This window comes from Streptosporangium sp. G11 (assembly GCF_051192615.1).
Taxonomy (GTDB): Bacteria; Actinomycetota; Actinomycetes; order Streptosporangiales; family Streptosporangiaceae; genus Streptosporangium.
This window is the reverse complement of sequence record NZ_JBPJUQ010000024.1, coordinates 56,130-113,800: the sequence shown is the minus strand read 5'-3', so window position 1 is coordinate 113,800 and position 57,671 is coordinate 56,130. Positions and strand designations below refer to the sequence as shown.

Sequence of the window (57,671 nt, the reverse complement as noted above, 5' to 3'; positions counted from 1 at the left end):
AGACCGCGAGGGCCGCGCCCTTGCCCGTCTCGCCGTACCGGAACGCCTGGTTGTACATCTCGTTGGCGATGACGCTGGTGTCGAACTGGCCGCCGGTCATGGTGCGGACGATGTCGAACAGCTTGAGCGTGCCGATCGACTGCGTGACCAGGACCACGACCACGGCCGTGCGGATCGACGGCAGCGTCACCCGGAAGAACATCTGCACCGGGGTCGCCCCGTCCAGCCGGGCGGCCTCGATGATCTCGGCGGGGATTCCCTTGATCGCGGCGGAGAGCACCACGGTGGCGAACCCCGCCTGGATCCAGACCATGACCACGATCAGGAACAGCGTGTTGAGCGGCGCCTCCTGGAGCCACTGCTGCGGCTCGCCGCCGAAGGCGACCGTGATCTGGTTGAGCAGGCCGATCTGGTCCTGCTCCTCGGAGCGGTAGGCGTAGACGAAGCGCCAGATGATGCCCGCGCCGACGAAGGAGATCGCCATCGGCAGGAAGACCAGCGACTTGGCGAGCGACTCGAAGCGGGTGCGGTCGACCAGGACGGCGTAGACCAGCCCGACCGAGGTCACCAGCAGCGGGACGAGCAGCACCCAGACGAGGGTGTTGCGCAGGACGGTCACCGCCTCGGGCTGGGTGAACATCCAGGCGTAGTTCTCCAGGCCGACCCACTGCTTGCCGTCACCGCTCATGAAGGACAGCAGGGTGGTCCGCACGGCCGGTACGACCAGGCCGATGGCGAGGAGCAGGAGGGCGGGCAGGAGCAGGATCGTGGCGTGGGTCCACGCGCGCCGCCGCATCGGAGCGCGGTCGACCAGAAGCAGGACCACCGCGACCACCACGAGGAACGCGGCGACGCCGATCAGCAGTTGGACGAGTTTGGGCAGTTCGGCGGCGAAGTCGAAGTCCATCGGAGGATCTCCCGGAAGGATCGGGCCGGGCGGACGACGGCCCGGTCCCGCGTCACGCGGGACCGGACTAGTCGGGATATATCAGGACTTAGGCCAGGACGCTTCGATGTAGTCGAGGACCGTCTTGGTGTCCTTGCCGTTGATCCAGTCGGTCATGCCCTTCCAGAACGTGCCCGCGCCGACCGCGGCAGGCATCAGGTCCGAGCCGTCGAAGCGGAAGACCGTGCTCGGGTCCTGGAGCATCTCCATGGAGAGCTTGTCGATCGGGTTCTGGGCGTTGGCCGGGTCGACGCCCTTGCGGGCGGTGACGTAGGTCGCCAGCTTCATGCGGACGGTGGGGAACTCCGCGGAGGCGAGGTAGGCCTGGACCGCCTGGACCTCGGGACGGTCGGCGAAGGCCGCCACGAACTCGCCCGCGCCGAGCACCGGCTTCTTGGCCGGGTCGTTGCCCGGCAGGTAGAAGGCGAACACGTCGCCGTCCTCGGCGACCTTGGTGCCCTCGGGCCAGAAGTTGGCGTAGAAGGACGCCTGGCGGTGCAGGGCGCACTTGCCCTCGGTGATCGGGACGCCGCCCTCCTGGAAGGCGGTGCTGGCGATCGACTTGACCGGGCCGTAGCCGCCGTTGACGAACTTCTCGTTCTTGAGGATCGCACCGACCTTGTCGACCGCCGCGGTGACCTTGGGGTCGTTGAACGGGGTCTTGTGGCTCACCCAGTCGTCGTATCCCTCGGGACCGGCCTCCCTGAGCATGAGGTCCTCGATCCAGTCGGTGGCCGGCCAGCCGGTCGCGTCACCGGACTCGATGCCCGCGCACCACGGCTTGACGCCGGTGCCGGCGATCGTGTTGGTGAGCGTCATGAGCTCGTCCCAGGTCTTGGGGACGGCCCAGCCCTTCTCGGTGAACATCTTCGGCGAGTACCAGACGAAGGACTTCACGCTGGCGCCCAGCGGGGCGCCGTAGAAGGTGCCGTCGACGGTGGAGTACTTGGCCCAGTCCGCCGACCAGCCCTCGGCGGTGAGCTTCTTGACCTCCTCGGAGGCCGGCTTGAGCTTTCCTGCCTTGGCGAAGCGCTCCAGGAGACCTGGCTGGGGGAAGAAGGCGATGTCCGGGGGGTTGCCGCCATCGGCGCGGACCTGGATCTGGGCCTCGAACTCGCCGGTGCCCTCGTAGGTGATCTTCATTCCGACGCAGTCCGCGAACGGCTTCCACGCCTGCTCGAAGAGGTCGGCCTCCGTGTCACGGATCGGCGAGTAGATGCTGACGGTCTTGCCCTCGTGTTTGCCGTACTGGCTGAAGGCGGCGCATTCGGGGGCCGCGCTGCTGCCGCCACCCGCCGATGGCTTGGGCTCCGTGGATCCACAGGCGGTGACGACCAGCGCCAGCCCTATGGTGCCCGCCGCAAGGGCGGTACGCCGAGGCCGAGAGAGGAGCGACATGGAACCTTCCTCCATTTACACAATTGCCGGGGAGTGTGAGAGCGCTCTCTGGAAGAATTGTCTGCCCACCACGCGATGTCAAGAACTGTGATATTACGGTTACAGTCTCATTTTTCTTGACATCATCCTTGCGATACCGTGATGCTCCAGAGAGCGCTCTCACGTGACAGCCGAACAGAATGGGGCGGTGAGGACATGACCATGTCCGCCGAAAAGTCCTACCATCTTCAGGACTCCGGCGCGCTGAGGTTTCCCGAGGGCTTCGTCTGGGGCGCCGCCACCGCGGCCTACCAGATCGAGGGCGCCGCCCGGGACGACGGCAGGGGACCCTCCATCTGGGACACCTTCTCCAGGACCCCCGGCAAGGTTCACGCGGGCCACACGGGTGACGTCGCGTGCGACCACTACCACCGCTATCCCGAAGACGTCGCGATCATGCGCGACCTCGGCCTGCACTCCTACCGCTTCTCCATCTCCTGGCCCCGCGTGCAGCCCGACGGATCCGGCCCGGCCAACCCGCGCGGCCTGGACTTCTACGACCGTCTCGTCGACGAGCTCCTCGGCAACGGCATCACCCCCATCGTGACGCTCTACCACTGGGACCTGCCGCAGACCCTGGAGGACCGCGGCGGCTGGACCAACCGGGAGACCGCCGCGCACTTCGCCGACTACGCCGCCATCGCGCACGGCAGGCTGGGCGACAGGGTCGAGACGTGGACCACCCTGAACGAGCCCTGGTGCTCGGCCTTCCTCGGCTACGCGTCGGGCATCCACGCCCCCGGCCTCGCCGAGCCCGCGCTGGGCTTCGCCGCCGCCCACCACCTGCTGCTCGGCCACGGCCTGGCCGTCCAGGCGCTGCGCGCCTCGGGCGCCGCCACGGTCGGCATCACGCTCAACCTCGCCCCCGTGATCGGCGACGACGCCCCGGCCGTCGAGCTCGTCGACGGCCTGCAGAACCGGATCTTCCTGGACCCGCTGCTGCGCGGGGAGTATCCCGCTGACGTCGTCGAGCGGGCCCGCCGCTTCACCGACTGGTCTTTCGTCCACGACGGGGACCTGGAGATCATCAGCCGGCCGATCGACCTGCTGGGCGTGAACTACTACCACCCGCAGACCGTGGCCGTCAGCACCGGCGAGCCCGCCAACCCGGTCTACCCGGGCAGCGAGGGCATCGCCTTCGGCGGAGCCGACGCGCCGCAGACCGCGATGGGCTGGCCGGTCCAGCCGTTCGGCCTGACCGATCTGCTCCTGCGGCTCTCGCGCGACTATCCTGGCACCCCACTGATCATCACCGAGAACGGCGCCGCCTTCGACGACGTCGTCGAGGACGGCGAGGTGCACGACGTCGGCCGTCTCTCCTACCTCGACGGACACCTGCGCGCGGCGCACGCGGCCATCGAGGGCGGCGCCGACCTGCGCGGCTACCTCGTCTGGTCACTCCTGGACAACTTCGAGTGGGCCGAAGGGTACCGCAAGCGGTTCGGTGTCGTACACGTCGACTACACGACACAACGCCGCACTCCCAAGGACAGCGCCCTGTGGTACAGCGAGGTCGTACGCCGGAACGGGCTGTGAGGGCCCGTCCAACCCTGGAGAAGGTGGCCGCCCGGGCCGGTGTGTCCCGGGCGACCGCCTCGCGCGTGGTCAACGGCTCCACGCGCGTGGCACCGCAGATCCGCGACGCGGTCAACCGCGCCGTGGAGGAGCTGGGCTACGTGCCCAACCAGGCGGCGCGGAGCCTGGTCACCCAGCGGGCCGACTCCATAGCACTCGTCTTCCCCGAGCCCGCGACCCGTGTCTTCTCCGACGACCCCACCTTCGCCGGGATCATCCGCGGGGTCAGCATGGAGATCGAGGAGGCCGACAAGCAGCTCGTGCTGATGCTCACCGGCATGGCGGGCGGCTACCAGCGGGTCGAGCGCTACGCCACCAACGGCCACGTGGACGGCGTGATCATCGCGTCGATGCACGGCACCGACCCCCTGCCGGGCATCCTCGCCAGGCGCGGGGTGCCGGTGGTGTGCAGCGGCCGGCCGACCGTGCCCAGCAGCCTGCCGTACGTGGACATGGACAACGCCGGCGGCGCCGAGCGCGCGGTGCGGCACCTGATGGAGCGGGGCAGGCGGCGCATCGCCACCATCGCCGGGCCGCAGGACATGATCGCCGGGATCGACCGGCTCAACGGCTACCGCGCTGTGCTGCGCGACTCCGACCGACGCTCCATCGTGGCGGTCGGCGACTTCACCCGCGAGTCGGGGACCTCGGCGATGCGGCAGCTGCTGGCCGACGACCCGGAGATCGACGCGGTGTTCGTGGCCAACGACCTGATGGCGCTGGGCGCGCTGCCGGCGTTGCGCCAGGCGGGCCGGCGGGTTCCCGACGACGTCGCGGTGATCGGCTTCGACGACATCCCGGCCGCCTCCTACACCGAGCCCCCGCTGACCACGGTCAGGCAGCCGACCGTCGAGATGGGACGCAAGCTCGCCCGCATGGTCCTCGACCTGGAGGAGAAGGCACAGACGATGCTCCCCACCGAGCTGGTCGTCCGGGAGTCCACGGCGTCCTGACCGCTGATCGCCCCGCCCGCGGAGCCCGCCGTCACCGCGCCCGCCCTGGCCATGGCGTCCTGACCGCTGATCGCCCCGCCCGCGGAGCCCGCCGTCACCGCGCCCATCCTGCCCACGGCGTTCTGACCGGCTGATCGCCCCGACGCTGGTCCGCTGGGCGGGCGCCCGCGCCCGCGGTGTCCTGACGGCCGCGCGGGCACGGCCCAGGGGCCGGCCGGACGCTACGAGGACGCCCTGACGACCAGCTCGGTGGGGACGATCATCGGTTCGGCGGGACCGCCCTCGAAGAGGGCGAGCAGCAGGCGGACCATGGCCGCGGCCTGCTCGGCGTGCGGCGTGTGGATGGTCGTCAGCGGCGGATCGGTGTAGCGGGCGGCCTCTATGTCGTCGTAGCCCACGATCGCGACCTCCTCGGGAATCCGCCGGCCCGCCTGGCGAAGCGCGTGCATCGCGCCGATCGCCATCAGGTCGTTGGCGGCGAAGACCGCGTCGATCTCCGGGTCGTCGGCCAGCAGCTGCCGCATCGCGACCGCCCCCGACTCGCGGGTGAAGTCGCCGACCGCGATGATCGAGCGCCGGTCGGAGTCGCGCAGCACCTCGCGGTATCCGGCCAGCCGGTCCTGCCCGCCTATCATGTCCAGCGGCCCGGCGATGGTGGCGATGCGCCGCCTGCCCCGCTCCAGCAGGTGCCGCACGGCCGTGGCGGCGCCGTCGACGTTGTCGTTGTCGACGTACGGCATCTCGACCGGCACGGCGGGCCTGCCGTAGGAGACGACCGGGACGCGCAGCCGGGTGAGCGCGACCGGCAGCGGGTCGGCGCCGTGGCTGGACACCAGCATGACGCCGTCGACGTGGCCACCGGCGATGTAGTGCTCCACGCGGGCGTGGCTCTCGGGCGACCCGGCCAGCAGCAGCACCACCTGCTTGTTGACGGCCTCCAGCTCCAGGCTGGCCGAACGTATGACGGTGGAGAACATCGGGTCGTCGGAGAACACCCGGTTCGGCGACTCCGAGACGACCAGCGCGACCGAGTTGGTCCGCTGGGTCACCAGGTTCCTCGCCGCCCCGTTGGGGACGTAGCCGAGCTCGTTCACCGCGCGCATGACCAGGTCCCGGATGTCGGCGGTGACCGTGGTCTGGCCGTTCACCACCCGGGAGACGGTCGACCGGGAGACCCCGGCACGGGCGGCGACCGCCTCCAGGGTGGGTCTTCTCATCGTGTTCTTCCCCTACAGTCCGTTACGCGTGATGACATCGCGATACCACAACGCGCTGTCCTTGAGCAAGCGCCGCTGGGTGGCGAAATCGACGTGCACGATTCCGAACCTACGCCGGTATCCTTCGGCCCACTCGAAATTATCCAGCAGTGACCAGACCAGGTAACCACGCACGTCCGCCCCGTCTGCGATCGCGGCGTGCACGGCGCGCAGATGACCGTCCAGATACGCGGTCCTGCGGGTGTCGTGGACGTGACCGTCCTCCACGACGTCGTCGAAGGCCGCGCCGTTCTCGGTGATGATCAGGCCGACCTCCGGGTAGTCGTCGGAGAGCCGCACCAGCAGGCGGGAGAGTCCGTTCGGCACGATCGGCCAGCCCATCGCGGTGGCCGGTACGCCGTCCGCGGAGCAGAACCGGATGTCCTCGCTGCCCGGCCACGCCGCGTCGGCCCGCTCGCCGGGACTCGCCTCCACGACGCACGGGTTGTAGTAGTTGATGCCCACCAGGTCGATCGGCTGGTTGATGATCGCCAGGTCGCCGTCCCCGATATGGTCGACGCCACCGTTGCGCCGGACGATGTCGAGAAACTCCGCGGGATACTCCCCGCGCAGCGCCGGGTCGATGAACTGCCTGGTCAGCAGGGTGTCGACCCGGCTGACCGCCTCCGCGTCCGCCTCCGAGACCTCGGCCCCGGGGTCGCCCACCTGGGCGGGGGTGATCACCGGTGACAGGTTCAGGACCAGCGAGATCTCCTCCGCGCCGCCCTCTCGGAGCACCCGCGCCGCCATCCCGTGCCCCAGCAACAGGTGGTGGGCCGCGCGGAAGGCCGCCGCGGCGTCGGTCCTGCCGGGCGCGTGCACGCCGTTGCCGTAGCCGAGGAAGGCCGCGACCCACGGCTCGTTGAGGGTCGTCCAGTTGCGGACCCGGTCTCCCAGCCGCGCGTGCACGGCCGCCGCGTACTCCTCGAAGCGGTGGGCGGTGTCGCGCTCGGGCCAGCCGCCCGCGTCCTCCAGCGCCTGCGGGAGGTCCCAGTGGTAGAGGGTGGCGTACGGCGTGATGCCCGCTTCGAGCAGCCTGTCCACCAGGCGGCTGTAGAAGTCGAGGCCGCGTGTGTTGACGGACCCCTTGCCGTACGGCTGGACCCTGGGCCAGGCCACCGAGAAGCGGTACGCGGCCAGGTTCAGCTCGGTCATCAGCCGGACGTCGTCGGCGTGGCGGAAGTAGTGGTCGCACGCCACGTCGCCGGTGTCACCACCGACGACCTTGCCCGGTGTACGAGAGAAGGTGTCCCAGATCGAGGGCTCGCGGCCGTCCTCCTTCACGGCTCCCTCGATCTGGTAGGACGCGGTGGCCGCGCCCCAGACGAAACCGGTGGGGAAGTCCGCACGCCCTTCCGTAAGGGTGGCCCCCCGAGTGCCGACGACGGTCATCCCTTCACCGCTCCCTGCATGATTCCTCCGATGATCTGTTTGCCGAGTAGAGCGAACACGATGACCAGTGGCAGCGTGCCGAGCGTGGTACCCGCCAGGCCGAGCACGTAGTCGTTGACGTATCCGCTGGCCAGTGTGGACAGGGCGACCTGGACCGTCGGATCCTCCGGGGTCAGGACGACCAGCGGCCAGAAGTAGTCGTTCCAGACCGACATGAAGGTGAGCATGCCGAGCACCGCCGCCGCCGGGCGGGCGGCCGGGAGCACGACGTGCCAGAACAGGCCCCAGGTGCTGCAGCCGTCGACCCGCCCCGCCTCGAGCAGCTCGGTCGGCAGCGCCCGGGAGAGGTACTGGGTCATGAAGAACACGCCGAACGCGTTGACGAGCGCGGGAACGATCAGCGCGTACATGGTGCCGGTCCACTCCAGCTTCACCATCAGCATGTACAGCGGGATGATGCCCAGCTGGGTCGGCACCATCATCGTCGCCACGGTGAGCAGGAGCAGGGCGTTGCGGCCGCGGAAGCGCAGCTTGGCGAAGGCGAACCCGGCCAGCGTGGAGAAGAACATCACCGCGAGCGCGACGGAGCCGGAGACGATGACGGAGTTGAGCATCGCCAGGGCGAAGGGGACCGTGTCGAAGACGCGGGCGACGTTGGCGAAGAAGTTGCCGCCGGGTATCAGCGGCGGCGGGACGTCGGCCAGGGCCGCGTTGTCCCGGGAGGCCACCACGATGCTGTAGTAGAGCGGCAGCATCGAGAAGAACGCCACCGCGGTCAGCGTGAGGTAGGTGAGCCTGCGAGCGGCGCCACCAGAGCGACGGCGGGCCGTGGAGACGGCGGTGTGGGCGCTCACGTCAGCCCTCCCTTCCCGCGACGGGTGAGCAGGTAGTTGACACCGGCGACCACCACGATGAAGACGAACATCATCCAGGAGATGGCCGAGGCGTAGCCGAAGTCGAGCTTGGTGAAGTTCTCGTAGATGAACAGCGAGAGCGTCTGGTACTGCCGGTCCACCCCTCCGGTGATGATGTAGGAGCTGAACAGCAGCGGCTCGGCGAGGATCTGCATGGCACCGATCGTCGAGGTGATGACGACGAAGATGATCGTGGGCTTGATCATCGGGATGGTGATCCTGCGGAGCTGGGTCATCCCGCTCGCGCCGTCGATGGTGGCCGCCTCGTACAGCTCCCGCGGTACGGCCTGCATGGCCGCCAGGAAGATCAGGGCGTTGTAGCCCGTCCACCTCCACATGATCATGGTGGAGATGGCGAAGTGGGAGCTCAGCACCCCCTCGTTCCAGGCGACGCCGTCGACGCCCACCAGCGAGAACACCCAGTTGATCATGCCGAAGTCCCGGCCGAACAGCTGGCTGAAGATGACCACCACCGCGACCACGCTGGTCACGTTGGGCAGTAGCAGCGTGATGCGGAAGAAGGTCTGCGCCCGCAGCGGCCGGTTGAGCAGGTGGGCCAGCCAGATGGCCAGCAGCAGCTGCGGCCCGGTGGACAGCACCCCGATGGACAGGGTGTTGAAGGTGGCGTTCCAGAAGTAGTCGTCGGCGAGCAGCGTCCTGAAGTTGTCCAGGCCGACGAAGGTCTGCTCGTCCTGGAGCAGCGTCCACTCGTGCAGGCTCACCCAGGCGGTGTAGGCCAGGGGGAACAGCCCGAAGGCGGAGAACAGCAGGAAGAACGGGGCCACGTACGCGTACGGCGAGCCCTTGACGTCGAGTTGGTGAACCAGGTGGCGGCGGAGGCGGCGGCTGGGTCGCACCGGCCTGTTCGGTGGGACCGCCGCCAGGCGGTCGGGCGCGCGGGTGGCCATGGCAGCTCCTTTCGGCGATTCGTTGGGCGGCGTTCGTCGGACAGCGTTCGTCGGACAGCGTTCGTCGGACAGCGTTCGTCGGACGGCGGGAGGCATGCGGCCCGTCGCGGCGGGAGCCACGCGGCTCACCGGCACGGGACGCACGCCGCTCGCGGGAACAGGGGAACAAGCAGGTGGCCGACCGGTGCGAGACCAGCCGGCCGGGGGCGACTACTTGATCCTGCCGACGTCCTTGAGCGCCTGCGCCCAGGCCTCCTCGGCGGTCTGCTTGCCCTGGTCGACCCGCTGGAGGCCGTTGCCGATCGCCTGCAGGACGTCACCGGCCTTGGGACCCACGGGCTGCGGCTTGAGCGCCTTGGCGGCGTCGGTGAAGATCTTGCCGATCGGCGCGTTGCCGAAGTACGGGTTGACGTAGTCCTTCACCGCAGGGTCGTCGTACAGGGCGGGCAGCGAGGGCAGCGCGCTGGCCTCCGTGAAGAGCTTGATCTGGCTCTCCTTGTTGGTCAGCAGGTCGATCAGCGCCGCGGCCTCCTTGGGGTGCTTGCCCTGTTTGGGCAGCATCAGGTGGGTGCCGCCCTGGTTGCCGCCGCCTCCGGGCACCGCGGCGATGTCCCAGGTGCCCTCACCGGGCTTCTGGTCCTTGATCGTGCCGGTCTTCCAGGCCGGGCAGACCATGGTGGCGAAGGTGCCCTTGGCGATGCCGGTGTTCCACGGCGGCGAGAAGGCGGCGAGGTTGGCCGAGAGACCCTCGTTGATCATCTTCACACCCGTGTCGTACGCCTGGCGCACGGCGGGGTTGGTGGCGGCGACGATGTTGTACTGGGCGTCGTAGAAGCCGATGGGGGCCTGCTCGACCATGGCGCGGAAGTGCTCGCCGGGGCCGTCGGTGAACTTGGCGCCCTCCACCTTGCCCGCGACGAACTTCTTGCCCGTCTCGATGTAGGCGTCCCACGTCGGCCAGAGCGCCCCGACCTCTTCGCGGTCGGTGGGCAGGCCGGCCTTCTTGAACAGGTCGGGGCGGTAGCACATGGCCAGGCCGCCGACGTCGGTGCCCAGGCCCAGGAGCGAGGAGCCGTCGTTGGAGACGCCCAGCTTCCACTTCCAGTCGAGGTACTCGCTCTCGCGCTTGTCCAGGCCGTATTCCTTGAGGTTGTGGAACTTGTCCGGCACGGGGGTGAAGGCGCCGATGTAACCGCCCTCGACGGCGACCACGTCCGCGGCGCCCGCGCCGGTGGTCAGCTGGGTGATGAGGTTGGTGTGGTGGTCGTTGAACTGCGCGCGGCGCTCCACGATCTCCACGTTGGGGTGGGTCTTCTTGAACTCCTCGTACAGCGGCGCGTAGTGGAAGTCGCTGAAGAGCCCGACGGTCAGCTTGATCTTCTCGGCCGGCTGGGAGGCCGTCCCGCCGCTTCCGGTGGTCTCGCCGCCACCGCCGCCGCAGGCGGTAAGGCCCAGGGCCAGGGCGGAAACGGCGACCATCGGGGCGAGGAACCGCTGGCGTAACTTACGCATGGAACCCTCCTAGGGTCCTCATAAGTGATCATGGAGAGAGCGCTCCCTGAGCAGATTGATGCCAAGCGGGTTACGTGTCAACGGTCCCCCCAACGCCGACCGGAGCCTGGCGATCAGCTTTTTACGGAGAGCGCTCTCCCAGACTTTCGGACATTCCCGCAGGTCAGAAAGATTTCGCGGCCGGATTTTTCGGTGAATGGAGCGTTCCCACCGTGAAAGGTCACATTAAGGTCGCGTTTCCGCCATGTTCCATGACGCCGTACCGAGCCCTTGACACTCCTCACGGAGCGGGTCACTCTCTTTCTCAGAGAGCGCTCCCCAGTGACTCTTCTCATGACTCCGCGCGCCGCGGGCACCCGCGGCGCCGATGACCGCCGCCCGCGCGCGAAGTGACCCCGGGCGGCGCGTCCCGCCGTCCCCGTGCGCGAGGCCACCCGCCCCGTTCCTTCGGCGAAGCCTTCGATGGAGGCTTCGGCGAAGACGACGCGTAGGCCGTCACGGCCCCCATGTCTCTCGTGGCCGCACCGGAACCCGTAGAGTCGTCCGGCCGGTCGGAAATCGACCGGCGCGTATCCAACCAAGGAGAACCACGTGGCACTGGAGAAGCCGGAGATCGACTTTCCGGAAGGCGCCCCGCCCTCGGAGCTGGAGATCGTCGACATCGTCGTAGGGGACGGCCCGGAGGCCAAGCCGGGAAACCAGGTCACCGTGCACTACGTCGGCGTGGCCTTCTCGACGGGCGAGGAGTTCGACGCGTCGTGGAACCGCGGCGACACCTTCCAGTTCCCGCTGGGCGGGGGCCGGGTCATCGCGGGCTGGGACCAGGGCGTCGCGGGCATGAAGGTCGGCGGCCGCCGCCGTCTCACCATCCCGCCGCACCTCGGCTACGGCAACGCCGGTGCGGGCGCCCGCATCAAGCCGGGAGAGACGCTCATCTTCGTCGTGGACCTGCTCGGCACGAGCTGACGTCACCAGGCGAAACGGCACGGGCGGGCCTCACCGGCGACGGGGGGCCCGCCCTTCGCGTCCGTCACGCCGGCCACGTCCCCTATGTCCGGTGGCGTCCCCCGCGTGCCTTAACCGGGCGGCCACCTCACGTTCAGAGGGGTTCAGGAGGGTTCGCGGGGAGGGTCCGGCCCTCCCGGAAACGCGATGACTCCGAAAAGCAGCGCTTCACCTCACCGAAATGCCGCTTGTAGCTCTTAAGCTGGCCATTGTGTTGTTGATCGACCTCGCGCGCACCTCGGCGGCCGTGACCGCCAGCTCCGCCCGGCTGGCGAAGACCGCCCACCTCGCGGAGCTGCTCGGCAGGGTCGAGCCGGACGAGGCGGAGATCGCCATCGCCTACCTCTCCGGGGAGCTGCCGCAGCGCAACGTCGGAGTGGGCTGGACGAGCCTGCAGGATCCGCCCGAGCCCCGGCTGGCCGCCACCGCCACCCTGCGCGGGGTCCACGACCTCCTCGACCGGATCAAGTCCCTGTCCGGCCCCGGCTCGCAGGGCGCGCGCAAGACGCTGGTCTCCGAGCTGTTCGGCGCCCTCACCCGCCAGGAACAGGTCTTCCTGTCACGGCTGCTGCGGGGAGAGCTGCGCCAGGGGGCGCTCGAGGGAGTGATGATCGAGGCCGTGGCGAAGGCGGCCGGGGTGCCCGCCACCGAGGTCAGACGAGCGCTGACGCTGCGCGGCTGGCTTCCCGCCGTCGGCGCCGCCGCCCTGGGCGGCGGGGTCGAGGCACTGCGCGCCTTCCGCCTGGAGGTCGGCCGCCCGGTGTCGCCGATGCTCGCCCAGAGCGCCACCTCCATCGAGACCGCGTTCGGCAAGCTCGGCGGGCCGGTCGCCGTCGAGTGGAAACTCGACGGCGTCAGGGTCCAGGCGCACCGCTCGGGCGACCGGATCACCGTCTTCACCCGTGCCCTGGAGGACATCACCGCACAGGTGCCCGAGCTGGTCGAGGCGATGAGCGCCCTTCCCTCCCGTGACCTGGTCCTCGACGGCGAGGTCATCGCGCTGCGCGCCGACGGCCGCCCCGAGCCCTTCCAGGTCACCTCCGGCCGCGTGTCCAGCCGCACCGACGTGCCGCGCGCGAGAGAGAGAACCCCGCTGAGCGTCTTCTTCTTCGACGCGCTGAGGGTCGACGGCGCCGACCTGCTCGACCTGCCGGGTGAGGCGCGCCATGCGGCCCTGGCCGCCGCCGTACCCCCGGAGCTGGTGACTCCCCGCCTGATCACCGGCGACGTCGCGGACGGCGAGGCGTTCTTCAAGGACGTGATCAGAAGCGGCCACGAGGGCGTCGTGGTCAAGTCTCTTCTGGCGCCCTACGCCGCCGGGCGGCGCGGAGCCGGCTGGATCAAGGTGAAGCCCCGGCACACGCTCGACCTCGTCGTCCTGGCCGCCGAGTGGGGCAGCGGCCGCCGCGAGGGCAGGCTCTCCAACCTGCACCTGGGCGCCCGCGACCCGCTGACCGGCGGGTTCGTCATGCTCGGCAAGACCTTCAAGGGCCTGACCGACGAGCTGCTCGCCTGGCAGACCGACCGCTTCCTCGGCATCGCCGAGGGCCCCACCGACGGCTGGACGGTCGCCGTCCGCCCCGAGATGGTCGTCGAGATCGCCTTCGACGGCGTGCAGCAGTCGAGCCGCTATCCCGGCGGCATGGCGCTGCGCTTCGCCAGGGTCATCCGCTACCGCACCGACAAGACGGCGGACCAGGCCGACACCGTCGACATGGTCCGCTCCCTCATGCTCTGACGCCCCCGTGCTCCGACGTTTTGTACTTTGACGCCCCCGTGCTCCGACGTCCGCATCGTGCTCTAACGCTCTTGTGCTCTGACGCCCTCGTGCTCTGACACTTTTGTGCTTTGACGTCCCGCCGCGCGGGCGTCATCTCCCCCGCGTGTCGTTTCGCGCGGGCGTCGACCCGGGAGACACCGTAGGTGCCGTCTCACGAGACACCGCCGGTGTCATTTCACGAGACGCAGGGTGAGGGGGTACCGGAAGTCGCCGTCGCCCGCCGCGGCCACGGCGCCGACCACGGACAGGACCACGCCGCCGATCCAGAGCAGGGGCGTCAGCACGAAGCCTATGAACGTGATCGCCAGCACGATGGTGGCCGCGAGCATCGTCAGCTGGAAGTTGAGGGCCTCCACCGAGTGCGCCCGGACGTAGCGCGAGGTCTTGCCCGCGGTGAACATCATGACCGCCGGGCCGACGACGGGAAGGCCGATCAGCGGGAGCAGGTGCGCCGCCACCGCGCCCAGCCGCTCGGCTCCGGTCTCCCCCCGCCTGCCGGGGTATGGGTGATGACCGTACGCGACCTGGCCCGCGACGGGCGGGTAGGACGCGGGCCTGGCCGGGTGCGTGCCGTACAGTTCGTTCATGATCGGGACGAGGTCGCCGTGGACGCGGGCCGTCATCGCCCGTTCCAGCCTGTCGTCGAACTCGACCTTGTCGAGCCTGCCCTCCGCGTAGGCGGTCTGGACGTGCTCGACCACCTGCTCGCGATCCTGGTTGCTGACCCGAAGCCCCGCGTGACCGAACTGAGGGCCCGTCGCCGGCACTCCCCCGTACCCCGGGCCCGCTGGTGTCGCTGTGCCTGCCATGAGACCGATACCCTTTCGTCGCCGCTTCGACCTCAATGCTCGTCCAGATTGTCGGCCCCGTATATCAGGATGAACCCCCATAAGCCCCTGAGACCCATCCCTGGCCTTCCGCCATGGAACGAGCAGGAGAGGTATACAAGGAAATATGAGATGGCGAGATCGCTATGGGTTGAGGCGCCTGCGCGGGCCGAAGATCGCCAAGTACGACCGCGCCACGACCGATGCCGACATCGAGGCGCTCATCGCCTTCGCGAAGTCACGCCGGGGCGTCGAGTTCTACGTCGAGCCCGAGACCTTCGCGACGAACACCACGGCGGTGGCCGTCGCCGACGACGGTGAGTGGACCCGGCGCCGGGTCGGCTCCCCCGCGGTGATCCGCAAGGTGGCCCGCGACCTGGCCCTGCCCGTCTACGACGTGCAGCTGACCGGCTACCCACCCCGGATGAGGGCCTACAACGAGCGTCAGAAGCGCGCGGAGGGCTGAGCCGGAGGACCGCCGCCCCTCATGACCGGACCCGGGGCGGCCCCGATCATCCGGTGACGCGAGAACACGAAGAACCGGCGGCCGCCTCGTGGCCGGGGCCGCCGGGCTTTTCAGGCGGCGCGGGCGTCGAAGGCGGCGCGGACGTTGGAAGCGTCGCGGGCGTCGGAGACGGCAAGACCGTCGGAGGCGTCGCGACCGTCGAGAGCAGTCAGGCCTTCGAGGGCGGCGCGGCCGTCGGGCGCGGCCAGGCCTTCGGAGGCGGAACGGCCATCGGGAGCGGCGAGACCGTCCGAGGCGGCCGGGGGCTGCCCGTCTCCCATTCCACCATGCAAGACGCGCCTGGTCAGAGTGGCCGATCGGCGGCAATCACGATACGCGTCGAGGAACGCGCACGGGAGTGCGAGCGTTCGGGTGTACCGGCCGCGTAATCTTTTTCTTCCCTTCAGGTGAGTACCCTCCGAAGGTTGGAGCCCGCGATCATGGGTCGCTGCACAAAACAGGAAATATGGGTATTTGTACGTTTCATGTTGGTGAATGGTATGCGCTGAAGAAGTGATGCCGATGGATTTCAAGCTTCTTGGACCGATCGAAGTGCGGGGGGCCAATGGGCAGCCGATCGCCCTCGGACGGCGCAAACAGCGCGTGTTGCTCGCCGCCCTGCTGCTCAATGCCGGCAAGGCGACCCCCACCCAGCGGATGCTCGACTGGTTGTGGGGTGAACACGCTCCCGCCACGGCGGAGTCGAACCTCTACACCTATATCTCCGCGCTGCGCCGGGTGCTTGGTTCGCCTTCCAGGATCGAGGCGGGCTCCAACGGGTACGTGCTCCGGGTCGCCCCCGGTGAAATAGACGTGAAATTGTTCGAAGAACTCGCCGCTCAAGGACGTCAGATGTTATCCGAAGGGCGAAATGACGTCGCGCTCGAACGGTGCGCCCGGGCTCTGGGCCTCTGGCGCGCCGAAACGGTCCTGGAGGGGCTGTCCCTGCCCGAGCCGTTGCGAGGCGAGGCGGCGCGGCTGGAACGGCTGAGGACAACCGTTGTGGACGCGTCCTTGGAGGCCCGTCTGGCACTGGGCCAACACGGCGAGGCGCTTCCCGATCTGGAGGCGCTGACCCGCAGGGATCCGCTGAACGAACGGCTCCGGGCACAGCTCATGCTCGCCCTGTACCGCTCCGGCCGCCGGGCCGACGCGCTCTCGGTGTACCAGCGCGCGCGGGAGATGCTCGCCGCGGAGCTGGGCGTCGATCCCGGCCCGGACCTGATCCGCATGCACCAGCAGATCCTCGTCGACGACTCCGTGCTGGCGGCGCCGTCACCGTCGATCGTCGCCCGCAGGGTTTTCGCCCCGGCCGAGCTCCCGGCCGACTCGGCCGCCTTCACCGGGCGTACCGCCGAGATCTCACTGCTGCGGACGGCGCTGGTCTCCGCGAGCCCGGGTCAGATCGTCATCTCCGCGGTCGCCGGAGCGGCCGGGATCGGCAAGTCGGCGTTCGCCGTCCACGTCGCCCACCGGATCGCGGACCGGTTCCCCGACGGGCAGCTCTACGTGAACCTGCACGGCTCCAGCCCCAACATCAAGCCGCTGAACCCGGCCGAGGTCCTCGCCCGCCTGTTACGCTCCCTCGGCGGCGACGACGCGGCCGTGCCGACCGAGGTGGACGAGGCCGCCGCGCGACTCCGCTCGCTGACCGACGGCAAACACCTGCTGTTCCTGTTCGACAACGCCCGGGACGCCGCGCAGGTACGGCCGCTGCTGCCCGCCAGCCCCACCTGCTGCGTGCTGATCACCTCCCGGAGGATGCTGACCTCCCTGGACGCCGTCGCGCACCTCCGCCTCGACGTCATGGCCGAAGACGAGGCGACCACCCTGCTGAGCCGCCTCGTCGGCGACAAGCGCGTCACCGCCGACCCCCGGGCGGCGCACGCGATCGTACGGCTCTGCGGCGGCCTGCCGTTGGCGATCAGGATCGCCGCCGCCCGGCTGATCGCCCGGCCGGGCCTGTCGCTGCGGGTCCTCGCCGACCGTCTCGCGGTCGAGGACCATCGCCTGTCGGAGTTGCAGGCCGACGACCGGGCGGTCCGGGCCTGCTTCATGGTGAGTTACCGCAGCCTGGAAGCCGAGCACTCGCGCATGTTCCGGCTGCTGAGCCTGCTCGGCGGGTCCGACATCAGCGTCGCGGTCGCCGCGGCGCTGGCCGACCGCTCGGAGGAGCAGACCGCAGATCTCCTGGACCATCTCGCGGACGTTCAGCTCCTCGAGGTCCGTGACACCGACCGATATCGCATGCACGACCTGCTCTGCCTGTTCGCCCGCGAGCGGACCCGGCAGGAGGAGACCGAGGAGGAGCAGCTGCAGGCCGTCCGGCGGGCGATCCACAGCTCTCTCGTCATCGCCCGCACCCTCGGCGACGTGTGCAACCAGCGAACCAAGAGAAACGCCAAGTTCGGTCACATGGCGCTCGGCCGCTTCGGCATGTCTCCCGACGGCTTCACGGCCGATTCCCGGTGGCTCAACGCCAAGATGGCCGACCTGATCTCCACCGCGCGCCAGATGCCCGGCGCGGCGGGGGACGGCGCCGGTCTCTCGACCGTCCACGGCGCCGCCCTGCGCCGGCCGCTGTAGCGACGGGAAACGAGCGACCGAAACCGGCGAGGGACCTGAAAACGCCGGAGGTAAACCTCGCGTACGCCCGCCGTAATCACGGAATTCGACGCGCCGGAAATCATTGTCATGCGCCGTGATCACGGGAATTTACACGCTGGAAATAATTCCTTCACACACCCGCCCTAACCGCGGGATTCGGCATGCCCGAAATAATCGTCACACGCACCCGCCATGGCCGCGGGATTCGAAAGGTTAATCCCCGGGGTCGCGCGTCGCGCTATCCTTTTCCGCCCACGACTCATCGAGCTACGGCGTCAACCTATACAGACTTGTATGGTGCGAGGTATAGCCACATTTAACACTATTAGCGACATGTCTCTTGTCTTCTCGCACCTCTAGAGAGAAGGCCGGCACCTTGCGCAGGAAGACCCAGAGGTTGACCGGTGACCGCGGCGACGCTGCCGCAGGAGCCCAACGAGCGCCCGCCTCGCGACGATTGTCATCCTCGAACCGAACTCACCTGTGACGCCAGAAGCTGCAAAATCGCGCAAAAACGCCAGGAAAGCGTGGACATGTCTGAGCTAATCGGCATCGATGAGTGTGAAAACCTCACCGTGAAACAAGTCCAAAACCTGTACGGGAAGTACGTCAGCCGCAGCCAGGTCAACCTCATGACCTCCTTCGGCTTCGGCCGCGAGCTCGCCGATCGAGCCGAGGGCGCCTGGATCTGGACCCGTGACGGCCGCCGGATCCTCGACGTCACCGGAGGGGTCGGCGTCCTCAACCACGGCCACAACCACCCGCGCATCCTGGCGGCCCGGCGTCGTTTCGCCGACCAGCGGCGCATGGAGGTCCACAAGGCGTTCTTCTCGCCGTACGTGGCCGCGCTGAGCCACAACGTGGCCACGCTGCTGCCGGGCGACCTGAACATCTCCTACTTCCCGAACTCGGGTGCCGAGGCCAACGAGGGCGCCATCAAAATGGCGTACAAGTATCACGGCGGGCGGCGTAACACCATCCTGCGATCCGACATCAGCTTCCACGGCAAGACCCTCGGGGCGGGAAGCCTGACCGGATCGTCCGAGAACTCGTTCCGGTTCCCCGGGCTTCCGGGGATCGTCGTCCACCCGTACGGCGACATCGCGGCCGTGCGGGCGGCGATCGACGCCGCGCGCACCCCCGCGGGGAAGTGCGACGTCTACGCGATCATGGTCGAGCCGTTCAGCGCCTCGAGCATGCGCAGCTGGTCGGAGGCGGACCTGCGCGAGCTGCGACGGCTCTGCGACGAGCACGACATCATCATGATCTTCGACGAGGTGTACACCGGATGGGGTAAGACCGGCAGCCTCTTCTACTTCATGCGCTATCCGGATCTGCTGCCCGACATCCTCGTCTACTCCAAGTCGCTGGGCGGCGGGAAGGCGTCGATCGCCGGATACACCGCGCGAGAGCGCATCTTCCGCAAGGCGTACGACCGGCTCTCCGACGTCATCCTGCACAGCACGACCTACTACGGGTTCGGCGAGGAGACCGTCACCGCGCTCGAGGCGATCAACGTGATCGTCGAGGAGGACTATCCCGCGCGGGCGCGGCAGATCGAGCGCGTCCTGAAGCCCGGGCTGGAGAACATCCAGAAGCGCTATCCGGACGTGGTCGGCCAGGTGACCGGCACGGGGGCGCTGTGGGGGGTGTTCCTGACCGGCGGTCCCAAGGTGCTCGACCTGGCCGGCAAGCTGGCGCCGGGCTTCTCCAACGATCCGCACTTCCGCACCAAGCTGATCACTCTCTCGGTGATCGCCGACCTCTACCGTGAGCACGACATCGTGTCGTACTACAGCCCGAACGTCGAGAACCCCCTCGTCGTCGCGCCGACCCTCGCCATCGAACCCGACGACCTCGAATACTTCCTGGAGAGCCTTCACAAGACACTGGCCAAGGGCCTGCCACGGCTGCTCGCCCGGTTCGTCCGAGAGAAGGTGGGATCGCGGTGGCCTATCGGGTCGTAGTGACCGGCAGCGCCGGGATGCTCGGCGGCAATCTGGTCCGGCGGCTCGTGCTCGCGGGTCACGAGGTGATCGGCGTGGACCTGCGCCCGCCGTCCGACCCGGACCCGGGATGGAGCCACCGGGTCGGCGACGTGCGAGACGTCGCGCTGATGACCGAGGCGATGGCCGGGGCGGACGCGGTCGTGCACTGCGCCGGCGCGCTGCCGAGCTATCCGGCGGAGCAGATCCACAAGTTGATCGTCGGAGGCACGCACAGCGTGCTGGAGGCCGCGCGCCTGGCCGGGGTGGAGAGGATGGTCCACATCTCCTCCACCGCCGTGTACGGGCTCCCGAAGCTGGTGCCCACCCCGGAGGAGCACCCGCGCGAGCCTGTCGACCCCTACACCAGGGCCAAGACCGAGGCGGAGGAGCTGGCCGACAAGTACCGGGCCGGCGGGATGTGCGTGCCGATCCTGCGCCCCAAGACCTTCCTCGGCCCCGGCCGGATGGGCCTGTTCGCGATGCTCTTCGAGTGGGCCGAGGAGGGCCGGAACTTCCCGGTCCTCGGCCGCGGAGACGTGCGCATCCAGATGCTCGCCGTGGAGGACCTGGTGGACGCCGTGGCCGGTGTCCTGACGGCACCGGCGGACGTCGCGAACGACACCTACAACCTCGCGGCCGCGGAGTTCGGCACGCTGCGAGAGGACTTCCAGGCGGTGCTCGACGCGGCCGGTCACGGCAAACGTGTCGTGTCGCTGCCCGCCCGGCCGGCCCTGGCCGGACTCCGGCTGCTGGAGCGGACCCGGCTGTCCCCGGTGTACGGGCGGCTGGTGCACAAGCTGCTCGCCGACTCCTACGTCAGCATCGACAAGGCCAGGGAACGGCTCGGCTTCCGGCCCCGGCTGTCCAATCAGGACGCGATTCTCCGTACGTACGCGTGGTGGCGCGAGCATCGCACCGCCGGCTCGCCTGGGGGCGCCGGCCAGACCAGCCGCGACGCGTGGCGGCAGGGCGCGCTGTCACTGGCGAAAGTCTTCTTCTGAAGTGACGGGGAAAGCATGTACGTCGTCGAATCGGCAGACATTCCAGAAATCCCGCAGCCCAGGGGACCGGCCCCGGACCAGAAAACGGAAGCCCGGCCACGCCTGGTCACGGACCTCTTCAGACTGATACGGCCCTCGCACGCGGCCAAGGCGATCCTCCTCGTGCCGCTCGCCCTCATCGACACCTCCCTGTGGCACCTCGCCACGGTGGTCGAGGTCGTCCTGGCCACGATCGCGTTCATCCTGGCCTCCTCCGCCGTCTACGTCGGCAACGACATCGCCGACCGGCACCGTGACGTGCACCATCCCGTCAAGCGTCATCGTCCCGTCGCCGCCGGTCGCGTGGGGATCAGGGTCGCGTACGCCTACTGTGCCGCCCTGCTCGCGCTGCTCAGTGCCGTCATCCTCCTCACCCCGGGGCCGTACTGGCCCATAGTGGCGTACCTATTGATCAACATCGCGTACAGCCGCTATCTCAAACACATACCGCTGGTCGACGTGGGCACGGTGGCGGTCTGTTTCGTCCTCCGGGTCGTCCAGGGGTACGAGGTGGCCGGGGGACGGGCGTCCGCCTGGTTGCTGGTCACGGTGTTCTCGATGTCCCTGCTGCTCCTCATCGGCAAGCGGCGCCAGGAACTGAAGACCGGCGCCGCGCACCGGCCGGCGCTCCACGGCTACTCGATGGAGCTGACCAACTGGCTGCTGCAGATCGCCTCCGTGCTCGCCCTCGTCTCCGGTCTCATCTACCTGCGCGAAGAGGGCCCGTTCGGCCCCCAGTACGGTCAGACGGCGATGCTGCTGTCCACGCCCTTCGCGCTCTTCGCCCTCTTCCGCTACCTGCAGATCCAGCTGATGGATGAGGGCGGCGGTGACCCGGTCCGAATCCTGCTGCGGGACCGTGTAATGGTCGCCAACTCGATGTTGTGGGCCGCCACCCTGGGCGTGACGCTCGTGCTCGCCCACCATCCGGTCCCGTTGTGAGAGCGACACGGAAGGAAAGAATGGAAGTCCGCATATTGGGTCCGGTCGAGGTGACCGTCGACGGCCGGCGGGTTCCCCTGGGGCCACCGCAACGACGTGCGGTGCTGGCCGCCCTGGCGGTCGACGTCAACCATCCCGTGTCACTTCCGACGTTGATCGACCGGGTCTGGAATCTTCCACCGGACCGGGCGACGGACTCGCTGTACGCCCACATCGCACGCCTGCGGCAGGCGCTGACGGGAACCGCGGTCTCCATCGAGCGCCGCGGTGGCGGTTACGTGCTGGAGGCCGACCCCGACCGGGTGGACGCCCACCGGTTCCAGCGGCTGGCGAAACAGGCGCAGGCCCACGCCGACGACGACTTCACCCGGGCCGAGCTGCTGTCCGAGGCGATGGAACTGTGGCACGGCTCGCCGCTGACCGACATCTCGGGAGACTGGGCTTCCCGGATGCGCTACAGCATCGAGCAGCAGTTCGTCGGCGCCGTCGTCACCTGGGCGCGGACGCTCCTGCGGCTGGGACGGCCCGACGCGGTGGTCACCGAACTCACCCCGCTCGTTCCCCGCTATCCGCTCGTGGAGCCGCTGGCGAGCATGCTGATGCGCGCTCTCTGCGCCCTGGGACGCACCGCGGAGGCGGTGGCCCAGTACGCGCGCCTGCGCGGGTATCTGGCCGACCATCTCGGCATCGAGCCGGGGCCGGAGCTGCGCGCGCTGCACCAGGAGATCCTGCGCGGCGACCACGACATGCCGACCTGGGCGGCCGAGGGGGTGGTCCTGGCCGGCGCCGACCACGCCGGTTCGGGCTGGGCGCCGCTCGGGCAGCCGCCGAGCTGGACCCGGCCCGCGGCCCACGTGCCCGACCGGGTGCTCTCCCGCAGGCCCTGACCTCCCCCTCACCCCTTCGTCGAGATGACCAGGTGTTGCCCGCTGTGGTCGGAAAGACCGTTCGACCGCACCAGCCCGTACCGGTGCACGGTGATGTCGGGTGTGGTGAACGCCCAGTCGATCCGCCACAGCGGCCACTGGTCGTCCCAGGAGGTGGGGTAGAGCGATTCGAGCACCGGGGTGGCGTCGACCAGCCGGTCCGGCAGCAGGCGCAGGATGCCCATCGCCGGTGAGGCGTTGAAGTCTCCGGCCAGCAGGGTCGGGTGCGGATTCCTCTCGACGTCGGCCGCGAGCGCGCGGAGGTTGGCCTGCCGCCGCTCGTGCTGGGTCCGGTTGAGGCGCCGGGGATCCGGGCCCTGCGGGAACGCGTGAACGGGGGAATTGATGTGCGTGTTGTAGAGCGAGACGGTGTCCCCGCCGACGCGTACGTCCGTGCGCAGTGTCTTCACCGCGGAGAAACCGGGCAGGCCCGGGTCGGGGGGTATGGCCCTGTCGCGTTCCTCCGACAGCCACGGGCGCAGGTCGATCCCCCGCTCCAGGACGATCGGGAACCGGGAGACCGTCACCAGCTCGCTCGCCGCGGCGATGTGGTAGCCGGGAAACTCCCGGCGCAGCCTGGCCGTGTCGTCCACCCGGATCGCCTTGGAGTCCCGGCCGAAGTAGATGTACTCCTGCAGGAGATACACGTCCGCCTTCTGGTCGTGCAGGTACCGGTAGAAGTCGTCGATGTCGCGCGACGGCGTGCCGGTGGGCGGTGGCATCGTCTCCCCGCCCGCCCGCATGTCCCAGTACAACGTGTTCCAGGAGAACACCGTGATCGCGCCCGGCGGGGCGGGCGGGGGGCTGTGCCACAGGGAGGCGAGGTTGAGCCCGCTCGCGCCCCCGCCGAGCACCAGGGAGGCGAGCGTCACCGCCGCGATCCACCCCCGGGCCGCGCGCGCCGGCAGGGCCACCGCGAGCAGCAGGACCGGGAAGAGCACGAAGGCGAACGGCGGGGCGAGCTCGGGGGCCTGCCACCACCACACCCGGCCGGACAGCACGCGGTGGAGCACCACGAACACCAGCCAGGCGACCGGCGCGGCCAGCAGCGGCCAGGTCCTCCAGCGCGACCGCCGGGCGGGCCCGGGCCCGGCGGTCTCGGTCACCACCTGCGTACTGGTCATCGACGACGGCCGCCGGATCCGGGAGGTACGCGCGGCGCGGGCGGGCACGGACGGGCCGTCACGTCGCCGCCTCCCCGGCGGCCGAGGGCCGCACGAGCAGGTCCGAATCGTAGAGCCGGCGGAACCTGGCCGAGCAGAACCACTGCACGACCCCGGCCGCCACCCCGGCCGCGATGGTGACGTTCACCACGAAATGCACCGCGCCATAGTAGAGCAGGAACAGCGGGCCTCGTCGGCGCAGCACGAACCGGTACATGCCGAGGTCCGCCAGGATCGACACGGCCAGGGCGAGGGCCGGCAGCGCGGCGCCGGCCGGGCCGAACGCCACCGCCGGTAGCGTGGCCACCGCCGCCAGCGCGGCGAGACTGCCGCCGGCCCGGTTCGAGGTCTCGAACCCGCGGGCGAAGCGCTTACGTCGCGCATACAGCGGCACCCGGGCGCGCCCCCGCTTGAACAGCTTGCGCAGCAACTTGAACAGCTCGTCGTCGTGGTCGTGCCGGGAGCGCACCGCCGTGGTGAGCACCATGTTGTACCGCTGGGTGAGGCGGTGGCCGTAGTCGACCTCCTCGGTCTCGCGCAGCCGGGTGTTGAACTCCCCCACCTCGTCGAACACGTGGCGGGGCATCGCGACCATCGCCGGGAAGAGGAACGAGATGGGCCCCTCGGAGCTCGCCGTCCAGTAGTAGTACTGCAGCGCCCGGTACTCCTCGACGAGACTGTCGCGGATCAGCGGCTCCGGGTCGTGGATGCTGCACACCGCCCCGAGCCGCGCGTCGGCCGCGAGCATGCCCACCGCCACCTCGACGGCGTCGGGGTAGGCGGCCACGTCGGAGTCGACGAACACCAGGATCTCGCCACGGGCGTGGGTGACACCGAGGTTGCGCGCGCCGGCCACGCCCATGTTGTGCTCGGTGTGGACGACCCGGACACCGAGCCGCTCCGCGACCGCGACGGAGTCGTCGGTGCTGCCGTCGTCCACCATGATCAGCTCGATCGGCTGGTAGGTCTGCTCCTGCATGGCGCGCAGGCAGAGCTCCAGCGAGGTCGCGTAGTTGTAGTTGGGCACGATCACCGATACCAGGGGGGCGGTCATCGCTCACGCTCCCAGCGCCGGCGCGGACGGCTCCGGCATGTCGTAGGTGTGCCGGAACCGGCTGGACAGCAGGCACTGCGCGGCACCGACGAACACCGCCAGCGCGACGGTGACGTTCACCAGGAAGTGGATCGCGGTGAAGTAAACGGTGAACGCCGCACCGGCATAACCCCAGACGAAGCGGTACATCCCCAGGTCGGAGGCGATGGAGCCGAGCAGCAGCACGACCGGCACGAGCAGCCAGAGCGGGCCGAACAGCACCGGCAGCGCTATGGTGACGACCGCGAACAGGGCGGCGAGCGAACCCCAGCCGCGGCTGCTGTTGGTCGGGCCGCCGTTGAAGTCCGGCCGGCGTAGATACAGCGGGATGTGCAGGCGCGCGCGGTGGAAGAACTTCGACAGCACCACGCTCAGCTTGTCGTCGTGGTCGTGCGCGCCCCTGATCGCGGTGTCCAGCACGATCCGGTAGCGCTGGGTGATCCGGTGACCGTAGTCGGCGTTCTCGCTGTGGCGCAGCGCCGGGTTGAGCGGGCCCACCTCGTGGAAGACCCTGGTCCACATCGCGAAGATCGCCGAATAGATCGTGGTGATGTCGCCCGCGTCACCGGAGATCCAGTAGTGCAGCTGCAGGCTGCGGTAGCGCTCCACGCGGCTGTCGGGGATCAGCGGCTCCGGCTCGTACGTGCCGCACACCACCCCCAGCGTGGGATCGGACGTGAGCAGCGCCACCGCGTTCCCGACCGTGTCCGGGGTCAGCGCCACGTCCGAGTCGAGGAAGAACAGCACCTCCCCGCGCGCGTGCTGGACGCCGAGGTTGCGCGCCGCCGGCGCCCCGATGTTGGTGTCGGTGACCAGCACCCGCACCCCGTGCCGGTGGGCTATCTCCACCGAGTCGTCGGTGCTCCGGTCGTCGACGACGATCACTTCGATGTGCGGGTAGTCCTGCCGCTCCAGCGCGCTCAGGCACAGGTCCAGCGTACGAGCGTAGTTGTAGTTCGGCACGATGACCGAGACCAGCGGCTGCTGCTCATCCATTGTCGACGCCCCCTTCGGGTTGGCGGGCGTCCGCCGGCCGGGAGGGGACCCGCCCGGCGGACGCCCGCACGCATTCGTCCGTTCCGATGCTTGACATGGCTACTTGTCTCCCGCCGGCGCCGGTTCCGGCTCCGTCGTGGACACCGACACCGGTTCCGAATCCGGTTCCGGCGCGGGCACCGGCGCCGGAGTACGCCGGATGACGACCTCGGCCGCCGCCAGCGCCATCGCTCCCAGCGCCACCTCGCTGACCGTGGAGACCAGCCGGCTGGCCACCGCCACCAGCGCGGCCGCCGGCGCGGGCAGCACCACCGTCAGGGCGGCGGTCAGCACCGCCTCGCGGACGCCGATCCCGTCGGGCAGCACGACCGTCAGCATCCCGACCGTCGTGGCCAGGGTGAACGCGCCCACGCACAGTCCCAGGGACCGCACCGGGTCGGCCCCCATGGCGATCGCGAGCAGCCACAGGTGCAGGCCGGTGACCAGCCATGACACCGCCTGCGCGACGACCGCCAGCCGTATCCCGCGGGCCGAGGCCGACCTGGTCGGGTCCGGCCGGCGCAGCACCCGCAGCAGCAGCTGCGCGCCGTGATTGACCAGCTGCGGCCGTACCAGCACGACCACGATCATCACCGTCGCCGCCGCCACCAGCCATGCCACCTGGGTGCCGAGCATGTGCACCCCCGCGAGCAGCCCGATCGTGAGCCCGGTCAGCAGGACCAGGCTCATGCTCAGCGCCGCCGTGCCCATCAGCCGCCCGAAACCGACGCCGTTGGCCGTGGCCACCTTGGTCGCGGCGATCAGGCCCGGCACCTTCCCCGGCACGTACTTGCTCAGGAACGTCACGAAGAAGACGCGTGCCACCCGTGGCTCGCCGATCGGCGGGCCGAGCTCGAACAGCACCGCCCGCCACGCCAGGTAGCCGAATCCCAGCCCGGCCATGCTGGTCAGCAGCGCACCGGCCAGCAGGAGGCCGATCTGCCCGCCGTCGCTCCGGGCGAGCATGACGGAGACCACGCTCCAGTCCTGCCCGGCCAGTGCCACCACCACCGCGCCCACCAGGATCAGCGCGAACGCCGCGATCAGGGCGCGCACGAGCGCGCGGGGCGGACGCCACGACAGGCGCCACGGCCGGCTCACGGTCACTCGGGCGCACCGGCCGGGGAGACCGGGGTCAGGCCGGTCTTGGCCGGGTGCCCCTGGCGGCGGAGCAGCTCGTAGACGAGCCGCGGCAGCCCCGCGCCGGCCCCGAGAAAGAACGCCGTGTGGTAGCAGAACTGCATCACGGCCATCTGGAACGCGAAGCCCGCGCCCCGGTAGCGGTGGGAGTATCGGAGGAAGTCACGGTTCACCGTCACGAACGCCGCCAGCAGCAGCGCGAGCACCACGAGCAGCCACGGCACGAAGAAGACGAACGGCAGCGTGAACAGGCTCAGCGCCGCCGAGACGGAGGAGATCCGTGGCGGCAGGCGGCGGGTGCGGGGCTCCGGTCCGATCATGTCCAGCCGGAACCCGATCGTGTCGTCGTCGTACAGCCGCCGCGCCCTCAGCATGATCACCGGCAGGGTGCTGGCCCTGACGAACCGCTCCCACATGCACTCCCAGAACCGGTCGACGTCGTCCGCCCTGGTGACCACGGTCGCGGTCACCACCAGCCGGTATCTGGACGGCACCCGGTTGCCGAACTCGAAGTCCTCGCCGTCGCGCAGCCGCTCGTCCAGCCCGCCCGCCTCGCGGAAGACCGTACGGGGGATCAGCGAGTTGGACAGGAACGTGGACACCGCCCGCTGGCGGTCGAAGTGCTCGGAGAAGACGCGGTATCTCTCCACCAGGCCGTCGTCGTACAGCGGCTCCTTGTCGTAGATCCCCTGGACCATGCCGCAGTCGGGCGTGTCCCGGTAGGCCTGAACCGCGTTCTGTACGGCGTCCGGGGCCAGCGCCGTGTCGGAGTCCACGAAGAACAGCAGGGGCGAGCTGCTGGAGTCGACCCCGGTGTTGCGGGCCCCCGACGGCCCCTGGTTGGTCGGCAGCTCGACGATCGTGCACGGGAACTCCCGCGCGATGTCCAACGAGCCGTCCGTGCTGCGGTCGTCGACCACGATCACCTCGGCCGGGGGGTACGTCTGCGCGTACACCGCCTCCAGGCAGGCTCGGAGGGTCTTCTTCTTGTTGTAGTTCGGCACGATGACCGCGACGTCCTCGGACCGCGCCGTCGCCGGTTCCGTCATGTGAGTTCCTTCCACGGCTCAGTGGCCGACCGATAGAACCGTTTGTTGGGGGCGGTGGTCGGACAGTCCGGCGGCTCCGGGCATCTCGTAGCGGTGCACGACGACGTCCGGCGTGGTGAGCACCCAGTCGATCCGCCAGAGCTCGGCGGTTCCGGCGAGGTAGGTGGCCGGATAGAGGGACGGCAGCGCCTGGGTGTGATCGACCAGCTTCTCCGGCAGCAGCCGGAGCATCCCCATCGCCGGGGTGGTGTTCAGGTCACCGGCGAGCACCACCGAGTGGTCGTTGGCCTCGATGTCCGCGCGAAGCGCCCGATAGCTCGCCTCCCGTCGGCTGTGGGCGTACTGGTTGGAGTCGCGGGCCTCACCGTCGTACAGCCGCCACTCGCGCGGGGGCTGGTTGACCTGCGTGTTGTAGAAGGAGACGACCGTGCCGTTCACCTGGATGTCGGTGCGCAGCGTCTCGACCGTGTAGGAGGTCGGCCAGTCCCGCATCACCTCCGGCACCGCCTTCTGGTCGTCGGGCAGCCACGGGCTTATGTCGAGCCCGCGCTGCCCGACGATGGGAAGCCGGGAGAGCGTGATCAGCTCTCCGGACGTCGCGACCTCGTATCCCGGGAACTCGCGTCGTAGCTCTGACAGCTTGTCGATGCGGAGTGCCATGTCGGCGGTCCACTTCGACGTCATCATGTCCCCCGCCGAGGTGTCGACGTACAGGTACTCCGAGAGCAGGTAGACGTCTGCGTCCATCTTGTGCAGGTAGTCGTAGAAGTTGGGCGAATAGCTGTTTCCGTCGGAGGTGCGCCAATCCTGGTCCCAGAACTCGGTGTTCCACGTGGTCACCTTGATGGCCCCGGGCGGCGCGGGCGGCGGGGTGTACCAGAGGGTCGCCACGTTGATCCCGCTCTGTCCCGCGCCGAGCACCAGGGTGAACACCAGCGTCGCGATGATCCGCCACCGGGCCGGGCGCGCCAGCGGCGCCACCACCAGCAGCAGCGCCGGCACCGCCACGAACATGAACGGCGGCATCAGGTCGAGCGGGGCCCACAGCGAGGTGCGGCCGCTCACCAGCAGGTGGGCGACCACGAACAGCAGCCACGCCGTGGTGGCGGTCACCACCAACCGGGTGCCCAGGCACCACCGCCGCCGAGGCCGGATGATCCGGCCGAGGCGGGCCGTCCATCCGGCCGGGCTCTCAGGCGGACTTCCGGATGAGTTCTCGAACGGACTCCCGGGCGAGCTCCCGGGCGGTGCGTCCGTGGGCTGATCCTCGGTCACGATGTCCCGGTCGCCCATCAGCACACCACCTCACGTAGGTCAGGCCGGCGACAGCCGTTGACGATCCGCGATCACTTCCAGCGGTCCTCAACGTACTGACCGGTTCTTGTCGCTTCCTTGTCGTCCGCGCCCTGGACCGCGCGGGAGGAGAACCTCGCGACACGGCGGACCGCGTAGAAAGGGAACCGTACGACATGGCGGACCGCGCGGGAAGGGAACCGCGTGACATCGCGGACGGCACGACAAGAATGAGACAAGCCGTCACGGCTAGCGTGGGTCGGAGGCAAGGCGGTCTGGGGCCGGGCGACGAGCCACGGCCGACTGATCGAGGACCCACCAGAGCAGCCCGCCCTGTCATCGGCCAACACCTGGCGGTTCGGAAAGAGCGGCCTTCAGCCAATGGAGCGACCCATGAATCGAGAACGCCCCCTAGTCTCGGTCATCATCCCCAGCTTCAACCGATCCCACGTGTTACGCCTGTGCCTGCGCGCGCTGGAGAAGCAGACCTACTCGCCCATCGAGGTCATCGTGGTGGACGACTGCGGCACCGAGGACGCGGCGGAGGTGGCGAGGTCGATGGGCGTCACCGTGCTGCGCACCGAGGTCAACAGCGGGGCGTCGACCGCGCGCAACCTCGGCGCGGAGCACTCCCACGGCGAGATCCTGCTCTTCCAGGACGGCGACATCGCCCTCGACCCGGACGCCGTCGAGAACGCGGTGAACATCCTCCAGGCCGAGCCCAGGCTGGGTGCCCTGGGAGGCATCCTGCACCCCGAGCCTCTGGCGGCCCAGACCCTCCCCGCGCAGTATCGCGCGCTGCAGATGTATCACTGGTGGATGCCGACCGACCGTCCGACCCTTGAGCTGCACGCGGCCGTGCTCGCCGTGTCGGCCGAGGTGTTCAAGGAGATCGGCCCCTTCAACCCACACCTGAGCGACACGGTGTCCGCGGACTATCGCTCCCGGCTGATGCGGAAAGACTACGAGGTGCGGATCACCGCCGCCGTCTGCGGCCGGGCCGACCACGACTCCACGCTGCGGATGATCCTGAGCAAGGTGTTCCGGCGCGCACGGGTGAGCGCGCGGGAGTGGACCCGGGGCGAGACGCCGGGCGACTCCGTGCCGCGTGCGTTCGGCGGGGTCCTGCTGGTCGCCGCCGTACCGGCGGCTTTGCTGCCACTGCTGGTCGGCCCCGTCGGCGCCCTCGTGTCGCCGCTGCTCGTCGCCGCCGCCGTGGTGCTCGACGGCAGCACCTACCGGCGGGTGTTCGCCCGCCGGGGCCTCCTCTTCGGCCTCTACTTCAGTGCCGTCCACCTTCTGGTCACCCTCGTGGGAGCGACGGGAGCGGGAGTCGGCGTGCTCCAGCGTGTCCTGCAGAGAGGACGGCCGGAGGTTTCCTGGGTCCCCCAGACCGGTGACCTGAAGAATCGATGACGCACCGGCGTGAGGGCTGAGCCGGGGAGCCCGGCCACCCCTCGTGACCGGAACCTGGGAGACCCCGGTCATCCGGTGACACGGGACCACGAAGAACCGGCGGCCGCCTCGCGCCCGGGGCCGCCGGACCCCTCCAGCAGCGCGGCCATCGGGAGCAGCCAGGCCATCCGGGGGCTGCCCATCTCCTGATCGAGCTCCTCGGGGCTGGGCATCCTGTCGTTGAGCACGTGGGGCGGGACCAGATGGTGGATCGCGTGCGCGAGCAGGTTGGCCATCGAATATCCGGGGTCGGCCTCGTGCGCCCGCGCGAGGGCGACGCCCGCCAGCGCGGAGTCTCCCCGCCGCCAGGCGACCAGGCCGAGCAACGAGGCCGCCGGAGGCACGAACCTCGGCTCCAGCCTCCGGGTGAGGTCGTGCCAGAGCTTGAGATGCGCGTCGTGGTTTTCCTCGGTGACCAGCGCCCACGCCTCGTCACGGATCCTGATCACCGCCAGGTCGAGCCCCAGCCTGGCCGCCTGGTCCTCGCCGAGCCGCCCTCCCGAGGCGTAGGTGACGATCGCCTCGCGAACCCTGGCCATGCCGTCCGCGACGAACTCCGCCGCGAACCCGTCGGCGTCGCGGCATCCGGCGAGCCTGCCGCGCAGCTCCTCCGCGAGGCGGCCCGTCGCCTCGCGGATGGCCTCTCGCGCGGGCCCGGTGACCGGGTCGAGCGAGCGCTCCAGGGTCTGCCTGTCCGGCAGGGCGACCAGACCGTGCAGGATCGCCTCGGCCGCGACCGCACTGGCCCGCCGCTCGTACGGCATGCCGTCGGCCGAGCAGCAGTCGGTCCGCGAGCACCCGTACGACCAGTAGCGGCCGCCTTCCACCCGGAGCGCGTCGACGACGGTGAGACCGCTCCGGCGGAACAGCGCCACGGCCTCGTCGACGGCCGGGGTCACCAGCGGGCCGGAGCCGTAACCGACCACGACGACCTGGGTGACGCCCTCTTTCCCGAAGAGCGGGGCGATCTGGCCGAGACCGCCGGAGCCCAGGGGCAGGTCCCACCGGACGGTGAGGTGCAGCCTGCTCCTGGGCGGACCGCCCGTGAGGCCGATGACGACGAGGCTGTCGGCGGGGTGAAACCCCAGCAGGTACGGAACGGCGCCCAGGACGTCTTCCGTGGAGCCGAGCAGGAGCCGGGGCGGCGAAAAACTCGGCGGAGAGGACGCGCCGGGCCAGACCGGGAGCGCCGAGGGCGACTGCTCAGGCGAGACCGGAGACGCCAAGGGTGACGACTCTGGCGGGACCGGAGACCGAGAGGACGGCGCTTCGGGCGAGGCCGGAGACGGTGGCGGCGACGGCTCGGGCGAGACCGGGGACGCTGAGGGCCACGGCTCGGGTGAGACCGGGGGCCGGGAGGACGAGGCCGGGGGCCGGGACGACGAGGGCTCGGGCGAGGCCGGGCTGTCTGGTGTCATGCCCCGAAGCCTCGCCGGAACCGGACCGTCATCCCCGCACCGAACCCCTTTCTGTGGACAGAGCCCGCGACTGTCCACAGGCGAGGGGTCGCGTCCACGGGCGGGGAATCGGGGCGGCGGGATATTGACGCCCTCTCCCGGCCGGATTACTTTTTCTTAAAAGAAAGTTTCCTAAGAGTAATCGCGCCGGCCCGCCACGGCGGGTTCGCCGGACACGATCACCGGCCCATGGTCCGCCGCAGCTGTACGGACTCCCGAAACGGCCGGCCTCGCATGACACCCGCCCCCGTACGAGGAGTCCACAGATGATCGCGAGAAGATGGGCCGCGGCGGCCTGCGCCACCGGGTTGCTGACCGCGGGGCTGATGACCGGGACGGCCTCCAGCGCCTCCGCCGCGCCGGAGGGCTGCGGTTACCAGGTCAACGCGCAGGAGAGGTGGGCCTCCAGCTTCTGCGCCACCGGCACGGGCGAGCACCGCATCAGGGTGCTGCAGAAGCACTTCCTGGCCGAGGTCGGCTATATCCCGATCATCGGCCCGTGGCAGCCCGCCGGGACCGTCTCGTTCACCACCATCACCCCTCACACGATCGTCAGCACCTGGGTCGAGACGCGCTGACGGCCGGGTCGCCCCCTTCCGGGGACCGCGGGAACTTCTCAGGCACCCCTGTCGATGCGCGGGCTTCCGCCCGTCCTTCCCATCGGGAGGACGGGCGGCGCCAGGCGGGTGCGGACCATGATGGCCGCACCGGCCACGGCGGCGGGCATCGCGACCACCGCGACGAACGGGATGAGGAAGAGCAGGAAGAGCAGGACCCCGAAGCCGAGCGCGGGGGCCTTGTTCCCCCTGATCAGGCCGAAGCGGCTCTTGCGCGCCAGTCCCCTGCGCTCGAGGGCCAGCGTGGTCAGCTCGATCGTGAGGAAGAAGCCCGAGACCAGGGCGCCCAGGACCGGCACCACCGTCTGCCCGATCACCGGCACGAAACCGAGGAAGAACAGCGGGATCGTGAACAGCAACAGCCATCCGAGGGTGATCAGGCTGTCCCTGATGGATCGGGGGATCGACTTCCACAGCGGAAGGTCGTAGCCGGTCGGCACCTCCCCGTAGGTCTCCTCCACCTTCTCGGAGAGCTTCTCGTAGAAGGGATCGCCCAGGATGAGGGTGATCGCCGTGAAGGTCACCACCGACAGGATCACCCCGGCGACGAAGAGCGCCAGCCCGACCAGCGCCCGCAGCGCGTTCCGCGCCGCCTCGCCCCATCCGTCGGCGAACGGCGTGCCCCAGGCGGCGATGTCCAGCGCGTTCGTGCCGAGGAAGTAGAGGCCGGTCGCGTAGAGGGCGAACGCGATCAGAGCCGGGATCAACCCGAACAGCCACCAGCGCGGGTTTCGCGCGACCCAGCGCAGTCCCTGGAAGAAGAACCCGATGCCGTCCACAAAGGAGCGGAAATGACCCATGACGGAAGATTATCGGGATCGGGCCTCCCCCGGGGAGGGTGCGCGCACGGCGGCACCGGGCACGCCGCCGGACGTACGGAACGGGAGACACCGCCGGACGTACGTGCGGGGCACGTCAGAGGACGCACAGGGCAGGACAGGGCGGGAGACGCCCGAGGAACGCCTCCCAAGGGCCGGGAACGGAGACGCCGTGGAACGCGCGAGACGGCGGCCCGTCAGAAGGGCGCTTCCGCGGCCGGAGGCTCGCGCCAGACGTCAGGGACGCTGCCAGAGGCTGGGAACGGAGACCCCGAGCGCGCCGAAGAGGCGGCGGAGCAGGGGCAGGGAGATGCCCAGGACGTTGCCGTGGTCGCCGTCGATGCCGTCGACGAACCAGCCGCCGCGACCGTCCAGTGTGAAGGCCCCGGCGACGTGGAGGGGCTCGCCGGTGGCGACGTAGGCGGCGATCTCGTCGTCTCCGGCGGTGCCGAAGCGCACGACCGTCGCGCCCACCTCCGCCACCTCGCGCCCGTCGGCGGCGTCGATGACGCAGTGGCCGGTGAGCAGGCGGCCCTCGCGTCCGCGCATGTCGCGCCAGCGGGCGACGGCCTCCTCGGGCGAGGACGGCTTGCCGTAGGCCCGGCCGTCGAGTTCGAGCACCGAGTCGCAGCCGATCACCAGCCCGCCGGTCAGCCCACCGGCGACCACGCTCGCCTTCGCGCGGGCCAGCGCGAGGCAGAGCTCGCTCGGGCTGTCGGCGGTGATGGCGTCCTCGTCCACACCGCTGACGATCACCTTGGGATCGAGTCCGGCGCTGCGGAGCAGGGCGAGGCGGGCGGGAGAGGCTGAGGCGAGGACGATCTGGGTCACGGCGACCGAGCCTAGCGCGGCTCTCCCCGTCCCCCTGCCACGGGCGGGGCGTCCGGTCGAAAAAAGCGCGGCGAAAGCCAGGCGTGAGGCGGAGTCGTTCGATCGGGAGAGGCGGGGCGAAAACCAGGCGTGAGGCGGAGACATCCAGTCGGAAGAGACGGGGCGTCCGGCCGGAAGGAGCGCGGCGGAGGTCAGGCGTGAGGCGGGGGTGGGAGCCGCGGAGGCGGCTCCGAGGAAGGAGGTCCGGGAGCGGTGTTCCGCGAAAGCCCGGCGGCGGCGTAGGCCTCGGCCTCGCCCAGGGTCTCGTTCTCCAGCAGGGCCGCGACGATGCCGTCCAGGCGGCTCCGGTTCTCCCCCAGGACGGACCGGGCGACCTCGTAGCACTCGTCCACGATGCGCCGTACCTCCTGGTCCACCGCGAAGAGGGTGTCCGGGGCGGCGGTGGGCTGGCCGTCGGCGACACCGGGCAGGACGGCCAGCGGGCCGATCCTGGTGGACATGCCCCAGCGTCCGACCATTCCGCGGGCGATCACGGTGACCTGCTCCAGGTCGTTCTCCGAGCCCGTGGTGATCACGCCGTAGACGACCTGCTCGGCCGCCATGCCGCCGAGGGCTCCGACGATCCGGTCTCGCAGGTATTTCTCGTCGTAGGCGTACCGGTCGGTGTCGGGCGTGGAGAGCGTGACGCCGAGTGCCCGCCCGCGCGGGATGATCGAGACCTTCCTCACCGGATCGGCGCCCGGCTGGAGCATGCCGAGCAGCGCGTGGCCCGCCTCGTGGTACGCGGTGCGCCTCCGCTCGTCCTGCGGGATCACGACGGTGCGGGCCGCGCCGAGCAGGATCTTCTCCAGCGCGTCGGCGAGGTCGGAGGCGTGGACCGTGTCGTTGCCCCGCTTGGCGGCGAGCAGCGCGGACTCGTTGACCAGGTTGGCCAGATCGGCGCCCGTCATGCCGGGGGTGGTCCTGGCGAGCCGTTCCAGGTCCACGTCGCCGGCGAGCGGCACGCCCCGGCTGTGGACCCGCAGGATCGCCAGCCGCCCCTCGGCGTCCGGCGCGGACACCACGACGGTACGGTCGAAGCGGCCGGGACGCAGCAGCGCGGGGTCGAGGACCTCCGCCCGGTTGGAGGCGGCGATCACGATGACGCCCTCGGAGCCGGTGAAGCCGTCCATCTCGGTGAGGATCTGGTTCAGGGTCTGCTCGCGCTCGTCGTGGCCGCCGATGGTGCTGCCGCCCCTGACCCTGCCGATCGCGTCGATCTCGTCGATGAAGATGATCGACGGGGCGACCTTGCGGGCCTCGTCGAACAGCTCGCGCACCCGCGAGGCCCCGACCCCCACGATCATCTCGATGAACTCCGAGGCGCTCGCCGAGAAGAAGGGCACGTCGGCCTCCCCCGCCACGGCGCGGGCGAGGAGGGTCTTGCCGGTGCCGGGCGGCCCGGCGAGCAGCACACCCTTGGGCAGCTTCGCCCCCAGCCTCCGGTACTTGTCGGGATCCTTGAGGTAGTCGACCACCTCGGCGACCTCGTTCTGGACCTCGTCGATGCCCGCGACGTCGTTGAAGTCGACCCGGACCTTGGCCGGTTCCACCGGCGTGGCCGCCTTGGACCTGCCGAGGCCGCCGAGACCCCCAAGCCCTCCGAGGCCGCCCGTCCCGCCGCCCATCGCACCGGACGCCGCGCGCCGTACGAGCCAGATCCACAGGCCGGCCAGCAGCAGGACCGGGAGCAGGGACAGCAGGAGGTTCAACAGGAAGTCGCCGCCCCCGACGGGTTCGGCCCTGATGTTCACGCCCGTCGCGAGGAGCCGCCGGTAGAGCTCCGCCCTGTCGGCGAAGATCGGCATTTCCGTGGAGAACTTCTCGTACGTGACATTCCCGCTGTCGGGATCGCGGGCGGGCTTCCTGAGGGTGCCCTCGATGGAGGTGCCCGTGGCGTAGATGTCCTTGAGGTTCCCCGCCTGGACCTGCTGGGTGAACTGGGTGTAGGAGATCGGCTCGGTGGTCTCTCCGAAGAACGAGGAGACGATGACGAAGCCCGCGTAGACGATGACCATGGTCATCAGGAAGCGCACCCAGTTGAATCTCGGGCGCCGCGGGGTGGAGCCCCCGTCGTCGGGCAGGCCCTCGGACCGCCAGGGCTTGGACCCGCTCTCCTCGCCGGGCGTGTCGGGGCCGGACCCCTTACGCTCCTGAGACGCCGGTCGGCTCACGACTTCCCCCTCGACGACTCGGGGAGCCGGGCCGGACGGGCCTCCCGAAGGCGCGTCCGGGAGGTCCGGCTCGGTCCGGGCCCTCGGAACCGGAGCCGCCGCCGCGGGAGAGCCGAGCTCCACGCCCGGCGAGCGGGCGGGAGGTCGCCGCGCGTGCGGCGGAGCGGCCGACCGTGAAATTCCCCCGAGTTTCACCAGGTCACACGGACAAGGCGATTCCTGCCCAGGTGGGGATCACTTCAATCGGAGGGAGGAGACCGCGGTGTTGATGGTGCGCCAGTACTTGCTCTGGACGTCGGGGATCGTCGCGAAAAGCATCGCGGGCTTGGCACCGGGGACATCGGTCACGGCGACGGCGGCCATGGAGGAGCGCGCCTTGCCCTTCAGCTTGTACTTCACCCGGTAGGCCAGCAGCCAGCCGTCCTTGATCGGCTGCGAGGCGGTCCAGGTGATCTTGCCGCCCTTGGGGTGGTGGTTGAGCGTCCACCGGGCGGCCAGCAGCGCGGTGTCCTTCGCCTTCTTCTGCACCAGGATCGGCACCGGGCAACTCACGACCATCGCCCGGTGAGCGGCTCCCTTGGCCTTCGGCAGCACCTGCTTGGTGGAGAACGGCGACGCGCCGAAGACCTTCCAGGGCTTGCCCAGGCGGATCAGCGACACGCCCGACTTGCCGTCCTGGACGCGGCGCTTGCTCTTGTCCGCCTTGCCGGAGAGGCGGCCGAGCCGCTTGTCGCGCGGCAGATCGGGCACCCGGGAGTCGGCGAGCGCCGCGATGACGGCGCTGCGGTCGGGCGCGGGCTCGGATCCGTCGGGCGCCGAGGAGGGGGCGGCCGTCTCGGAAGGGCTCGCCGAGGCCGACGCCGAGGGGGACGCCTGCGCCGACTGCGTCGCGGAGGCCTGCGCGGAGGCCTCCGTGGACGCCTGCTCCGACGCCGAGGCGGACGGCTCCGTCACCGGGGCGGACGGCTCCGCCGAGCCTGGACCGGGCGAGGGTGGCGCGGCAGATGGCGCGGCGATCTGCCCCGTCTTTCCCCCACCCGGTTGATCTGAGGAGCTCGAGGAGACGAAGCCGACCACCGCCGCGGCCGCGGCCACGATCACCGCGACGCCCACGGCCAGGATGCGGTAGATCACGCGCATCGGCAGGTCGCCGATGCGGGACCGCTTCACCGGGGAATCCGGCAGCTTCGGGGGGCTCTCTGCCACGATTTTCGGCATCTCCGACGTGGCCGCCTCGGCGGTCGCGTATGTCGGCGCGGGACCCGTCTCCCGGGTCCCCTGAGTCCCACCCAACCCATCGAGCACGATCGGGAGCGTACGACAAATCCGGTTTTCTCGCGCGGGATCCCCATCACACTTCGGGAACGAGTACCTTCCTCCCCCTTGCGTGAAACACCCTGCGACCCCTTGCGTGAAACACCCTGCGATGATTCCAGGATGTTCGTGGAACGCCAGGTGGAGCTCAGGTTCGACGTCTCCTCACGCGAGGCGAGGACGCACACCAATCTGTCGGCCGTGCGCACCGACGCCCTGGGGCTCTGGCTGGCCGGTGACGAGACCGCCACCGTCGAGCATCTGGCGTTCCGCGCCGGGCGCTACGACGACCAGCGCACCTTCTACCTCGCCGATTTCGTGGACCTGCCCGCCGGGCGCGACGAGGAGGCCGACATCGAGGGTCTGGGCCGGGCGGACGGCTGGCTCTGGGCGATCGGGTCGCACAGCCTCAAGCGCAGGCGGATCAAGAAGGGGCATCCGCCGCACAAGGCCCGCCGCCGCCTCGGCAGCGTGGTGCGCGAGGAGAACCGCTACATCCTCGTACGGCTGCCGCTCGTCGGCGCCACCCCGGTCCGCGAGGACGGCTCCCGCAGGGCGGAGATCCTGGCGGGCCCCGGCCGGAACCTGGCCGACCTGCTGGCGGACGATCCGCACCTCGCCCCCTTCGTGGCGATTCCCAGCAAGGACAACGGGCTGGACATCGAGGGCATCGCCATGCTCGACGGCCGCCTTTTCGTCGGGCTGCGCGGCCCGGTGCTGCGCGGCTGGGCCGTGCTGATGGAGATCCGGCCGGAGAGCGACCCCCGGCGTCCCGGCAACCTGAGGCTCGCCCCCATCGACGGCAGGCCGTACCGGACGCACTTCCTGAACCTCGGGGGGCTCGGCATCCGCGACATGTGCCCGTACCAGGGCGGGCTGCTGATCCTCGCCGGGCCGACCATGAGCCTGGACGGCCCGGTCCGGGTGCTGCGCTGGGAGCCGGAGAACGAGCCTTCGGTGGGGCACGAGCTGGATCTCGTCGGCGACCTGCCGCACGGGAACGGGAACGACCACCCGGAGGGGATCACCGTGCTCGACGGTGATCGCCTCCTGGTGGTTTACGACAGCCCGTCGGAGGCACGGCTCACCCCCGAGGGCGGCGTGCTCGCCGACATCGTCAGGATGCCCCGCTGACCGCTCGCCCCCGGAGCCCGGCCACCGGCCGTTCCCGCTCGAACGCCGGCGTCCCCCTGTCGATCACCCGCCGATCACCCGGCCGTCACCGGCCGCCCCCGCGCAGCCACGGGGCATCCGCGACGACCGTGCGGGAGCCGGGCTCGATCTCGGTGAACCCGGCGTCCCTGACCACCGGCAGGCCCGAGGCGACCAGCCCGGCCCACGCGGCGGGGTCGGCGGTCCGCACGGAGACCGCCAGGCCCTTGTCCCGCCACGCCCTCCTGGTGTCGTTCCCGCTCGCCTGCCAGGCGAGCTGGGCGGCGTGCCCGGCCTGGGCCATGGCCTTGCCCGCCGACATCGTCAGCCCCGGGTTGAGCCAGAGCACCACGTCTCCCGGCGGTCCCGGTGCGGAGGAGTCGGCGAGTTCGGTACCGGAGACCTGAAGCCTGGAGAGGTCCTTGGGCCAGCCGTCAAGCGGGACCGGCGGGTGGACGCGGACCTCGGCGGTGCCGGAGGTGACGGTGACACCGGGCAGATCGAGCACCCTGCGCCACTCCGCCCCGCGCGCCCGCCGGACGACCTTCCTGAACCGGCTGCCGTCCCAGGCCCCCACCGCCTCCGCCCACTCGCCGTCGTCGAGGGCGCGCGGGTCGTCGAGCAGCGCCAGCACGGCCAGGGCCGCCGCCTCCAGGGCGTCGGTCCGCTCGGGCGGCGCGGAGCGCTCGATCCGCACCACGAGCGGGAGGACTCTCCTGTCCCAGTCCCGGTCCCTGTCCCCGCCGTCGCCGCCGTTCCCGCCGTCGCCGTTCTCGTGTCCCTCGACTTGCCCGCCTCGTTCTCTCACGCCTTCAAGGATGCCTGCTCCTGCGTGGTGGACTCCCCGGTGACGGTCTTCCCGGCGATGGACTTCCTGGTGATGACGACCGACATGACGGCGGCGGCGAGGCAGAGGAAGCCCGCGGCGTACCAGGCGAGGTCGTAGGCGCCGAAGTGGTCGCGGGTGACGCCCGCGGCGACCGCGGCGATCGCGGCGCCGACCTGGTGGGAGGCGAAGACCCAGCCGAACACCACGGCCCCGTCGGGACCGTAGATCTGGCGGCACAGGGCGACGGTCGGCGGGACCGTGGCCACCCAGTCGAGGCCGTAGAAGATGATGAAGACGAGCATGCTGGGCTCGGCGGTGGCCCCGAACAGGCTCGGCAGGGCCATCAGCGACAGGCCGCGCAGCCCGTAGTAGGCGCCGAGGAGGATGCGCGAGTCCACCTTGTCGCTCAGCCAGCCGGACGCGACGGTACCGACCACGTCGAAGATCCCGACCAGGGCGAGCAGCCCCGCGGCGGTCGGCTCGGCCATGCCGTGGTCATGGGCCGCGGGGATGAAGTGGGTGCCCACCAGGCCGTTGGTGCTCATCCCGCAGATCGCGAACCCCCCGGCGAGCAGCCAGAAGGGACGCGTGCGCGCCGCGCTCCGCAGCACGCCGAGGGCGCGCGAGGCGGCACCCCCGGCCCGCGCGGGCCGGACGGCCGGGGGCGCGTCGGGATCGGCGCCCAGGGCGGTGGTGCCGACGTCCTCGGGCCGGTCGCGCAGCAGGAACCAGACCAGCGGGACCACGGCGAGGGCGGCGACGGCGACCGTGACGGCGGCCGACCGCCAGCCCCTGTCCGCCGCCAGGTGGGCGAGAAGGGGCAGGAAGACGAGTTGCCCGGTGGCGCCGCCCGCGGTGAGCACGCCGGTGACGAGGCCGCGGTGGCGGACGAACCAGCGTTCGGTGAGGGTGGCGGCGAAGACCAGGGCCATCGAGCCGGTACCGAGGCCGACCAGGACGCCCCAGCACAGGACGAGCTGCCAGGGGGCGTTCATCAAGATGGTGAACCCGCTGCCCGCGGCCACCAGCAGCAGCGCGTACGTCACCACCCTGCGCATGCCGAAGCGGTCCATGAGGGCGGCGGCGAAGGGGGCGGTGAGCCCGTAGAGCATGAGGTTGACCGAGACGGCCAGCGAGATCGTCCCCCTGGACCAGCCGAACTCCTCCTGGAGCGGTGTGATCAGCACGCCGGGCGTCGCCCGGAACCCGGCCGCGCCGAGGATGGCCACGAACGCGACTCCCGCCACGATCCAGGCGCGGTGCAGCTTACGTTCGGGCGCCCGAAGTGTCGTTGTCATGCGCTCCATAATCGAGGTGGGCATGCCGGTCCACGAGTGGCCCGAGTGCCAATAACCGCAAGGATCAGGCCAGATCAGTCCCGCTCGTGACGCGAATCCGGGAGATCGCCGTCTCACGTATTGGGTGAATTCGCTCAAAGGTTATGTTTTTTCTATTCTCCTCATCTGAGGGTCTCGCGCCCGGGCACGGTCACGGGGAGGCGCGATGCCCGTCCCGGGCCCCTCCCGGCCGCGAGAAGCGACGATGCTCGACCGGCACGGGGGCCACCGGGGACCGGGCGATCGAAGGGGTGGTGCCGTGTTCCACGCACGAAGGCCGGGAAGGTTCCTGGCGCTGCTCGCGGGTGGCGCGCTCCTGCTGGGCGCCTGCGCGGACACCGGCCCTGCGGACGGCCCCTCGGCCTCCGGCTCGGACTCGGCCCCGCCGAGCGAGACCATCACCTACGCGTACGAGCAGGAGTTCCACTCCTACAACAACAACACCACCGCGGAGAACGCCACGCGCAACGCCGCCCCCCTGCAGCGGGTGCTGACGGGCTTCTGGTTCTACGGCGACAAGGGCGCGATCACCCCCGACAAGGACTTCGGGACGTACGAGAAGGTCTCCGACGACCCGCTGAGCGTCAAGTACACCATCAGCGACAAGGCGGTCTGGTCGGACGGCGTCCCGATCGACTGCGACGACGTGATGCTGTGGTGGGCCTTCCGATCCGGCAAGGTCAGGGGCTTCGCCTCCGCCGACACCACCGGCCTGCGGGACACCCGGGTCCCCGGCTGCGAGAAGGGCGGCAGGGAGTTCACCCTGGTCTACGACAAGCCGTTCGCGGACTGGGTGGCGGGAGGTCCCGGCGCGACCGAGATGATGCCCGCCCATGTGATCGCCAAGCAGGACGGCCTGTCCGAGGAGGACTTCATCGCGGCGGTCAAAAAGGCCGACTCGAAGAGGATCGAGAAGGGCATCACGTTCTTCAACGACGGCTGGGTCTCCGAGGGCAGGCTGCCCGACGCCGAGCTGATCCCGTCCTCGGGGCCGTACAAGCTCTCCAAGCTGGACGCCGGGCAGCGGCTGACCCTGGTCGCCAACGACAGGTGGTGGGGCACCCCCGCCGCGACCCCGACGATCGTCGAGCGCTTCATCACCCTCGACGAGCAGGCCCAGGCGCTGCAGAACCGCGAGGTCCAGATCGTCGAGCCGCAGCCGGGGCCCGACGTGCTCAAGCAGTTGCAGTCGCTGCGGGGCGTGGAGGTCGGCGTCTTCGAGAAGTACACCTACGAACACCTCGACTTCAACTTCGACTCCAGCCCGTTCAGGGACAGGAGGCTGCGCGAGGCGTTCGCCAGGTGCGTGCCCAGGCAGCTCATCGTCGACACCCTGATCGGGCCCGTCTCGCCCGCCGCCAAGCCCCTGGAGGTCCGTACCGTGGCCCCCTTCCAGGCCAACAGCGCCGCGGTCGTCGCGGCCAGCGGCAGCGCGGGCCTGTACGCGCGGCAGGACATCGCGGGCGCCAAGGCACTGTTGCGGAAGGCGGGCAGGACGGGCCTGCAGGTCAGCATCGGCTACCAGACCCCGAACCCGCGCCGTACCGCGGCGGTCCAGCTCATCATCGACTCCTGCAACAAGGCCGGTTTCAAGGTCGTCGACAAGGGCTCCGAGGACTTCCTCGGCACCGTGATGCCGAGCAACGGCTACGACGTGGCCCTGTTCGCCTGGTCGGGTTCCACCCTGGTCAGCGGCTGGGCCTCCAACTTCACCTCGCCCGGAAGGTGCGACGCCCAGAACAAGGGCAACAACAACGGCTGCTACTCCAGCAGGCAGGTCGACCGCCTCATCACGGAGCTGAACTCGACGGTGGACCTGGCGGCCCAGAACCCGATCATCGGCGCGATCGAGAAGAGGCTCTGGAGCGACCTGGCCACCATCCCGCTGTTCCAGCACCCGGGCCTCAGCGCGTGGGACGAGACGCTCCAGAACGTCGTCCCCAACCCCGCGCAGTCGACCATCACCTGGAACATGGACAAATGGAGGCTGTCGTAGGAGGTCCGTATCTGACATCAGCTGTCAGGTACGGTCGCCAGGATTGGGCGCAAGACCCGGAATTCCACAAGGGAGCCCACATGCCTCGCGCCGCAGGAACCTTCACCATCGACGGCTGGGAGCCGCAGCCCTACGACGAGGCCGAGGGCGCCACGCTCTCGCGCGTCCACATCACCAAGACCTTCGAGGGCGACCTGGTCGGCACCAGCACCACCGACATCATCACCGCGATCCCCCAGGTCGAGACATCGGCGGCCTACGTGGGCTTCGAGCGCTTCACCGGCACCGCGCACGGCCGCAAGGGCACCTTCGTGCTCCACCACACGGCGGGGGGTCACGCCGGGAAGTCGGCGCTGAGCTGGACGATCCTTCCCGACTCCGGCACCGGCGAGCTGCTGGGCATCCGGGGCGGCGGCCAGATCACCAACGACGACGGCGCCCACTCCTTCCACCTCGACTACGAACTGGGCTGAGAACTGGGCTGAGAACGACCACCCCCGCGCGCCGGCGGACGGCAGGCGACGCGCGGGGGTGATCTCTCCTCCCCCGGCACTCACGAACCGCCGCTCACATCTCGCGCCCGCGGAGCGGCGACAACGAACCGGTGTCCACATCTCGCGTCCACGGACCGGCGCCCGCACCCGGCACCCACGGACCGGCGTCGACATCTTGCGCTCACGGCCCGGCGCTCACGGCTCGGCGCCCGCACCCGGCACCCACGCGCCGGTGTCGACATCTTGCGTCCACGGCTCGGCGATCACGGCCCGGTGTCCACCGCCCGGTAATCCGCGACCCGGTGTTTACAGGCCGGCGCTCACATCTTGCGTACGCGAACCGGCGCTCACAGCCCGGCCGCTCGTACCCAGCGCCCGCACCCCGGCGTCAACGGTCGTTTTGACCTCTTGTCACATCTCACGTCGGGCCAGTTGAGAAAGCTGCTTCCCAGCCGTTGACGTGACCGTAGCACGTATGTAACATTTGGCCAACGTCATGCAAGAATATTGCAAACTCCTGTTCATTTTCTTGCTATCGCTCGCAACTCTCCAGGGATGCACTGCGTCGTGCACCTGCCCCCCATTACGTGTGCGGTGAAGGCCCCCTTGCCTTCACGCCTCGGCCCTGCCGTGCCTGACGAGAGAAGAAGAACGCGAATGAAAATGCTGTACAGACCGTTACGGCTGGTGGCGACCATGGTCGCCACCGGCTTACTACTCGTCGTGGGGTCGGTCGTCCCGGCCTCCGCCGCAGCCGGACCCAATCTGTCGCCGGGCAAGGCGACCCAGGCGAGCAGCACCACGGGCGGCCAACCGGTGTCCGCCATCAACGACGGAGACCAGGCCACCTACTGGGAAAGCGCCAACAACAGCTTCCCGCAGTGGGCGCGGATCGATCTCGGCACCGCGACGAGCGTCGACCAGATCGTCCTGAAGCTGCCCCCGCCGGCCGTCTGGCAGACCCGCACCCAGACGCTCTCGGTCCAGGGCGGCGCTGACGGCAACACCTTCAGCACGGTGGTGGCCTCGGCGAACTACACGTTCAACCCCGCGACCGGCAACACGGTCACGATCAACTTCGGTGCCGCGACCCACCGCTACTGGCGCGTCAACATCACCGCCAACACCGGCTGGCCCGCCGCGCAGATCTCCGAGTTCGAGATCTACGGTGCCGCCACCGGTGGTGACAACGAGAACCCGTCGGCCCCCGGCAACCTCGCCTTCACCCAGCCGGCCACCGGACAGATCAGGCTGGCCTGGAACGCCTCCACCGACAACGTGGGCGTCACCGGGTACGACATCTACGCCAACAACCAGCTGCGGGGCAGCGTCGGCAACGTGCTGACCTACACCGACAACCAGCCGGCGTCGGCGACCGTGACGTACTTCGTGCGGGCCAAGGACGCGGCGGGCAACCAGTCGGCCAACAGCAACTCCGTGACCCGCAACGGCACCGGCGACCCCGGCTCGAACCTGGCGATCGGCAAGGAGATCGTCGCGTCCGGCCACGTGCACTCGTTCGTCGCGGCGAACGCGAACGACAACAACCTGGCCACCTACTGGGAGGCCAACTCCGGCGCGTTCCCGAACACGCTGACCGCCAAGCTCGGCGCCAACGCCGGCGTCAGCTCGGTCGTGGTGAAGCTCAACCCCGACTCCGCGTGGGGCACCCGTACGCAGAACATCCAGGTCCTGGGCCGTGAGCAGAACGCCACGGGCTACACCAACCTGGTGTCGGCGCAGAACTACACGTTCAACCCGGCCTCCGGCGGCAACTCGGTGACGATCAGCTTCAGCGCCACCGTCGCCGACGTACAGCTGAGGTTCACCAGCAACAGCGGCGCGCCCGGCGGGCAGGTCGCCGAGTTCCAGGTCTTCGGCGTCCCCGCGCCGAACCCCGACCTCACGGTCACGAACCTCTCGTGGACCCCGGCGTCCCCGAGCGAGGCCAGCGCGATCACGCTGTCGGCCACGGTCAGGAACGCGGGCAACGCCGCCTCCCCCGCGGACAGCGTCAACCTCAACCTCGACGGCACCCTTGTCGGCACCGTCGCCATCCCCGCCCTGGCCGCCAACGCCACGGCCACGGTGACCCACAACATCGGCACCCGCGGCGAGGGCAGCTACACGGTCAGCGCCAGGGTGGACGCGGACAACACGGTCTTCGAGCAGAACGAGGGCAACAACACCCTCACCGCCTCGTCGCCGCTGGTGGTCGCACAGGCTCCCGGCCCCGACCTGCAGGTCCTCGGCGTCACCTCCAACCCGCAGAACCCGGCCGTCGGCGCGCCGGTCACGTTCACCGTGGCGGTGAAGAACCGGGGAACCGCCGCGTCGGGCGCGACCACGGTCACCCGCGTGGTGGTGGGCGGCACCACGCTCAACGGCAGCACCGCGTCGATCGCCGCGGGCGCGACGGCCAACGTGGCCGTCAGCGGAAGCTGGACCGCCACCAGCGGCGGCGCCACCATCACCGCCACCGCCGACGCGACCAACACCGTCACCGAGACCAACGAGAACAACAACACGTTCTCCCAGTCGATCGTGGTCGGGCGCGGAGCGGCCGTCCCGTGGGTCGAGTACGAGGCCGAGGCCGCCAACTACCAGGGCACCCTGCTGGAGGCCGACCCGCTCCGCACCTTCGGGCACACCAACTTCGCCACCGAGTCCTCGGGCCGCAAGTCGGTGCGGCTGAACAGCACCGGGCAGTTCGTCGAGTTCACCTCGACCAGCGCCGCCAACTCGATCGTGGTGCGCAACTCCATCCCCGACGCGGCGGGTGGCGGTGGCATCGAGGCCAGCATCAGCCTCTACATCAACGGAACCTTCTCCAGGAAGCTGACCCTCTCGTCGCGCCACAGCTGGCTGTACGGGAACACCGACGGCCCCGAGGCGCTGACGAACACCCCCCAGGCCGACGCCCGGCGGTTGTTCGACGAGTCGAACGCGCTGCTCTCGCAGAGCTACCCGGCCGGCACCAAGTTCAAGCTGCAGCGTGACGCGGGCGACACGGCCTCGTTCTACATCATCGACCTGATCGACCTGGAGCAGGTGGCGCCGGCGGCGAGCCAGCCGGCCGGTTGCACCTCGATCACGAACTACGGCGCGGTGCCCAACGACGGTCTCGACGACACGGCCGCCATCCAGCGGGCGGTGACGGACGACCAGAACGGCGTCATCAGCTGCGTGTGGATCCCGGCGGGCCAGTGGCGCCAGGAGCAGAAGATCCTCACCGACGACCCGCTGAACCGGGGTCAGTGGAACCAGGTGGGCATCAGCAACGTCACGATCCGCGGCGCGGGCATGTGGCACTCCCAGCTGTACACCCTGACCGAGCCGCAGGACGTGGTGGGCGGCATCAACCACCCGCACGAGGGCAACTTCGGCTTCGACATCGACAGCAACACCCAGATCTCCGACATCGCCATCTTCGGCTCGGGCCGCATTCGCGGCGGGGACGGCAACGACGAGGGCGGGGTGGGCCTGAACGGCCGGTTCGGCGAGAACACCAAGATCACTAACGTGTGGATCGAGCACGCCAACGTGGGTGCCTGGGTCGGCCGTGACTACGACAACATCCCGGCTCTGTGGGGCCCCGGCGACAACCTGCTGTTCAGCGGCATGCGTATCCGCAACACCTACGCCGACGGCATCAATTTCACCAACGGCACGCGGAACTCGCGGGTGTTCAACTCCTCGTTCCGCACCACCGGCGACGACGCCCTGGCGATCTGGGCCAACCAGGCGGTGAAGGACCGGGTCGTCGACAACACCCACGACAACCACTTCGTCAACAACACCATCCAGCTGCCCTGGCGGGCGAACGGCATCGCGATCTACGGCGGCTACGACAACTCGGCCGAGAACAACCTGATCTACGACACCATGAACTACCCGGCCATCATGCTGGCGACCGACCACAGCCCCCTGCCCTTCTCGGGGACCACGTTGCTCGCCAACAACGGGATCTACCGCAGTGGCGGCGTCTTCTGGAACGAGGACCAGGAGTTCGGCGCGATCACGTTGTTCCCGCAGGCCAGTGACATCCCCGGTGTCACCATCCGCGACACCGACATCTACGACTCGACCTACGACGGCATCCAGTTCAAGACGGGCGGCGGCAACATGCCGAACGTCGCGATCACCAACGTGAAGATCGACAAGTCCAACAACGGCGCCGGCATCCTGGCCATGAGCGGCGCCCGCGGCAACGCGATCCTGTCGAACGTGACCATCACCAACTCGGCCGACGGCAACATCGTGAGGCAGCCGGGGACGACCTTCGTGATCACCGGCAACTGACCCTTCCGACAACCACTCCGGCCTGAGCCCTCCCCCGGGCCGGACACCTGAAAAACGACCGGCCATGAGCGTGCCCCCGCAAAAACACCGGGGGGCACGCTCATGGCCGGTCTCATCGATCCCGGTGGATCCCACCGAGCACCGCGATCTCCCGCGTGAACGACGAAGGGGCCCGCCGGAAGCAGGCTTTCTACCTGCGAACAGCGGACCCCAGTCACCGAAGTGGAGCTATGGGGATTCGAACCCCAGACCTCCTCCATGCCATGGAGGCGCGCTACCAGCTGCGCCATAGCCCCTCGGGTGTTAACCGATGTCGCCGGGCCAGGCCCGGCGACCACGCCAGTGTATAGGAAATCACCCCGCACCCTGTAACCGTCGCGGCTCCGCCCAAGATCCGGTCACCGGTGCGGAACCGGCGGCGCGGGCCGCCCGGAGGGCCGGCTCCCGGCTCGCGGGGAACCGGCCCACCCGATCATGATGTGCGCGTGCGGACGCCTACCGGAGCGACGTGGCCTTCTCGATCAGCTCGGCGAGCTCGGTCACCGTGGGGTCCTCGGTCGACGCGGCCAGGCGGGTGGCGTGGGCGACGAGGTCGCCGGGCGCGGCTCCGGCGACCCTCTCCCCGGTGCGGAGATACTCGGCGAAGCCCGCGGCCACCACGTCGACCTGGAACCTGGGCGTGGGTCCCTCCCACGGCGAGGCCGCCAGGTCTCCCGCCGCGAGGGAACGGGCGGCTTCCCCGGGGTCGCGGGTGTCGGGGTCCTGCCAGCGTACGGTGGCGGTGGCCAGCTGGCCTGACGCTCCTTCGCGCAGCCGGACCTCGTACAGGGCCGTCACCGAGTGGCCGGGGCCGACCTCGCCGCCGTCCTTGGTGTCGTCGCGGAAGTCCTCGGTCGCGATCTGCCGGTTCTCGTAGCCGATCAGGCGGTAGGACTCCACGGCCGAGGGGTTGAACACGACCTGCGCCTTGGCGTCGCGGGCGCGCAGGTCGATGTTGGTGGCGAGCTGCTCGACGAAGACCTTGCGCGCGTCGTCGACGGAGCTGACGTAGACCGCGGCGCCGTCGCCGTTGTCGGCGAGCTGTTCCATCAGCTCGTCGCCGTAGTCGCGGCCGACGCCGACGCACAGCAGGGTGATCTTCTTGGCCGCGGCCTCCTCGACCCGGTCGAGGATGCCCTGCCAGGTGGTGTCACCGACATTGGCCAGACCGTCGGAGAGCAGGATGACGCGGTTGACGGCCACCGGCCTGAAACTCGCCGCGGCCTCGGCGTAACCGTCGGTCAGCCCGGCCTCCAGGTTCGTCGACTGCTGCACGGCGAGGCGTTCGACGGCGGCGTGGAGCTTTTCCCTGTCGGTCGCCGGGGTCATGGAGAGGACGACGTCCGCCTCGTCGCTGAAGGCCACGAGGGAGACCCGGTCGCCGGGCCCGAGCTGGTCGATGAGCTTGTGCAGGGCCTCCCTGACCAGGTCGAGCCTGCCGGGTTCGCCCATCGAGCCGGACACGTCCACCACGAAGGTGAGGTTCGCCGGGCGCCGGGCCTCCGCGCTCGCCCTCCGGGTCTGCAGGCCGACGCGGAGCAGCGCGGTGCCGTTCCCCGGCGTGCGGGCGCCGTCCATGTGCACGGTGAACCCGTCGTCCTCGGGCTCCGCGTAGTCCTGCGCGAAGGAGTTGACGAACTCCTCCGGCCTGACCTGGTCCGCCTCCGGCAGCCTGCCCTCGGCGAGGGTCCGTTTGCTGTAGCCGTACGAGGCGGTGTCCACGTCGAGGGCGAAGGTGGAGATCTGTTCGGCGGAGGTGTCGCGCCGCCGGGTGACCTCGGCCTGGGGGGCCTCGCTCCCGGCGGTGGCCCGGGCCCCGGACTCGGCGGTGGCCTGGTCCCCGGCCTCGGGGGCGGCGTCCGGGGGCATGGACGGGACCGCCCTTCCGGATTCGGGCATCGGCCGGCCGGCGGATTCGCCGCCGCTCGAGCCGCCGCAGGCGGCGGCGAACATCACGGCGAGCGCGGCGAGGGCGATGGCGAGCGGACGTGACTTCATGTCGCCTCCTAGGGATGCGTGTCATCCCCTACGACGAAGGCTTCCTCCCTCCCGCCGGGAGCTTGACCCAAGCGAGCGCAAACCGTGTTCGGCGCGTGATCAGGGTTTCCAGGCCGGGTCCCGCCCGCTGAGCCCGAGCGCCCGCTCGAACGGCGAGGCGTCCTCCGCCACGGCCACCTCCTCCCCGAACACCCCCATCAGCCGTCCCCGCGGCGCCATACCCTCGACGAAGGCGGCCACGGCCTCGCCGGTCGCGGCGTCCACCGTGTAGTCCTGGCCGGTGGCCCTGGCCAGGTCCCAGCCGTGGATCGCCGTGTCGCCCAGCACCATCTGGAGCACCGCGGCCATGGGCATCCCCATGGTGGGGCTGGTCCCCTCGGTCACCCCGGGTTCGGACCAGGCGGCGAGCATCGCGGCGGCCCGGTCCGCGAAGGGGGCGTGATCGGCGTCCTGCGGCGGCGGCTGCTCGCGGCGGGCCAGCGCCTCGAACATCGCGGCCGTCCAGGCCAGGTGGCCGAGCAGCTCCCGTACGTCGAAGCCGTCGCAGGGGGTGGGCAGGTCCAGCTGGTCGTCGCGGACACCGCGGGCGACGGCCGCCGTACCGGCGACGGTGCGTGACAGCATCTCGTTCATGGCGGCCATGCTGTCGAGCCGGACTCACAGCTGTCTTGAAAAAACGCGACATATGATCCTGCACCATGCGCGTGTATCTCGGCCTCGCGGCCAAACAACCGGGAGCCGGTATACCGGAGGCGATGCTGCACACCGTCAGGGGCGCCATCGACAGCGCGTTCCCCGTACCGCCCGAGGTCATCAGATCCCGGGAGTGGCACCGTCCCGGCATCACCATGTTCGCCTGGACCAACGAGCCGGACGACTCCCGGCAGCCTCCCCTGCTGGAGACCGGGCACGACCGGGTGACCGGGGTGAACGGCTACCTGGCCGCGCCGGGCGATGTGAACCGGCTCGCGGCCATGCCGACCCTGGACACCGAGGCGGTCGGCGGGTGCTTCTCGGCGTTCCGGGCGACGGAGGACGAGCTGTCGGCCGCCACCGCGATCCACAGGGTCTGCCCGGTCTACTACGCCGAGACCCCCGACGTGCACGTGATCGGCAGCCGGGCGCTGCTGGTCCACCTCGCGGGCGGCGGCGAGCGGGTCGAGTGGGACGTGCTCGCGCTGCAGTCGATGGTCAGGCAGGGATACTTCCTGTCGGACGAGACGCCCTACCGCGGGGTGAGCGCGTTGCCGCCGTCCTCGTCGGTGACCGTCAGGGGCGGCCACCGTACGATCACCACGACCCCGCTCCCCGCGGCCGTGCCCGCGCCCGAATCGCGCAGGAGGAAGAAACTACTCGTCGGGGAGCTGGCGGAGGCGCTGCTGGCCACGGTGGAGCCGCTGCGCGCGGCCGGGGAACCGGTGAACCTGGCCCTCACCGGCGGCAGGGACAGCCGCCTGATCGCCGCGGTGCTGCACGCGGCCGGTATCCCGCTGCGCGCGACCACCAACGGCCTGGACACCCACCCCGACGTGATCATCGCGGGTCGGATCGCCCGCGCGCTCCGCGTCGAGCACACCGTCATCCCCCCGTCCCGCGCCGAGAAGAAGGACGCGATCGTCGTCGAGCACCCTCTCGCGCGGGCCTACGAGACGCTGCGCGCCTGCGAGGGCATGACGTCGGCGTACGAGTCGATCGTCGGCTACCTCCCCTACAGCGCCAGGCCGACCATGTCGGGGCAGAGCGGGGAGATCCTGCGAGCCGGGGGCCTGCTGCTGCTCCAGACCGACCTGAGCGAGAAGGCGCTGCGTCGCCGGGTGGACGTGACCTTCCTGCGGGACCCGGCGCTGTTCACCGAGGAGGCCAACGAGCACGCCCGCGAGCTGGCCGGGCCCTGGCTGGAGCGGGCGCCGCTGGAGGCGCTCGACCACATGTACATCTCCTACAAGGTCGGCCGCTGGCACGCGGGGGCACGGGCGGGCTCGCTGCGCAGGGGCGACCAGATCTGGCCGTTCCTCGACAACCGGGTGGTCCGCGCCGCGCTGGGCCTCGACCAGACCTGGCGGCTGTCGGAGGAGGTCATCTACGAGTTGCTCGGCGTCCTGGCCCCGTCGCTCAGGGACATCCCGATCGAGGGCAAGCCGTGGCGGTTCACCGCCGGGAAGCGCTACTACCCGTGGCAGCGCAGGCCTCAGGTGCTGACGGCGCCGAAGACCGGCGGGGGCGGCTGGAACTGGCGGACCAGCCCCGGCGCGGAGCTGACCGGCCTGATGCGCGACCACGTCCTCGGCCGCCTGGACCTGCTGGCGCCCATCGTCAGGCCCGACGAGGTCCGCAAGCTGTTCGCCGAGCCCGTCCTGAAGAAGCCCAACCAGGCCTGGCACCTCTACACCGTGGCCACCATGCTGGGTGGCGAGTATCCGGGCAAGGAGCCGGAGGGCCTGCCGAGGGTCCACATCCCCATCCCGTCTTGACGGGTGCGCCCGCCGACGACACCCGGGGCATCCTGAACTTCGGGGCGGCCAGGTTCCGCTACGGGCGCCACGCGTGCCACCCGGCCCTGGCCCCCTTCGTCGAGCATCACTGGATCGTCCGCTGGGAGCTGGACGAACCGTACGAGCAGCGGATCGTGTCCCATCCGTCGGTGAACCTGGTCTTCCACGAGCGCGGCTCCCACGTGGCCGGGGTCATCACCGGTGACTACCTGGAGGTCCTGACCGGCACCGGGGTCGTGGTCGGCAGCCGCTTCCGCCCGGCCGGATTCCGTCCCTTCCTCGGCGCCCCGCTCTCCACGATCACCGATCTCCTCACTCCGGCCTCCCGGATCTTCGGCCAGGACGCCGACACGGTCACCCCGGCCGTCCTGGCCGCCTCCGACGAGGAGGCACTGCGGGCGCTGGAGGAATTCCTGCTCGCACGGCTCCCCGCCCGCGACCCCGTCGCCGAACGGGCGGCGGACCTCGTCGCGAGCGTGCTCGACGACCCGGCCGTCGTCCGCGTCGGCGAACTGGCCGCCCGGCACGGGCTGAGCGTCCGGCACCTGCAGCGGCTGTTCAGCGACTACGTCGGCGTCTCCCCCAAGTGGGTGATCCGCCGCTACCGCGTCCACGAGGCCGCCGAGAGGGCCGGGCCCGCCACCGACTGGTCACGGCTGGCCGCCGATCTGGGCTACAGCGACCAGTCCCACTTCACCCGCGACTTCACCGCCGTCATCGGCGTGTCTCCCACCGCGTACGCCCGTCGCCTGGCCGGATGACGTCAGCAGGCGCGGGCGATGCCGAAGACCGCAGTGGTCAGGGCGTCGACGGGGCGGCGGGACACGCACCCCACCGTCTCGCGCTCGCCTTCGAATTCACCCGGGCGAGGCGCACCACCACCTCGGCACACCGGCTGACCTTCCGCGCCCCGGCACCGCCCGGCCACGCGAGCTCGCACGGACCTGAGCACCGAACCCGGGAGCCGAATCCGGTAACGGAATCTTAGTGCGAAACATCTCCTTAGCCTAATTTACGTCTTATCTTATCTCGATCCACTTATCCGAATAATCAGGAAAGGGGTGGCATTAAGGTTTTATATAGATACTCAAATGCGTGGAGTGCAAAGAAACGCGCACCCTCCATCAAGCTTCCATTCCTGATTCGAGTCACACTTCTCCGGCCTATCCCCCGGGCGCACCAAGAATGGCCGTACGGAGTTTTCTCTCAATAGGAGGGGAGAGACAACGCACGTGTCTACTTTCATGAAACGGACCCTTGCGGGCGGCGCGCTCGCCGGGGCCGTCCTTCTCTTGCACTCCCCTGTCCCAGTTTCAGCCGATTCGCGACTTCAGATATCGGCACAGGCCCACCACGACGAAATCCGACCCACCGGAAACGTGCAGGGCGACCCCTGCCCTGTGCTGCTTTCCAGCATTTGCACGAACTTCGTTGCCCTGCCCACTGTGATCCGCACCAGGGACGTCATAAGCACCGGAGCGATCATCCAGCGAGGACTGCAGCCGACCGCGAGCGATGCGGTCTACCTCCCGCTGTGCAGGTGGCTGGGTCTGCCGAGTTTCCTCTGCCGGATCCCTGACGGAATCCAGGGCCCGGCAGGTCCTCCGGGCCCCAGGGGTCCGGTGGGCCCCAGAGGCCCCGAGGGCCCCACAGGACCTACAGGACCGGCAGGACCCGCAGGCGAGGACGGCGCACCCGGACCGGCAGGACCTGAGGGACCCGAGGGACCGGCAGGACCTGAGGGGCCAGCAGGACCTGAGGGGCCAGCAGGACCGGAAGGACCGGCAGGACCTGAGGGACCAGCCGGACCCGCAGGCGCTGACGGCGCACCCGGACCCGAGGGACCAGCAGGACCCGCAGGACCGGAAGGACCAGCAGGACCTGAGGGACCAGCAGGACCCGCAGGCGCTGACGGCGCACCCGGACCCGAGGGACCAGCAGGACCCGCAGGACCGGAAGGACCAGCAGGACCGGAAGGACCAGCAGGACCCGCAGGCGCCGATGGCGCACCCGGACCGGCAGGACCTGAGGGACCCGAGGGACCGGCAGGACCGGAAGGACCAGCAGGACCAGCCGGCGCCGATGGCGCACCCGGACCCGAGGGACCAGCAGGACCCGCAGGACCGGAAGGACCAGCAGGACCCGCAGGCGCCGATGGCGCACCCGGACCCGAAGGACCAGCAGGACCCGCAGGACCGGAAGGACCAGCAGGACCTGAGGGACCAGCCGGACCCGCAGGCGCCGATGGCGCACCCGGACCCGAAGGACCAGCCGGACCCGCAGGCGCTGACGGCGCACCCGGACCCGAAGGACCAGCAGGACCCGCAGGCGCCGATGGCGCACCCGGACCGGCAGGACCTGAGGGACCCGAGGGACCGGCAGGACCGGAAGGACCAGCAGGACCAGCCGGCGCCGATGGCGCACCCGGACCCGAGGGACCAGCAGGACCCGCAGGACCGGAAGGACCAGCAGGACCTGAGGGACCAGCCGGACCCGCAGGCGCTGACGGCGCACCCGGACCCGAAGGACCAGCCGGACCCGCAGGCGCCGATGGCGCACCCGGACCCGAAGGACCAGCCGGACCCACCGGACCCGCAGGACCGGAAGGACCAGCAGGACCTGAGGGACCAGCAGGACCCGCAGGCGCTGACGGCGCACCCGGACCCGAAGGACCAGCAGGACCCGCAGGACCGGAAGGACCTGAGGGACCCGAGGGGCCAGCAGGACCCGAGGGACCGGAAGGACCAGCAGGGCCCACAGGCGCCGACGGCGCACCCGGACCCGAAGGACCAGCCGGACCCGCAGGACCGGAAGGACCAGCAGGACCCGCAGGCGCCGATGGCGCACCCGGACCCGAAGGACCAGCAGGACCCACCGGACCCGCAGGACCTGAGGGACCAGCAGGACCCGTTGGACCCCAGGGGCCCGTTGGACCTCAGGGTCCGATTGGACCGCAAGGCCCGCCTGGACCTCCCGGATCTCCCGCATCGTCGCCAACCGGTACCCCGGTCGCCGGTTACCCGGTCGCCCGTTACCCGGTCGCCGGTTACCCGGTCGTCAGTGCCCACATTGTCAGGGCACCGATTATCAGGGCAGCACCGCTCTTCCTGGCTCCTACGACCGTCTGCACGGCTGTGAGAGTCTGCTGAGGTCTTTCAAGGGCCTCACGGAAAATGGAAACAGGTCGATTGACGTGTCCCGGCCCGGCGGTTCACTCCGAAGGTCCCTAGGACCAGGAAAGTGAAAATCGGGAACGGCCGTGCGGGGCAGGTGGCCGTCAACTGAAACATGGAGAGGTGCGGGGCGTCACGCCCCGCACCTCTCCACCTGTTCGAAACCCTTTTTCAAACGCTGCTTTAAACTCCGCTTCAAACCCTGTTTCAAACTCTGTTCGCAGCCATTCGCGAAAACCTCTACCGAAAACCTCTCGAACCCTCCGCCGAGCGCCTCCACCGGAGGATCTCGCGACCACGCGGGACGTCTCCCGCGTTCACCGGCCCGCGAACCGGGAGGACCCGGGCAGCCGGGCACCCCCGCCCGCACCGGTTACGCAATACGACCTCTGGACAACAGACAGTTTTCCTACAAGATTAGTTGGGTACCCGTTCCGGCTACGAGTTCAGGAGTGCACCGTGGCGCTTGTCCAGCCCGATCCCACTTTCTACCCGTCGGCCCGCGAGGCCATGGCGGCCCCAAAGGAGGAGCTCGCTTACGTCGCGCTGCTGGCCACGACCGGCGACGACCGGCCCGACGGGCTCGCCACGATCGACCTGTCGGACGGGTCGATCTCCAACGTGCACGACATGTCCGTCCCCGGCGACGAGCTCCACCACTTCGGCTGGAACGTGTGCAGCGCCGCCCTGTGCCCGTACGCGCCGCATCCGCACGTGGAGCGGCGCTACCTGGTCCTTCCGGGCCTGAGGTCCAGCAGGATCTACATTTTCGACGTCAAGGACGACCCCTGGCGCCCCAAGCTCGTCAAGACGATCGAGCCAGAGACGATCTTCGAGAAGACCGGATACAGCCGCCCGCACACCGTCCACTGCGGCACCGACGCCATCTACGTCAGCGCGCTCGGCAACGTGGACGGCGACGCGCCCGGCGGTGTGTTCACGCTCGACCACGACACCTTCGAGCCCAAGGGCCGCTGGGAGGCCGACCGGGGGTCGCAGAAGCTGCACTACGACTTCTGGTGGCACCTCGGGCACGACACGATGATCTCCAGCGAGTGGGGGACGCCCAACCAGATCGAGCCCGGCCCCTCGCTGGAGCTTCTGGTCGGCCGGCAGTACGGTCACAAGCTGCACGTCTGGGACCTGGCCAAGCGCAGGCACCTCCAGGAGATCGACCTGGGCGACCAGCACCAGATGGCCCTGGAGCTCCGGCCCGCCCACGACCCGACCAAGACCTACGGCTTCGTCAACACGGTGATCAACGTCGAGGACCTGTCGGCCAACATCTTCACCTGGTACCTGGACAACGGCGTCTGGAAGGCCCGCAAGACGATCACGATCCCGGCCGAGCCCGCCGACCCCGACCTGCTGCCCGAGCCGCTCAAGCAGTTCGGGGCGGTGCCGCCGCTGGTGAGCGACATCTCGCTGACCCTCGACGACCGGATCCTGCTCGTCTCCGCCTGGGGCACCGGCGAGCTCAAGGCGTACGACGTCTCCGACCCGTTCGCGCCGCGTGAGACCGGCTCCGTCCGGCTCGGCGGGATCGCCGGGCGCGATGCCCACCCGGCGGCTCCGGGCCGGGCGCTGAACGGGGGGCCGCAGATGGTCGAGGCCAGCAGGGACGGACGGCGGGTCTATTTCACCAACTCGCTCTACCGCTCCTGGGACGACGTCTTCTACCCCGACGGCATCTCCAGCTGGATGGCGAAGGTGGACATCGCCGACGACGGTTCGATCGCCCTCGATCCGGGCTTCTTCGTCGACTTCGCCTCCGACGGCCGCCGCGCGCACCAGATACGCCTGCAGGGCGGCGACTCCTCCTCCGACTCCTACTGCTTCCCATGATCCCGGCCACCTTCCCGCCGGAC

Annotated in this window: 45 protein-coding genes and 1 tRNA gene (1 of these 46 only partly in view); 19 read left to right on the top strand and 27 right to left on the bottom strand. The window is 69.8% G+C overall.

Annotation, left to right across the window (positions count from 1 at the left end; translation table 11 throughout):
• Together ACSDR0_RS22955 and ACSDR0_RS22950 are read right to left on the bottom strand one after the other, a co-directional pair.
• A protein-coding gene (locus ACSDR0_RS22955) for a carbohydrate ABC transporter permease (protein WP_435290923.1) crosses the window boundary here: on the bottom strand, positions 1-907 show its 5' portion. The gene continues 68 nt to the left of window position 1, outside the view; 907 of the gene's 975 nt are visible here — the first part of the coding sequence; the start codon lies at positions 905-907; its stop codon lies beyond the left edge, outside the window.
• Positions 908-988: 81 nt separating this feature from the next.
• The gene (locus ACSDR0_RS22950) at positions 989-2,344 is read right to left on the bottom strand and encodes an ABC transporter substrate-binding protein (protein ID WP_435290922.1); all 1,356 of its coding nucleotides are present in this window, start codon (positions 2,342-2,344) and stop codon (positions 989-991) included.
• Positions 2,345-2,539: 195 nt separating this feature from the next.
• Between ACSDR0_RS22950 and ACSDR0_RS22945 the strand changes: the two genes are divergently transcribed.
• Together ACSDR0_RS22945 and ACSDR0_RS22940 are read left to right on the top strand one after the other, a co-directional pair.
• Positions 2,540-3,919: a GH1 family beta-glucosidase gene (locus ACSDR0_RS22945; RefSeq protein ID WP_435290921.1), complete on the top strand. Its 1,380-nt coding sequence runs from the start codon at positions 2,540-2,542 to the stop codon at positions 3,917-3,919.
• Positions 3,916-4,911, top strand: a complete 996-nt coding sequence (locus tag ACSDR0_RS22940) for a LacI family DNA-binding transcriptional regulator (protein WP_435290920.1) — start codon at positions 3,916-3,918, stop codon at positions 4,909-4,911. Before ACSDR0_RS22945 ends, ACSDR0_RS22940 begins: the two co-directional genes overlap by 4 nt.
• A 221-nt stretch (positions 4,912-5,132) precedes the next feature.
• Here ACSDR0_RS22940 and ACSDR0_RS22935 read toward each other — a convergent pair whose 3' ends face one another.
• From ACSDR0_RS22935 to ACSDR0_RS22915, 5 genes are all read right to left on the bottom strand, one after another.
• Positions 5,133-6,128 (bottom strand): LacI family DNA-binding transcriptional regulator, encoded by a 996-nt coding sequence (locus tag ACSDR0_RS22935; RefSeq protein ID WP_435290919.1) that lies wholly within the window; start codon positions 6,126-6,128, stop codon positions 5,133-5,135.
• 12 nt (positions 6,129-6,140) lie between these two features.
• Entirely contained in the window at positions 6,141-7,559 is a 1,419-nt protein-coding gene (locus tag ACSDR0_RS22930) for a GH1 family beta-glucosidase (protein WP_435290918.1), read from the bottom strand.
• Complete coding sequence (locus ACSDR0_RS22925; RefSeq protein ID WP_435290917.1) at positions 7,556-8,413, bottom strand: carbohydrate ABC transporter permease; 858 nt, start codon at positions 8,411-8,413, stop codon at positions 7,556-7,558. The genes ACSDR0_RS22930 and ACSDR0_RS22925 overlap by 4 nt, the downstream gene beginning before the upstream one ends.
• Positions 8,410-9,381 (bottom strand): carbohydrate ABC transporter permease, encoded by a 972-nt coding sequence (locus ACSDR0_RS22920; RefSeq protein ID WP_435290916.1) that lies wholly within the window; start codon positions 9,379-9,381, stop codon positions 8,410-8,412. Before ACSDR0_RS22920 ends, ACSDR0_RS22925 begins: the two co-directional genes overlap by 4 nt.
• 210 nt (positions 9,382-9,591) lie before the next feature.
• Positions 9,592-10,893: an ABC transporter substrate-binding protein gene (locus ACSDR0_RS22915; protein ID WP_435290915.1), complete on the bottom strand. Its 1,302-nt coding sequence runs from the start codon at positions 10,891-10,893 to the stop codon at positions 9,592-9,594.
• A gap of 591 nt (positions 10,894-11,484) precedes the next feature.
• On the opposite strand from ACSDR0_RS22915, the gene ACSDR0_RS22910 reads away from it, so the two are divergent.
• Positions 11,485-11,859, top strand: a complete 375-nt coding sequence (locus ACSDR0_RS22910) for an FKBP-type peptidyl-prolyl cis-trans isomerase (RefSeq protein ID WP_435290914.1) — start codon at positions 11,485-11,487, stop codon at positions 11,857-11,859.
• Between the two features lie 250 nt (positions 11,860-12,109).
• Positions 12,110-13,636, top strand: coding sequence for an ATP-dependent DNA ligase (locus tag ACSDR0_RS22905; protein WP_435290913.1), 1,527 nt, complete (start codon positions 12,110-12,112; stop codon positions 13,634-13,636).
• A 212-nt stretch (positions 13,637-13,848) separates the two neighbouring features.
• Here the strand turns inward: ACSDR0_RS22905 and ACSDR0_RS22900 are convergent, their stop codons facing one another.
• Positions 13,849-14,487, bottom strand: coding sequence for a DUF1707 and DUF4870 domain-containing protein (locus tag ACSDR0_RS22900; protein ID WP_435290912.1), 639 nt, complete (start codon positions 14,485-14,487; stop codon positions 13,849-13,851).
• 145 nt (positions 14,488-14,632) lie between these two features.
• Here ACSDR0_RS22900 and ACSDR0_RS22895 point away from each other — a divergent pair, with 145 nt between their 5' ends.
• Positions 14,633-14,971 (top strand): hypothetical protein, encoded by a 339-nt coding sequence (locus ACSDR0_RS22895; protein ID WP_344747987.1) that lies wholly within the window; start codon positions 14,633-14,635, stop codon positions 14,969-14,971.
• Between the two features lie 110 nt (positions 14,972-15,081).
• On the opposite strand, the gene ACSDR0_RS22890 is transcribed toward ACSDR0_RS22895, so the two are convergent.
• Positions 15,082-15,291: a hypothetical protein gene (locus tag ACSDR0_RS22890; protein WP_435290911.1), complete on the bottom strand. Its 210-nt coding sequence runs from the start codon at positions 15,289-15,291 to the stop codon at positions 15,082-15,084.
• Positions 15,292-15,532: 241 nt separating this feature from the next.
• Between ACSDR0_RS22890 and ACSDR0_RS22885 the strand changes: the two genes are divergently transcribed.
• From ACSDR0_RS22885 to ACSDR0_RS22865, 5 genes are all read left to right on the top strand, one after another.
• A complete protein-coding gene (locus ACSDR0_RS22885; RefSeq protein WP_435290910.1) occupies positions 15,533-17,596 on the top strand; it encodes a BTAD domain-containing putative transcriptional regulator in 2,064 nt (687 codons plus the stop codon).
• Between the two features lie 596 nt (positions 17,597-18,192).
• Positions 18,193-19,584: an aspartate aminotransferase family protein gene (locus ACSDR0_RS22880; RefSeq protein ID WP_435290909.1), complete on the top strand. Its 1,392-nt coding sequence runs from the start codon at positions 18,193-18,195 to the stop codon at positions 19,582-19,584.
• Positions 19,566-20,606 (top strand): NAD-dependent epimerase/dehydratase family protein, encoded by a 1,041-nt coding sequence (locus ACSDR0_RS22875; RefSeq protein ID WP_435290908.1) that lies wholly within the window; start codon positions 19,566-19,568, stop codon positions 20,604-20,606. The genes ACSDR0_RS22880 and ACSDR0_RS22875 overlap by 19 nt, the downstream gene beginning before the upstream one ends.
• Before the next feature lie 162 nt (positions 20,607-20,768).
• Positions 20,769-21,587 (top strand): UbiA prenyltransferase family protein, encoded by an 819-nt coding sequence (locus tag ACSDR0_RS22870; protein WP_435290907.1) that lies wholly within the window; start codon positions 20,769-20,771, stop codon positions 21,585-21,587.
• 20 nt (positions 21,588-21,607) lie between these two features.
• On the top strand, positions 21,608-22,474 hold the full coding sequence (locus tag ACSDR0_RS22865; protein WP_435290906.1) for an AfsR/SARP family transcriptional regulator: 867 nt from the start codon (positions 21,608-21,610) through the stop codon (positions 22,472-22,474).
• An 8-nt stretch (positions 22,475-22,482) separates the two neighbouring features.
• Here ACSDR0_RS22865 and ACSDR0_RS22860 read toward each other — a convergent pair whose 3' ends face one another.
• The 6 genes from ACSDR0_RS22860 to ACSDR0_RS22835 all read right to left on the bottom strand — a co-directional run bounded on the left by ACSDR0_RS22860 (position 22,483) and on the right by ACSDR0_RS22835 (position 29,106).
• Positions 22,483-23,637, bottom strand: a complete 1,155-nt coding sequence (locus ACSDR0_RS22860) for an endonuclease/exonuclease/phosphatase family protein (RefSeq protein WP_435290905.1) — start codon at positions 23,635-23,637, stop codon at positions 22,483-22,485.
• A gap of 58 nt (positions 23,638-23,695) precedes the next feature.
• On the bottom strand, positions 23,696-24,730 hold the full coding sequence (locus ACSDR0_RS22855; protein ID WP_435290904.1) for a glycosyltransferase: 1,035 nt from the start codon (positions 24,728-24,730) through the stop codon (positions 23,696-23,698).
• A 3-nt stretch (positions 24,731-24,733) separates the two neighbouring features.
• Entirely contained in the window at positions 24,734-25,765 is a 1,032-nt protein-coding gene (locus ACSDR0_RS22850; protein WP_435290903.1) for a glycosyltransferase family 2 protein, read from the bottom strand.
• A gap of 99 nt (positions 25,766-25,864) precedes the next feature.
• On the bottom strand, positions 25,865-26,911 hold the full coding sequence (locus tag ACSDR0_RS22845; protein ID WP_435290902.1) for a lysylphosphatidylglycerol synthase domain-containing protein: 1,047 nt from the start codon (positions 26,909-26,911) through the stop codon (positions 25,865-25,867).
• Entirely contained in the window at positions 26,908-27,993 is a 1,086-nt protein-coding gene (locus ACSDR0_RS22840) for a glycosyltransferase family 2 protein (RefSeq protein WP_435290901.1), read from the bottom strand. Before ACSDR0_RS22840 ends, ACSDR0_RS22845 begins: the two co-directional genes overlap by 4 nt.
• Before the next feature lie 18 nt (positions 27,994-28,011).
• Positions 28,012-29,106 (bottom strand): endonuclease/exonuclease/phosphatase family protein, encoded by a 1,095-nt coding sequence (locus tag ACSDR0_RS22835; RefSeq protein ID WP_435290900.1) that lies wholly within the window; start codon positions 29,104-29,106, stop codon positions 28,012-28,014.
• A 573-nt stretch (positions 29,107-29,679) separates the two neighbouring features.
• Between ACSDR0_RS22835 and ACSDR0_RS22830 the strand changes: the two genes are divergently transcribed.
• A complete protein-coding gene (locus ACSDR0_RS22830) occupies positions 29,680-30,702 on the top strand; it encodes a glycosyltransferase (RefSeq protein WP_435290899.1) in 1,023 nt (340 codons plus the stop codon).
• 68 nt (positions 30,703-30,770) lie between these two features.
• On the opposite strand, the gene ACSDR0_RS22825 is transcribed toward ACSDR0_RS22830, so the two are convergent.
• Together ACSDR0_RS22825 and ACSDR0_RS22820 are read right to left on the bottom strand one after the other, a co-directional pair.
• A complete protein-coding gene (locus tag ACSDR0_RS22825; RefSeq protein WP_435290898.1) occupies positions 30,771-31,967 on the bottom strand; it encodes a DUF4192 domain-containing protein in 1,197 nt (398 codons plus the stop codon).
• Positions 31,945-32,073 (bottom strand): hypothetical protein, encoded by a 129-nt coding sequence (locus tag ACSDR0_RS22820; RefSeq protein ID WP_435290897.1) that lies wholly within the window; start codon positions 32,071-32,073, stop codon positions 31,945-31,947. The genes ACSDR0_RS22825 and ACSDR0_RS22820 overlap by 23 nt, the downstream gene beginning before the upstream one ends.
• Before the next feature lie 391 nt (positions 32,074-32,464).
• Between ACSDR0_RS22820 and ACSDR0_RS22815 the strand changes: the two genes are divergently transcribed.
• Complete coding sequence (locus ACSDR0_RS22815) at positions 32,465-32,776, top strand: hypothetical protein (protein ID WP_435290896.1); 312 nt, start codon at positions 32,465-32,467, stop codon at positions 32,774-32,776.
• Positions 32,777-32,814: 38 nt separating this feature from the next.
• On the opposite strand, the gene ACSDR0_RS22810 is transcribed toward ACSDR0_RS22815, so the two are convergent.
• The 4 genes from ACSDR0_RS22810 to ACSDR0_RS22795 all read right to left on the bottom strand — a co-directional run bounded on the left by ACSDR0_RS22810 (position 32,815) and on the right by ACSDR0_RS22795 (position 37,847).
• Positions 32,815-33,615 carry an EI24 domain-containing protein gene (locus ACSDR0_RS22810; protein ID WP_435290895.1) on the bottom strand — a complete coding sequence of 267 codons (801 nt, stop codon included), beginning with the start codon at positions 33,613-33,615 and terminating at the stop codon, positions 32,815-32,817.
• Positions 33,616-33,870: 255 nt separating this feature from the next.
• Positions 33,871-34,464 (bottom strand): Maf family protein, encoded by a 594-nt coding sequence (locus ACSDR0_RS22805; RefSeq protein ID WP_435290894.1) that lies wholly within the window; start codon positions 34,462-34,464, stop codon positions 33,871-33,873.
• 191 nt (positions 34,465-34,655) lie between these two features.
• Positions 34,656-36,677 (bottom strand): ATP-dependent zinc metalloprotease FtsH, encoded by a 2,022-nt coding sequence (gene ftsH, locus ACSDR0_RS22800; RefSeq protein WP_435290893.1) that lies wholly within the window; start codon positions 36,675-36,677, stop codon positions 34,656-34,658.
• 234 nt (positions 36,678-36,911) lie between these two features.
• On the bottom strand, positions 36,912-37,847 hold the full coding sequence (locus ACSDR0_RS22795; RefSeq protein WP_435290892.1) for a hypothetical protein: 936 nt from the start codon (positions 37,845-37,847) through the stop codon (positions 36,912-36,914).
• Positions 37,848-38,114: 267 nt separating this feature from the next.
• Here ACSDR0_RS22795 and ACSDR0_RS22790 point away from each other — a divergent pair, with 267 nt between their 5' ends.
• Positions 38,115-39,125, top strand: a complete 1,011-nt coding sequence (locus ACSDR0_RS22790; RefSeq protein ID WP_435290891.1) for a DUF3616 domain-containing protein — start codon at positions 38,115-38,117, stop codon at positions 39,123-39,125.
• Positions 39,126-39,210: 85 nt separating this feature from the next.
• Here the strand turns inward: ACSDR0_RS22790 and ACSDR0_RS22785 are convergent, their stop codons facing one another.
• The gene (locus ACSDR0_RS22785; protein ID WP_435290890.1) at positions 39,211-39,951 is read right to left on the bottom strand and encodes a peptidyl-tRNA hydrolase; all 741 of its coding nucleotides are present in this window, start codon (positions 39,949-39,951) and stop codon (positions 39,211-39,213) included.
• Positions 39,948-41,270, bottom strand: a complete 1,323-nt coding sequence (locus ACSDR0_RS22780; protein WP_435290889.1) for an MFS transporter — start codon at positions 41,268-41,270, stop codon at positions 39,948-39,950. The genes ACSDR0_RS22785 and ACSDR0_RS22780 overlap by 4 nt, the downstream gene beginning before the upstream one ends.
• Before the next feature lie 298 nt (positions 41,271-41,568).
• Here ACSDR0_RS22780 and ACSDR0_RS22775 point away from each other — a divergent pair, with 298 nt between their 5' ends.
• From ACSDR0_RS22775 to ACSDR0_RS22765, 3 genes are all read left to right on the top strand, one after another.
• Positions 41,569-43,305 carry an ABC transporter family substrate-binding protein gene (locus tag ACSDR0_RS22775; protein WP_435290888.1) on the top strand — a complete coding sequence of 579 codons (1,737 nt, stop codon included), beginning with the start codon at positions 41,569-41,571 and terminating at the stop codon, positions 43,303-43,305.
• 80 nt (positions 43,306-43,385) lie between these two features.
• Positions 43,386-43,778, top strand: a complete 393-nt coding sequence (locus tag ACSDR0_RS22770; RefSeq protein WP_435290887.1) for a DUF3224 domain-containing protein — start codon at positions 43,386-43,388, stop codon at positions 43,776-43,778.
• A 678-nt stretch (positions 43,779-44,456) separates the two neighbouring features.
• Positions 44,457-48,101, top strand: a complete 3,645-nt coding sequence (locus tag ACSDR0_RS22765; RefSeq protein ID WP_435290886.1) for a CARDB domain-containing protein — start codon at positions 44,457-44,459, stop codon at positions 48,099-48,101.
• 223 nt (positions 48,102-48,324) lie between these two features.
• Here ACSDR0_RS22765 and ACSDR0_RS22760 read toward each other — a convergent pair.
• The 3 genes from ACSDR0_RS22760 to ACSDR0_RS22750 form a co-directional block, all read right to left on the bottom strand.
• A tRNA-Ala gene (locus ACSDR0_RS22760) sits at positions 48,325-48,397 on the bottom strand.
• Between the two features lie 199 nt (positions 48,398-48,596).
• Positions 48,597-50,138, bottom strand: coding sequence for a YfbK domain-containing protein (locus ACSDR0_RS22755; RefSeq protein WP_435290885.1), 1,542 nt, complete (start codon positions 50,136-50,138; stop codon positions 48,597-48,599).
• A gap of 99 nt (positions 50,139-50,237) precedes the next feature.
• Complete coding sequence (locus ACSDR0_RS22750) at positions 50,238-50,771, bottom strand: TIGR03086 family metal-binding protein (RefSeq protein ID WP_435290884.1); 534 nt, start codon at positions 50,769-50,771, stop codon at positions 50,238-50,240.
• A 65-nt stretch (positions 50,772-50,836) separates the two neighbouring features.
• On the opposite strand from ACSDR0_RS22750, the gene ACSDR0_RS22745 reads away from it, so the two are divergent.
• Together ACSDR0_RS22745 and ACSDR0_RS22740 are read left to right on the top strand one after the other, a co-directional pair.
• A complete protein-coding gene (locus tag ACSDR0_RS22745; RefSeq protein ID WP_435290883.1) occupies positions 50,837-52,609 on the top strand; it encodes an asparagine synthase-related protein in 1,773 nt (590 codons plus the stop codon).
• Positions 52,606-53,391, top strand: coding sequence for an AraC family transcriptional regulator (locus ACSDR0_RS22740; RefSeq protein ID WP_435290882.1), 786 nt, complete (start codon positions 52,606-52,608; stop codon positions 53,389-53,391). Before ACSDR0_RS22745 ends, ACSDR0_RS22740 begins: the two co-directional genes overlap by 4 nt.
• Before the next feature lie 895 nt (positions 53,392-54,286).
• Here the strand turns inward: ACSDR0_RS22740 and ACSDR0_RS22735 are convergent.
• Positions 54,287-55,477 (bottom strand): hypothetical protein, encoded by a 1,191-nt coding sequence (locus ACSDR0_RS22735; RefSeq protein WP_435290881.1) that lies wholly within the window; start codon positions 55,475-55,477, stop codon positions 54,287-54,289.
• A 785-nt stretch (positions 55,478-56,262) separates the two neighbouring features.
• Between ACSDR0_RS22735 and ACSDR0_RS22730 the strand changes: the two genes are divergently transcribed.
• A complete protein-coding gene (locus ACSDR0_RS22730; protein ID WP_435290880.1) occupies positions 56,263-57,648 on the top strand; it encodes a selenium-binding protein SBP56-related protein in 1,386 nt (461 codons plus the stop codon).
• Positions 57,649-57,671 lie beyond the last annotated feature (23 nt).

Excerpts from the sequence above, each read along its gene's own strand:
- ACSDR0_RS22755 (WP_435290885.1), bottom strand. The coding sequence starts at position 50,138 with ATGAAGTCACGTCCGCTCGCCATCGCCCTCGCCGCGCTCGCCGTGATG.
- ACSDR0_RS22895 (WP_344747987.1), top strand. The coding sequence starts at position 14,633 with ATGAGATGGCGAGATCGCTATGGGTTGAGGCGCCTGCGCGGGCCGAAG.
- ACSDR0_RS22945 (WP_435290921.1), top strand. The coding sequence starts at position 2,540 with ATGACCATGTCCGCCGAAAAGTCCTACCATCTTCAGGACTCCGGCGCG.
- ACSDR0_RS22840 (WP_435290901.1), bottom strand. The coding sequence starts at position 27,993 with ATGACGGAACCGGCGACGGCGCGGTCCGAGGACGTCGCGGTCATCGTG.
- ACSDR0_RS22815 (WP_435290896.1), top strand. The coding sequence starts at position 32,465 with ATGATCGCGAGAAGATGGGCCGCGGCGGCCTGCGCCACCGGGTTGCTG.
- ACSDR0_RS22915 (WP_435290915.1), bottom strand. The coding sequence starts at position 10,893 with ATGCGTAAGTTACGCCAGCGGTTCCTCGCCCCGATGGTCGCCGTTTCC.
- ACSDR0_RS22830 (WP_435290899.1), top strand. The coding sequence starts at position 29,680 with ATGAATCGAGAACGCCCCCTAGTCTCGGTCATCATCCCCAGCTTCAAC.
- ACSDR0_RS22770 (WP_435290887.1), top strand. The coding sequence starts at position 43,386 with ATGCCTCGCGCCGCAGGAACCTTCACCATCGACGGCTGGGAGCCGCAG.
- ACSDR0_RS22790 (WP_435290891.1), top strand. The coding sequence starts at position 38,115 with ATGTTCGTGGAACGCCAGGTGGAGCTCAGGTTCGACGTCTCCTCACGC.
- ACSDR0_RS22950 (WP_435290922.1), bottom strand. The coding sequence starts at position 2,344 with ATGTCGCTCCTCTCTCGGCCTCGGCGTACCGCCCTTGCGGCGGGCACC.
- ACSDR0_RS22930 (WP_435290918.1), bottom strand. The coding sequence starts at position 7,559 with ATGACCGTCGTCGGCACTCGGGGGGCCACCCTTACGGAAGGGCGTGCG.
- ACSDR0_RS22780 (WP_435290889.1), bottom strand. The coding sequence starts at position 41,270 with ATGACAACGACACTTCGGGCGCCCGAACGTAAGCTGCACCGCGCCTGG.
- ACSDR0_RS22850 (WP_435290903.1), bottom strand. The coding sequence starts at position 25,765 with ATGGATGAGCAGCAGCCGCTGGTCTCGGTCATCGTGCCGAACTACAAC.
- ACSDR0_RS22900 (WP_435290912.1), bottom strand. The coding sequence starts at position 14,487 with ATGGCAGGCACAGCGACACCAGCGGGCCCGGGGTACGGGGGAGTGCCG.
- ACSDR0_RS22935 (WP_435290919.1), bottom strand. The coding sequence starts at position 6,128 with ATGAGAAGACCCACCCTGGAGGCGGTCGCCGCCCGTGCCGGGGTCTCC.
- ACSDR0_RS22920 (WP_435290916.1), bottom strand. The coding sequence starts at position 9,381 with ATGGCCACCCGCGCGCCCGACCGCCTGGCGGCGGTCCCACCGAACAGG.
- ACSDR0_RS22890 (WP_435290911.1), bottom strand. The coding sequence starts at position 15,291 with ATGGGAGACGGGCAGCCCCCGGCCGCCTCGGACGGTCTCGCCGCTCCC.
- ACSDR0_RS22860 (WP_435290905.1), bottom strand. The coding sequence starts at position 23,637 with ATGACCAGTACGCAGGTGGTGACCGAGACCGCCGGGCCCGGGCCCGCC.
- ACSDR0_RS22810 (WP_435290895.1), bottom strand. The coding sequence starts at position 33,615 with ATGGGTCATTTCCGCTCCTTTGTGGACGGCATCGGGTTCTTCTTCCAG.
- ACSDR0_RS22750 (WP_435290884.1), bottom strand. The coding sequence starts at position 50,771 with ATGAACGAGATGCTGTCACGCACCGTCGCCGGTACGGCGGCCGTCGCC.
- ACSDR0_RS22885 (WP_435290910.1), top strand. The coding sequence starts at position 15,533 with ATGGATTTCAAGCTTCTTGGACCGATCGAAGTGCGGGGGGCCAATGGG.
- ACSDR0_RS22855 (WP_435290904.1), bottom strand. The coding sequence starts at position 24,730 with ATGACCGCCCCCCTGGTATCGGTGATCGTGCCCAACTACAACTACGCG.
- ACSDR0_RS22745 (WP_435290883.1), top strand. The coding sequence starts at position 50,837 with ATGCGCGTGTATCTCGGCCTCGCGGCCAAACAACCGGGAGCCGGTATA.
- ACSDR0_RS22765 (WP_435290886.1), top strand. The coding sequence starts at position 44,457 with ATGAAAATGCTGTACAGACCGTTACGGCTGGTGGCGACCATGGTCGCC.
- ACSDR0_RS22865 (WP_435290906.1), top strand. The coding sequence starts at position 21,608 with ATGGAAGTCCGCATATTGGGTCCGGTCGAGGTGACCGTCGACGGCCGG.